Source organism: Sulfuricurvum sp. (assembly GCF_028712165.1).
Classification (GTDB): Bacteria; Campylobacterota; Campylobacteria; order Campylobacterales; family Sulfurimonadaceae; genus Sulfuricurvum.
On record NZ_JAQTQR010000017.1, the window covers coordinates 1 to 42223 of the forward strand.

The 42223-nt window shown below is 41.7% G+C and carries 56 protein-coding genes and 1 pseudogene; 38 read left to right on the plus strand and 19 right to left on the minus strand.

The annotated features are described in order from the left end of the window. The 4 genes from PHP90_RS04465 to PHP90_RS04480 all read left to right on the plus strand — a co-directional run. The coding region (locus tag PHP90_RS04465) for a hypothetical protein (protein ID WP_299925899.1) at positions 1–641 on the plus strand (641 nt) is incomplete at its 5' end. 50 nt (positions 642–691) lie between these two features. Next, a complete protein-coding gene (locus PHP90_RS04470) occupies positions 692–1378 on the plus strand; it encodes an SDR family oxidoreductase (RefSeq protein WP_299925901.1) in 687 nt (228 codons plus the stop codon). A gap of 9 nt (positions 1379–1387) precedes the next feature. Continuing rightward, a complete protein-coding gene (locus PHP90_RS04475; protein ID WP_299925903.1) occupies positions 1388–1825 on the plus strand; it encodes a protein tyrosine phosphatase family protein in 438 nt (145 codons plus the stop codon). A gap of 29 nt (positions 1826–1854) precedes the next feature. Continuing rightward, a complete protein-coding gene (locus PHP90_RS04480) occupies positions 1855–2340 on the plus strand; it encodes an ATP-binding protein (RefSeq protein ID WP_299925905.1) in 486 nt (161 codons plus the stop codon). Between the two features lie 94 nt (positions 2341–2434). Here the strand turns inward: PHP90_RS04480 and PHP90_RS04485 are convergent, their stop codons facing one another. The 6 genes from PHP90_RS04485 to PHP90_RS04510 all read right to left on the minus strand — a co-directional run bounded on the left by PHP90_RS04485 (position 2435) and on the right by PHP90_RS04510 (position 8870). Beyond that, entirely contained in the window at positions 2435–3004 is a 570-nt protein-coding gene (locus tag PHP90_RS04485; RefSeq protein ID WP_299925907.1) for a hypothetical protein, read from the minus strand. An 84-nt stretch (positions 3005–3088) separates the two neighbouring features. Beyond that, entirely contained in the window at positions 3089–3790 is a 702-nt protein-coding gene (locus PHP90_RS04490; RefSeq protein ID WP_299925909.1) for a hypothetical protein, read from the minus strand. A gap of 83 nt (positions 3791–3873) precedes the next feature. Beyond that, on the minus strand, positions 3874–5469 hold the full coding sequence (locus tag PHP90_RS04495; protein WP_299925911.1) for a DUF4435 domain-containing protein: 1596 nt from the start codon (positions 5467–5469) through the stop codon (positions 3874–3876). 159 nt (positions 5470–5628) lie between these two features. Further along, positions 5629–6294, minus strand: a complete 666-nt coding sequence (locus tag PHP90_RS04500) for a GMP synthase (RefSeq protein ID WP_299925914.1) — start codon at positions 6292–6294, stop codon at positions 5629–5631. Positions 6295–6316: 22 nt separating this feature from the next. Then, complete coding sequence (locus tag PHP90_RS04505; protein ID WP_299925915.1) at positions 6317–7597, minus strand: GNAT family N-acetyltransferase; 1281 nt, start codon at positions 7595–7597, stop codon at positions 6317–6319. Between the two features lie 10 nt (positions 7598–7607). Beyond that, positions 7608–8870 carry a serine hydroxymethyltransferase gene (locus PHP90_RS04510; RefSeq protein ID WP_299925917.1) on the minus strand — a complete coding sequence of 421 codons (1263 nt, stop codon included), beginning with the start codon at positions 8868–8870 and terminating at the stop codon, positions 7608–7610. 152 nt (positions 8871–9022) lie between these two features. Between PHP90_RS04510 and PHP90_RS04515 the strand changes: the two genes are divergently transcribed. Then, a complete protein-coding gene (locus tag PHP90_RS04515) occupies positions 9023–9496 on the plus strand; it encodes a pyridoxamine 5'-phosphate oxidase family protein (protein WP_299925919.1) in 474 nt (157 codons plus the stop codon). Positions 9497–9537: 41 nt separating this feature from the next. Beyond that, positions 9538–9825: a YciI family protein gene (locus PHP90_RS04520; protein ID WP_299925922.1), complete on the plus strand. Its 288-nt coding sequence runs from the start codon at positions 9538–9540 to the stop codon at positions 9823–9825. Between the two features lies 1 nt (position 9826). Here PHP90_RS04520 and PHP90_RS04525 read toward each other — a convergent pair whose 3' ends face one another. Next, positions 9827–10492 (minus strand): nitroreductase, encoded by a 666-nt coding sequence (locus PHP90_RS04525; protein ID WP_299925925.1) that lies wholly within the window; start codon positions 10490–10492, stop codon positions 9827–9829. An 85-nt stretch (positions 10493–10577) separates the two neighbouring features. After that, positions 10578–10925: a helix-turn-helix domain-containing protein gene (locus PHP90_RS04530; protein WP_299925927.1), complete on the minus strand. Its 348-nt coding sequence runs from the start codon at positions 10923–10925 to the stop codon at positions 10578–10580. A gap of 244 nt (positions 10926–11169) precedes the next feature. Between PHP90_RS04530 and PHP90_RS04535 the strand changes: the two genes are divergently transcribed. Further along, complete coding sequence (locus PHP90_RS04535; protein WP_299925930.1) at positions 11170–12027, plus strand: ankyrin repeat domain-containing protein; 858 nt, start codon at positions 11170–11172, stop codon at positions 12025–12027. A gap of 128 nt (positions 12028–12155) precedes the next feature. Here the strand turns inward: PHP90_RS04535 and PHP90_RS04540 are convergent, their stop codons facing one another. Together PHP90_RS04540 and PHP90_RS04545 are read right to left on the minus strand one after the other, a co-directional pair. Next, the gene (locus tag PHP90_RS04540) at positions 12156–12788 is read right to left on the minus strand and encodes a TIGR02391 family protein (protein WP_299925933.1); all 633 of its coding nucleotides are present in this window, start codon (positions 12786–12788) and stop codon (positions 12156–12158) included. 56 nt (positions 12789–12844) lie between these two features. Next, the gene (locus PHP90_RS04545; RefSeq protein ID WP_299925936.1) at positions 12845–14215 is read right to left on the minus strand and encodes a PLP-dependent aminotransferase family protein; all 1371 of its coding nucleotides are present in this window, start codon (positions 14213–14215) and stop codon (positions 12845–12847) included. An 89-nt stretch (positions 14216–14304) separates the two neighbouring features. On the opposite strand from PHP90_RS04545, the gene PHP90_RS04550 reads away from it, so the two are divergent. The 10 genes from PHP90_RS04550 (at position 14305) to PHP90_RS04595 (ending at position 21098) form a co-directional block, all read left to right on the plus strand. Further along, positions 14305–14907, plus strand: coding sequence for a pyridoxamine 5'-phosphate oxidase family protein (locus tag PHP90_RS04550; protein WP_299925939.1), 603 nt, complete (start codon positions 14305–14307; stop codon positions 14905–14907). A gap of 16 nt (positions 14908–14923) precedes the next feature. Beyond that, the gene (locus PHP90_RS04555) at positions 14924–15679 is read left to right on the plus strand and encodes an arylamine N-acetyltransferase (RefSeq protein ID WP_299925942.1); all 756 of its coding nucleotides are present in this window, start codon (positions 14924–14926) and stop codon (positions 15677–15679) included. Beyond that, positions 15676–16113, plus strand: coding sequence for a GNAT family N-acetyltransferase (locus PHP90_RS04560; protein ID WP_299925945.1), 438 nt, complete (start codon positions 15676–15678; stop codon positions 16111–16113). Before PHP90_RS04555 ends, PHP90_RS04560 begins: the two co-directional genes overlap by 4 nt. Before the next feature lie 3 nt (positions 16114–16116). Beyond that, positions 16117–16701 (plus strand): transglutaminase family protein, encoded by a 585-nt coding sequence (locus PHP90_RS04565; RefSeq protein ID WP_299925948.1) that lies wholly within the window; start codon positions 16117–16119, stop codon positions 16699–16701. Then, positions 16698–17168, plus strand: coding sequence for a Cys-tRNA(Pro) deacylase (gene ybaK, locus PHP90_RS04570; RefSeq protein WP_299925951.1), 471 nt, complete (start codon positions 16698–16700; stop codon positions 17166–17168). Before PHP90_RS04565 ends, ybaK begins: the two co-directional genes overlap by 4 nt. Further along, the gene (locus PHP90_RS04575; protein ID WP_299925954.1) at positions 17156–17893 is read left to right on the plus strand and encodes a penicillin-binding transpeptidase domain-containing protein; all 738 of its coding nucleotides are present in this window, start codon (positions 17156–17158) and stop codon (positions 17891–17893) included. The genes ybaK and PHP90_RS04575 overlap by 13 nt, the downstream gene beginning before the upstream one ends. 86 nt (positions 17894–17979) lie before the next feature. After that, positions 17980–18369 carry a VOC family protein gene (locus tag PHP90_RS04580; RefSeq protein WP_299925956.1) on the plus strand — a complete coding sequence of 130 codons (390 nt, stop codon included), beginning with the start codon at positions 17980–17982 and terminating at the stop codon, positions 18367–18369. 17 nt (positions 18370–18386) lie between these two features. Then, positions 18387–19004, plus strand: a complete 618-nt coding sequence (locus PHP90_RS04585; protein ID WP_299925959.1) for a hypothetical protein — start codon at positions 18387–18389, stop codon at positions 19002–19004. A 172-nt stretch (positions 19005–19176) separates the two neighbouring features. Beyond that, positions 19177–20514: a diguanylate cyclase gene (locus PHP90_RS04590; RefSeq protein ID WP_299925962.1), complete on the plus strand. Its 1338-nt coding sequence runs from the start codon at positions 19177–19179 to the stop codon at positions 20512–20514. A 74-nt stretch (positions 20515–20588) separates the two neighbouring features. Next, entirely contained in the window at positions 20589–21098 is a 510-nt protein-coding gene (locus PHP90_RS04595) for a cytochrome P460 family protein (protein ID WP_299925964.1), read from the plus strand. A 6-nt stretch (positions 21099–21104) separates the two neighbouring features. Here the strand turns inward: PHP90_RS04595 and PHP90_RS04600 are convergent, their stop codons facing one another. Next, positions 21105–21791 (minus strand): MerR family transcriptional regulator, encoded by a 687-nt coding sequence (locus PHP90_RS04600; protein ID WP_299925967.1) that lies wholly within the window; start codon positions 21789–21791, stop codon positions 21105–21107. Between the two features lie 104 nt (positions 21792–21895). Between PHP90_RS04600 and PHP90_RS04605 the strand changes: the two genes are divergently transcribed. From PHP90_RS04605 to PHP90_RS04660, 12 genes are all read left to right on the plus strand, one after another. After that, positions 21896–22702, plus strand: a complete 807-nt coding sequence (locus PHP90_RS04605; protein WP_299925969.1) for a peptide deformylase — start codon at positions 21896–21898, stop codon at positions 22700–22702. A gap of 25 nt (positions 22703–22727) precedes the next feature. After that, complete coding sequence (locus tag PHP90_RS04610) at positions 22728–23258, plus strand: carboxymuconolactone decarboxylase family protein (protein WP_299925972.1); 531 nt, start codon at positions 22728–22730, stop codon at positions 23256–23258. Positions 23259–23389: 131 nt separating this feature from the next. Next, positions 23390–24400 carry an NAD(P)-dependent oxidoreductase gene (locus PHP90_RS04615; RefSeq protein WP_299925975.1) on the plus strand — a complete coding sequence of 337 codons (1011 nt, stop codon included), beginning with the start codon at positions 23390–23392 and terminating at the stop codon, positions 24398–24400. Beyond that, positions 24397–25107 (plus strand): peroxiredoxin-like family protein, encoded by a 711-nt coding sequence (locus PHP90_RS04620; RefSeq protein ID WP_299925978.1) that lies wholly within the window; start codon positions 24397–24399, stop codon positions 25105–25107. The genes PHP90_RS04615 and PHP90_RS04620 overlap by 4 nt, the downstream gene beginning before the upstream one ends. Next, positions 25104–25661 (plus strand): redoxin domain-containing protein, encoded by a 558-nt coding sequence (locus PHP90_RS04625; protein ID WP_299925981.1) that lies wholly within the window; start codon positions 25104–25106, stop codon positions 25659–25661. Before PHP90_RS04620 ends, PHP90_RS04625 begins: the two co-directional genes overlap by 4 nt. Then, positions 25658–26263: a TetR/AcrR family transcriptional regulator gene (locus tag PHP90_RS04630; protein ID WP_299925984.1), complete on the plus strand. Its 606-nt coding sequence runs from the start codon at positions 25658–25660 to the stop codon at positions 26261–26263. Before PHP90_RS04625 ends, PHP90_RS04630 begins: the two co-directional genes overlap by 4 nt. A 1-nt stretch (position 26264) precedes the next feature. Beyond that, positions 26265–26435, plus strand: a complete 171-nt coding sequence (locus tag PHP90_RS04635) for an FAD-dependent monooxygenase (RefSeq protein WP_299925989.1) — start codon at positions 26265–26267, stop codon at positions 26433–26435. A 52-nt stretch (positions 26436–26487) separates the two neighbouring features. Continuing rightward, the gene (gene lysA, locus PHP90_RS04640; protein ID WP_299925992.1) at positions 26488–27690 is read left to right on the plus strand and encodes a diaminopimelate decarboxylase; all 1203 of its coding nucleotides are present in this window, start codon (positions 26488–26490) and stop codon (positions 27688–27690) included. Between the two features lie 9 nt (positions 27691–27699). Further along, positions 27700–27906 carry a hypothetical protein gene (locus PHP90_RS04645; protein ID WP_299925995.1) on the plus strand — a complete coding sequence of 69 codons (207 nt, stop codon included), beginning with the start codon at positions 27700–27702 and terminating at the stop codon, positions 27904–27906. Position 27907: 1 nt separating this feature from the next. Continuing rightward, positions 27908–29050, plus strand: coding sequence for an FAD-dependent monooxygenase (locus PHP90_RS04650; protein ID WP_299925998.1), 1143 nt, complete (start codon positions 27908–27910; stop codon positions 29048–29050). Positions 29051–29073: 23 nt separating this feature from the next. After that, positions 29074–29613 (plus strand): hypothetical protein, encoded by a 540-nt coding sequence (locus tag PHP90_RS04655; RefSeq protein WP_299926001.1) that lies wholly within the window; start codon positions 29074–29076, stop codon positions 29611–29613. A gap of 42 nt (positions 29614–29655) precedes the next feature. Then, entirely contained in the window at positions 29656–30081 is a 426-nt protein-coding gene (locus PHP90_RS04660; RefSeq protein WP_299926004.1) for a DUF3995 domain-containing protein, read from the plus strand. Between the two features lie 72 nt (positions 30082–30153). Here the strand turns inward: PHP90_RS04660 and PHP90_RS04665 are convergent, their stop codons facing one another. The 5 genes from PHP90_RS04665 to PHP90_RS04685 form a co-directional block, all read right to left on the minus strand. Next, on the minus strand, positions 30154–30453 hold the full coding sequence (locus PHP90_RS04665; protein WP_299926007.1) for a DUF1294 domain-containing protein: 300 nt from the start codon (positions 30451–30453) through the stop codon (positions 30154–30156). A 94-nt stretch (positions 30454–30547) separates the two neighbouring features. Further along, positions 30548–30679: a hypothetical protein gene (locus PHP90_RS04670; RefSeq protein WP_299926010.1), complete on the minus strand. Its 132-nt coding sequence runs from the start codon at positions 30677–30679 to the stop codon at positions 30548–30550. 177 nt (positions 30680–30856) lie between these two features. After that, a complete protein-coding gene (locus tag PHP90_RS04675) occupies positions 30857–32467 on the minus strand; it encodes a hypothetical protein (RefSeq protein WP_299926013.1) in 1611 nt (536 codons plus the stop codon). A gap of 12 nt (positions 32468–32479) precedes the next feature. Beyond that, positions 32480–33178: a hypothetical protein gene (locus tag PHP90_RS04680; protein WP_299926017.1), complete on the minus strand. Its 699-nt coding sequence runs from the start codon at positions 33176–33178 to the stop codon at positions 32480–32482. Positions 33179–33503: 325 nt separating this feature from the next. Beyond that, positions 33504–33974 (minus strand): methylated-DNA--[protein]-cysteine S-methyltransferase, encoded by a 471-nt coding sequence (locus PHP90_RS04685; RefSeq protein WP_299926020.1) that lies wholly within the window; start codon positions 33972–33974, stop codon positions 33504–33506. Positions 33975–34090: 116 nt separating this feature from the next. Between PHP90_RS04685 and PHP90_RS04690 the strand changes: the two genes are divergently transcribed. The 3 genes from PHP90_RS04690 to PHP90_RS04700 are packed head-to-tail and all read left to right on the plus strand — an operon-like array spanning position 34091 to position 35778. Beyond that, positions 34091–34660: a DNA-3-methyladenine glycosylase I gene (locus PHP90_RS04690; protein WP_299926023.1), complete on the plus strand. Its 570-nt coding sequence runs from the start codon at positions 34091–34093 to the stop codon at positions 34658–34660. Between the two features lie 6 nt (positions 34661–34666). After that, positions 34667–35464 carry an ATP-binding cassette domain-containing protein gene (locus tag PHP90_RS04695; protein WP_299926026.1) on the plus strand — a complete coding sequence of 266 codons (798 nt, stop codon included), beginning with the start codon at positions 34667–34669 and terminating at the stop codon, positions 35462–35464. Between the two features lie 11 nt (positions 35465–35475). Then, positions 35476–35778, plus strand: a complete 303-nt coding sequence (locus tag PHP90_RS04700; RefSeq protein ID WP_299926029.1) for a helix-hairpin-helix domain-containing protein — start codon at positions 35476–35478, stop codon at positions 35776–35778. Here PHP90_RS04700 and PHP90_RS04705 read toward each other — a convergent pair. From PHP90_RS04705 to PHP90_RS04715, 3 genes are read right to left on the minus strand one after another with little or no spacing between them, the layout of a single operon-like run. After that, positions 35775–36803 carry an NADH:flavin oxidoreductase/NADH oxidase gene (locus PHP90_RS04705; RefSeq protein WP_299926032.1) on the minus strand — a complete coding sequence of 343 codons (1029 nt, stop codon included), beginning with the start codon at positions 36801–36803 and terminating at the stop codon, positions 35775–35777. The genes PHP90_RS04700 and PHP90_RS04705 overlap by 4 nt on opposite strands. 16 nt (positions 36804–36819) lie before the next feature. Continuing rightward, on the minus strand, positions 36820–37965 hold the full coding sequence (locus PHP90_RS04710; RefSeq protein WP_299926035.1) for an iron-containing alcohol dehydrogenase: 1146 nt from the start codon (positions 37963–37965) through the stop codon (positions 36820–36822). A gap of 11 nt (positions 37966–37976) precedes the next feature. Further along, positions 37977–38582, minus strand: a complete 606-nt coding sequence (locus PHP90_RS04715) for an NAD(P)H-dependent oxidoreductase (RefSeq protein ID WP_299926038.1) — start codon at positions 38580–38582, stop codon at positions 37977–37979. Positions 38583–38686: 104 nt separating this feature from the next. Between PHP90_RS04715 and PHP90_RS04720 the strand changes: the two genes are divergently transcribed. The 6 genes and pseudogenes from PHP90_RS04720 to PHP90_RS04745 all read left to right on the plus strand — a co-directional run. Then, positions 38687–39040, plus strand: a complete 354-nt coding sequence (locus PHP90_RS04720; protein WP_299926040.1) for a helix-turn-helix domain-containing protein — start codon at positions 38687–38689, stop codon at positions 39038–39040. Between the two features lies 1 nt (position 39041). Next, positions 39042–39266 carry a DUF2798 domain-containing protein gene (locus tag PHP90_RS04725; RefSeq protein ID WP_299926043.1) on the plus strand — a complete coding sequence of 75 codons (225 nt, stop codon included), beginning with the start codon at positions 39042–39044 and terminating at the stop codon, positions 39264–39266. A 93-nt stretch (positions 39267–39359) separates the two neighbouring features. Next, positions 39360–40253, plus strand: a complete 894-nt coding sequence (locus tag PHP90_RS04730) for an alpha/beta hydrolase (protein ID WP_299926046.1) — start codon at positions 39360–39362, stop codon at positions 40251–40253. A 12-nt stretch (positions 40254–40265) separates the two neighbouring features. After that, complete coding sequence (locus tag PHP90_RS04735) at positions 40266–41072, plus strand: hypothetical protein (protein WP_299926049.1); 807 nt, start codon at positions 40266–40268, stop codon at positions 41070–41072. Between the two features lie 5 nt (positions 41073–41077). Beyond that, positions 41078–41920 carry an AraC family transcriptional regulator gene (locus PHP90_RS04740; RefSeq protein ID WP_299926052.1) on the plus strand — a complete coding sequence of 281 codons (843 nt, stop codon included), beginning with the start codon at positions 41078–41080 and terminating at the stop codon, positions 41918–41920. 118 nt (positions 41921–42038) lie between these two features. Then, positions 42039–42223 (plus strand): annotated as a pseudogene (locus PHP90_RS04745) (alkene reductase); the annotation flags it as partial.

Sequence of the window (42223 nt, forward strand, 5' to 3'; positions counted from 1 at the left end):
GTCGTACCTTTGAGGAGTATGCGGCATTTTTTGATTTGGATGCCGAGACGATGAAAAACATGAGAGTTTTGGACTGCCCAAGCGGAGCGAGTTCATTTATATCTGAAGCCAAGAGCAAAGGGATAGCGGCACAGGGGTGCGATATTCTGTACTGTTATGATCGTGATGCATTGCGTGCACAAGGGGAAAAGAGTATCGAGAAAATCTATGCCGATACGAGCTGGATGGCGGAACATAATTTTGCGTTTTATCATTCGATAGAGAGACATAAAGAGCATAGAGTAGGGGCATTAAAAGCATTTTGTGACGATTACAATACAAAGGATTATTGGTTCGCCGAACTTCCGAAACTGCCGTATAGGGATGATAGCTTTGATTTGGTACTCAGTTCGCATCTGCTATTTGTCTATGAGGATAGACTGGATGAAGCATTTCATGAAGCGTCGATTACCGAGATGCTTCGGGTCGGGAAGGAAGTTCGTATTTTCCACCTGGTCGATTATAAAAACTCTCGAGTAGATGAAGCGGATAACCTTAGTCCGTTAGCCTATCGGATGGCCGAAAAATTCGGCGGGGAAATAGTCAAAGTCGGATTTGAGTTTCAAAAGAATGCAGGGTATATGTTGAAGATAAAACGGTAAAATGAGAAGAACATTTATATAAAATATATTTTGACGAGATAGAGGTTGAGATGAAAAAAACCGTTTTAATAACCGGCGGAAACAAAGGGATAGGATTAGAAGCGACAAAAGTTTTTGTGGCATTGGGTTATAAAGTCATTGTCGTAGCGCGGGATTTTAGCGACTTTAAAGACCATGAATCCGTACAGCAGGTCGTATTTGATTTGACACAAGTGAATAAAATACCTGCGTTCATCGACTCTTTGCCACCGATTGATATTCTGATCAATAATGCAGGTGTGATGTATTCGATCCCCTATCAGAGCTATAGCTGTGAAAAAATCGATTCGATGATGCAGTTAAATCTTTATGCTCCTATCAAACTGATCGAAGAAGTTGCCAAAAAGATGCCATTTGGCGGTCGTATTGTTAATAATGCGTCTATCGCCGGACAAATAGGACATCCCGATATTTGGTACGGGATGACCAAAGCGGCTCTCATTAATGCTACGAAGAGTTTTTCGAAAATCTTTGAGGGAAAAATTATCATCAATGCCGTAACACCCAGCCCCGTCGAAACGGATATGCTCGATGTGATACCAAAAGAACGGCAAGAAGCATTTTTAAAGTCGGTCATTACCAAACGTTTCGCTTATCCGCAAGAGATAGCCAAAACAATGGTCTGGCTTGCTACCGAATCACCTGAATATATCAATGGAAGTGTAATTGATATCAATAATGGGTCATTTCCGAGATAAAGAGAGACCATGTTAGAGAACATTTTAAATTATATGCAAATCACGGAACACATAGCTTCATCGGGACAGCCTAATGAGGCTGAATTCGCCGCAATCGCGGATGCAGGATATGACGTCATCATAAACCTCGCTATGCCAGATTCGGAAAACGTAATACCCGCAGAAGGTCATTTAGTTACTGCGAACAACATGATCTATATTCATATTCCGGTTCCGTTTGATGCGCCTGAGCTTTTTCATTTGAAGTCATTCATTAAAATTATGGAAACATTTGCTGATAAGAAAGTTTGGGTTCATTGTGTAAAAAACTACAGAGCATCAGCTTTTTTGTACCATTATTTGCGTAAATCACGAGGTCTTAGCACTACTGAGGCACAAAAAGCGATACTTCCATCATGGGAATCGAATGAAATCTGGCAACGGTTTATGAATATTGATTCTTATTAAGTTTGCGCATATAATAAAGAGAGATATGAATGAAAAATAAATTACATTTACTATGCGGAAAAATGGCTTCCGGAAAATCTACGTTATCAAAAAAGCTAGTTGTAGAATATAACGCCATAGCTTTGTGTGAAGATGAGCTTTTGGCAAAGCTTTATCCTGATGAGATCAAAACGATCCAAGATTATGTCAAATACTCAGAACGTCTAAAAGAGGCGATTAGACCCCATTTGATCGATCTATTACGAAACAATATGAATGTCGTGATTGATTTTCCGGCAAACACACAAAAGCAACGAGAGTGGTTCAAAGAAATTTTAGAAATTGCAAACGTTGATCATATTCTCCATTATATGGATAAATCCGATGATATATGTAAAATGCAGTTGCGAAAACGAAATGATGGATTACCTAAAGATGCTCCTTTGATTTCAGAGGAAGTATTTGATGCAATCACTAAATATTTTGAGCCACCTCATGAAAATGAAGGATTTAATATTATTCGATATGCGCATTAACTAGGTAAAAAATGCCCCAGATGTGAAACTCGCTGAGGAAGGTGAGCTTTAAAAAAAGTAATTGAGGTTATAGGTATCACCTGACCCCTTTATCTTAAGCTCCTGATATTTTACTTATAAAGTAACTTCTTATATTATCGAGCATATTATCATATTCTTGTTTCCTGTACCTATTATTATCAATGATATTTTTACGTTCAGCTGTTTGGCGACTTGGTATATTGGTTAGTTCACCTTTACCATGTGCAAATTCATCTAGTTGATATAAAGCTTCTTTTATTGTATTTAAATGTATATCATCAATAAACAAAGAACTTTTTTGTAAATAAAAGTTTGATTGATTGATTTGAGAACTAAAATCTCTTACTTTTTGAACTGAATAGTCAGTCCATAAATCATCCATTGATTTTTTTAAATCACATAATGACACCCAAAGCTCACCATAAATATCAAATTGTTTTTCTGAATAACGAAGTAGTACAGTTTTTACACTTGCAACTTCTATCTCATATTTTCTTTTTATTTCTTCCAACTCTTTTGCATATTGGAATTTTTCTTTTTCTAATATTCTGCTTGCCCACACTTTACCAAGCCATGTTGAGAAGCCGAAAATAATAATTGTAGCTCCACCTGCACCTGTGATAATAGCCCAAAAAATATCCATCTAATTGTGTCCTTTACTGTAACTTAACGTTTAAGATGAGCGGATTAATTACCCGCAGGGTAATTTATTGGCTCCTCTGATTTGTTAGCGAAGCCATTCTTCATCTTTGAAACCAATTTGTTTGAGCAAGAGTTTTCCTAATGAAGTGATTTCATATCCTTTGGTTTCCAATTCATTTGTGTTCCCACCTATTTTGATACTGATATTTTTCTTTAGCAATCCTAAAGTAGCCAAATGTTCCTTGTAGCTATTTTGAATAGCTTCTTTATCAATATCTTCTTTACTTCCTCCCAACGTTGGGATTACTGTTTTCAAAACATTGCTATGTAATTGCCTGAATTCTTTGTCACTATTCATTAAAGGGTTCAAATAGAATCTTAGCCAGATAATCTCTATATCATTTAGCTCTTTTAAAAGGTTTAAAAGGTGTTTGTTTTCAAGATCAGAAATATAATTATTATCCAAACTGTTTTCTATCACTGATGATATATATTTGATTCTATCATCAGATAATGCCCTTGAAGCTTGAAACATGCTTTCTTCCATAAGATCAACAAATTCCTCGCTTTTGAGCTTATTATCAAGTTGCTCTTTTTGAAATTGTTGAAGTTTTTTCTCAAGTTCAAGTACATACCTAGAAAGTCGATCAATTCTCTGATTTGGAACTATGACATCAAACATTTCTTGTATCATTGGACCAACAAAAGGGATTGGACCTGCAATTGACTTTATTGTTGATAGTGTGATGTCAGTTTTATTATTTTTTTCAATATCATTTGGTTGCATTGTTCGTCCTTCTCATTTTATAGCTAACGTTCGTCGTGAGTGACAGCTATGCTGTTCATTCCTCGTACTTGTTATGTTTTCTTTTAAGTTAATGTAGGTAAATAGCTTTGTAAAGCAGTCGTTATCTCTGTTTGCTTTGACCCTTTTAATAGCCTAACTAATAGTTTACTATACTCTCCAGTTGCAAGACCAAATATTTGAGATATTCTGTCAGGAAGAGATTTACGATTATATATTAATAGAAGTTGTTCTAAATTTCTTTCATCTATTGCAGTTTGATATAAAATTCTAGATTGTTCATATATATTGTGAATGTTAATTCTTCCCAAAGTTGTTGTAAGACCATCAGCTAAACCTTGCTCTGTATTTGCTTCTTTTGAAAAGGCGCCTAATTTATATTCAATAATCTTTTCAGCTTTTGATGAAACCTGATTATCAAACTCTGAGGTTAGTGCATTAACTAAAAAAGTAATAACTTCATCTACTTTTGCATTTGCATCAAGTTCTAAATGAAGTGAAATAATCCTAAGAATTGGCTCAATACAAAAAAGATTTTCGATTTCGGCGACAGAAATAGTATATATATTTTGAGTTTCTAGTGCTGTTATCTCTGGCTGTTCTTTATAATCACTATCAATAATCCCATATGCACTTAAATGATGTAGCGAAACATTACCTCTAAATGCTTTAGTTGCTTCTATCACCTTATCACAGCCACCTCTTGGAATAATATGAAAATCAGGGTACATTAATTGATATATTGTAGAATCTAACTTCCCATTTTCTCCCTCACAGAAAACGATATTTTTTCTATTACCTATGATTTCTAGCATCAAACTTTCAGGCAAATTTTCATCAACAGGAATATCTTCCCATATCCATTGATTATTACCGTGATATTCTTTTATCCAAATTTTGTTTGCATCGGTTCTAGATGATGCAAATTCTAAATCATGAGTAATATATATAAGTAATTTATTTTGTGTTTTAGACTCTATTTGATTCCAGAGTTTGTCCACTAATGACTTATGTAGATGTATTTCTGGTTCATCAATGATTATTACAGAGTTGTCAGGCAAACTAAGACACTGACCTATTAGATAGAGGACAACTCTTTCTCCATCACTCATTTCTTGACCGTGATACTCAGATTGTCCTACTTTTTTTGCTATTACCTTTCCATCAAGAAATGATAATTCTCGATGAGGCATTATTGAATTCCATAACTCAATGATTTCATCTATGGGAGCTTTAGGAACGTCTACATATTCTTGGCTTTCTCTAGCTTGGGCTGTGTAGTTTCTATCTCTTTCAGCTGATTTAGCAAATAACAATGAAAGAAGCTTGTCATAATCATTTAATAAAAAAGTTGCTGGTTTTTGACCCCATCTAGAGTTTGCTTTTTGCGTTATATTAGCATGCTGATCTGATCTACCAAAAATCAATTCTTTTTCTGCTTGTTCTAAATTTTTAATCTGTGCAAAGTCAGGTATACTTAATACTCTTTGTGCGCTTAGTCTATGTACCGTAATTTGACTTTGAATTAATTCTTCAAGTCGTATACTAAATCGTGTTTTTCCTGCACCGTTTGCACCAACTATAACAATGTTGTTTTCAGTATGTAATGTTTCTTGGCCTGGAGTGCCATCTTTTTTAGGTAATACAATGTTATATGCCATAGCTGTGGTTTATCCTTTATTTATATCTTTGCAACATAACTATTTATTCATACCAAAAATGTACCATTTTGCCAGAATTTTACATATCAACATATTTTTAAACATTTTACGCTATTTTTCTTAAAATAATTTCCGCAAACACGTTAACGGCAGGTTCGATTAAACTTTATTCCACCAATCCAACAGATCGAACAGCGCTTTATTGGCTGAGGGAATGTGATACGCTTCAGCTCGTATCGTATCGGCATTATCAATAAACGGAGAATCAAAATCGAGATAAGCGCTATCGGCATTTAAGAGTCCGTTCATGCTCTCTTGAGTCGTCTCAAAATGAAATTGTGTTGCGATGATACGTCCATCAGGGGTGGCGAATGCCTGATTTTTAAAGGCATCATTGGAGGCTATGCGTAGCGTCCCCTCGGGAAGATCGAATGTATCGCCGTGCCAATGAAATACGCTCATTTTAGGTGCTAGATTTAGGGTGAGCGGATGAGCTGAAATCTCGATATCGTGCCATCCTGCTTCGCGTGTCTGCGATGAATAGACGGGTGCGCCCATAGCTGATGCGATGAGCTGCGCACCTAAACAGATACCGAAGGTTTTCCCTCCCTCACAAATGCGTCGGCGTAAGAACTCGATCTCGTTTTGGATGAAATCCAGATCATCGTACGCACTCATCGACCCGCCCAATACGATCAAAAGATCATCTGCTTCCAACGGTTCATTTTCCCAACATCGGATGATACGGTAAGGGATGTTTCGCATACGTGCCCACTCGCCGATTGCCGCTTCGTTTTCAAAAGGTACATGCTGCCAAATAGTCATAATTACTCCTGTAGTGTTTGTGTTAGAGTTGTATCCGAAAAGGGATCATCGCCGATTTTTCAAATCCCATCCCTTCGTAAAACCGATGAGCCGATAGATTGTCCGAATCGGTCAGGAGGGTTATTCGTCGTATCCCTTTTTCTTTACTGCATGTCAGAACGTATTCGAGCAGGGCAGAACCGATATCCTCTCCGCGATGTTTCTCATCGATGACCATATCTTCGAGCAGGGCGACTTTCTCCCCTAATGCCGTCGAGACGGTGTATAAAAGATTCACCATCCCCACAATCTCATCCTCTTTAGATACAACGTATATCTCTCCGATAGTCTCATCCTCAATGATTTTTTTCAATCCTCTCACCTGATTTGCTTCATTAGGAGTAAACTCGATCTCTTTCGAAAAGAGTTGATGCAACAGCCCGCAAAGGCTCGGTATATCTTTGATGGTTGCCGTGCGGTAGGTGATAGGGCTTTCTTTGGATGCCGATTCGTAGGCGATGAGGATCTTTTTTCGCTCAATCCCCCATCGATAGCCGCTCATAGCACCGCTTTTGGCGATGACGCGATGGCAGGGGATGAGATAGCCGATGTGATTCTCTCCGATGGCGTTGGCGACCGCACGCACGGCTTTAGGTTTGTCGATGAAATTCGCGACATCCTGATAGGTCGTTATACCGCCGTTAGGGAGATTGATAAGCGCTTTCCAGACATTGATCTGTAGGTTCGTTCCCTTGACCAAGAGATTGTATTTTTTGTTTTTGATGAAAATATTTTCCAGATAGGTACGGGCTTTTAGATCATCATGTACCAGATTGGCATTTTCCCACAGCTCACAAAACCGTTTATAGATCGACTCTTTGTTGTTGTCGATAAATCCCAGATAACAGACCCCTTTGTCGGTATAGGCGATCAATGCTTCACCGAAAGGGGTGAGTCCGAAACCGTAGGTGATGGTGACGTCTTTCCCTTTTTCGCGCCACTCTTTTGGGGTGACCCCTATGAGATTGACAAACAGTTCGTGCAGTCTGCTGGAACTGGATAACCCGATATCCAGAGTGCTGTCTAGCAGAGATTTGGACTCTTTGATATGCTCTTTGGCGTAGTTCAGCGTCACGGAGTGAAGAAATTGTTTGGGCGTTACACCGACATACTCTTTAAACACTCGCATAAAATGGTATTTGCTCATCCCTATGTTTCGAGCTATTTCATCGATGGAGGGCTGTTCTTTGAAATGGGTGTCGATATAGGTAATGGCTTTGGCAATAAGCTGATAATTCTGATTTAATATCTCGATATCTTGCATACGATCACCTTTAATAGGTTGCATTATTATAGACTTTAAAACCCTTTAAAAGAGTTTTGAGTTCCTCTTTTATCTGTGCATGAAGAGCAGTATTGTTGATGTCGTCTAAAACATCGCAGATTTTATGCGCGATAAGGTTAAACTCTTTTTCCTTCATCCCCAGTGTGCTCAACGCGGCAGAGCCTAGGCGTATACCTGAGGTGGACGAAGCGGGGCGGGGGTCGGATGGAATCGAATTTTTGTTGACTGTGATACCGGCATTTTCCAATGCCACACTTGCGTCTTCCCCGGAAAAATCTTTGTTAAGCAGTGATACGAGTACAAGATGATTATCGGTTCCGCCGCTGATGAGTTCATAACCCCGCTGGATCAATACATTGGCTAAAACGTTTGCATTGGCTTTGACTGCTTTGGCATACTCCTTCCATGAGGGGTGCAAAACTTCTCCAAATGCCACCGCTTTCGCAGCAATGACGTGTACCAAAGGTCCCCCTTGTATTCCGGGGAAGATGGCGCTGTCGATTTTTCTGGCGATCTCTTCGTTGTTCGTCATAATGATACCGCCGCGAGGGCCTCTGAGCGTTTTGTGGGTTGTGGAGGTGACGACATCAGCGTAGGGGAACGGGCTCATGTGTTCTCCCGCCGCGACCAATCCGGCGATATGGGCGATATCGGCAAACAAAATCGCTCCGACGACATCGGCGATTTCTCGAAACCAGGCAAAATCAATTTCACGGGCATAGGCAGAAGCTCCGCACACGATAATTTTGGGTTGAACAATCTTTGCGATTTCCATGACATTATCATAATCGATACGACCGTTAGACGCTACACCGTAAGTAAAGGAGTGATAGTTTTTCCCCGAAAAGTTAGGTTTGGCACCGTGGGTTAGATGTCCTCCGTGGCGTAAATCCATCCCCAATATTTTATCTCCGGCATTCAATAGTGCTGCATAGACGGCTCCGTTTGCCTGACTGCCCGAATGGGGCTGTACGTTCGCAAAGCGACAGTCGAAGATTTGGCATAATCGATCTTTTGCCAGTTGTTCTATCTGATCGGCAAATTGACATCCGCCGTAGTATCGTTTGTTCGGATACCCCTCTGCGTATTTGTTGGTAAAAATACTCCCCATCGCTTCCATAACAGCAGGTGAGGTAAAGTTCTCACTCGCGATCATCTCCAGATGTGTTGACTGTCGGTCGAACTCATTTTCTATAATGGCGAAAACTTCCGAATCCGCAACCGATAAACTCTCTTCACGTATAAAACTCATCGCGTCCCTTTTTTGAATGGTTCGTCAAAGTTTATCTCTCTGAGTAGATCTTGGCAATCCAAATCTTGCTGAAATAGAGGGAAAATCGAGCAATTTTTGGATTGTTTTTGATTGCTTTTTGAACTAAAATTCACCAAAAAAAAGGATTGAGGATGAGACACAGAACCAAGACCCATCTGTTGACACAAGAGCAGATAGAAGCGTTGTTTAAAAGAGCCGAAGTCGGGAGAATAGCGACGTTAAATAAAGACGGTTACCCCTATGTTTTACCGATGCACTTTGTATACGATAATACTAAAATATACTTGCACGGTTTACCTAAAGGGCAAAAAATAGACAATATAAAGGCAAATCCAAAAGTATGTTTTGAGATTGATGAAATGATTTCATTAATCAGCGAGGGTATCGAAGAACCTTGTGATGTTAACACCGAGTTTAATAGCATTATCCTTTATGGAACTGCAAGTATTGTGGATGATCTTGATGAAAAGAGAGCGGCATTATCCAAGATTGTAGAGAAATTCACACCGCATCTGATGGAAAAAGAGTTACCTGTTCCTATGATTAACGGAACGGCAGTCATAAGAATCGATATTGTAGAATGTATAGGCCGATATTATAAATGAGTATGAATTTTGCAGATTGACTAAGATAATGAGGAACAACAATGTTTATTATTTCACTCACCTACATCAAGCTTCTCGAAGACGTTGATCAATATCTGACAGATCACGTGGATTATCTCAAAGAACAGTATAGATTAGGTAATTTCCTCGCATCAGGGCGCAAAGTTCCCCGCACCGGAGGGTTGATTTTGGCACGTGGTGCTTCTCGCGAAGAGATTGAGACGATTATTACCCTCGATCCGTTTCACGCTCACGGAGTCGCTGAGTATGAGATAACAGAGTTTAGTCCGACGATGACGATAGAAGAATTAGCGTTTTTAAGAGAATGAGTCAATCATAAAATTGTGTAAACTCTTCTAAAACGATACGCTCGGTGCGGTAGCTATTGATAATTGCACTTGTGTCTTCATAACCCAGTGCCATTCCACAAAGGAGAATTTGCTCTTCTCCGATATTCAACTCTTTTCTGACGATATCCGGATATTCGGCTAATGCAGCTTGTGTACAGCTTCCCAAACCTAATTGTGCAGCCGATAGCATCACAGATTGTAAAAACATCCCATAATCCAGCCAAGAGCCTTTTTCCAAAGACGCGTCAATAAAAAAATACAGTACGACGGGTGCGTCGAAAGCTCTGTAGTTGGCTTTCCATTGCTCTTGCTGCTTTTCTTTGTCTTCTTTTGCAATCTTTAGGGTTTGATACATCAAAAGACCCGTTTCTTTTCGTCTGCTTTTATAGGGTTCATTCCATTCAAGCGGATAGTATCGGTAATCCATATTCGGTTTTATGCCCGATTCGAATGCATCGATGATTTTGGTTTCGATCTCGCTTTTTGCTTTACCGCTGACAACGCAAACTTTCCACGGCTGCATGTTCACGCCGGATGGGGCATGTTTGGCAGTATTCAAAATCATTTCGATTTTTTCTTTTTCGACGGCTTTGTTCACAAAAGCTCTAACGGATTTACGGGATTTTAACGCTTCTAATACGTTCATTGCATTGGCTCAGATGAAAAGGCAATAGTGACTTCATTGATCTGAATAATCGGTTGAATATCCGTATAGTTAATGTTAAACATATTTATTCCTCGTTTATAGTTTGTCCGAAAGTTTTGGCATAGTGCTGAGACCATGCGACGACTTCATCAATGACGGGTTTGAGCTGTTGTCCATGAGCACTAAGTGTGTATTCGACCCTCGGAGGGACTTCAGCAAATACTTCGCGTTTGATCAGATGCAGTTCTTCGAGTTGCTTGAGTTTTGAGGATAACGTTTTATTGGTAATCGGTTGCAAATAGTTTGACAATTCTTTAAAACGCATCGAGCCGTTGCTGAGATACCAGATAATCATCAGTTTAAGCCGATCATCGAACATCTCGAAAAATATTTCTGCTGAGAATTGGTAAGTGTTGCCATTTAGTTTTATCATGCCGAAACTTTAACTAAGAGTTTCTTTATTTATCATTAGTATATTTTAGTAAACTATAGTAATATTCCCCGCATTGGAAGGGTGATTTCGTCTCGCTTCCAAGCTCCAGCTTGGGAGTGTATATATTAGTCTGCATTCCCAACAAGGACGTTGAACGAGGGAAAATTTGCTAATAAGTAAATAATCGTGTATAATTATAAATATTTAAATTAACTAAAAAATATATTATTATGTGAGATATAGTATGGGTAAAGAAAATTCAATTATTGATATACAAGATAAACTTATTTATATTTTAACTTCTATCGTGGGTTTAATAGCTCTTTCATTGTTATTGTGGGAAATCCTTCCAATTTCATTGGATTATGATTTTTTTTTTAAAAGATATGTAAATCAGTTTTATTTAAAATATTTTGTCATTGCTCTTCCATATATAGGATTGTTAATATCTTTACTAATGGTATTTAAGAAAAAAAAAGTTTTATGGTTATTTTTATTTTCTATATTTAGTATAATTTATCCTTTTCGTATGCCATTCATCCAATATATAAACCAAAATTTTCATCTAAATATTGCAGAAAAACCTCAAGATGATTCAACACCGTTATTTAGAGCTGTAGAAATGAATCAGACTAATGAAGTTGTGTCATTGTTGGAGCATGGTGCAAATCCGAATGAAACCTTCACATATCATCCTGAAGTTATTTATTCGGCTATTCGTAATAATAATGTAGAAATGGTAAAGCAGTTATTGAAATATGGAGCTAAAATTAATAGATACGATCCATTATCTGCTACTCCTTTGCATCTTGCTGTTATTCAGAATAATATTGAAATTGTAAAACTTCTTCTTGATAATCACGCAACTGTTAATGCTAAAACAATATACGATAACAGTGGAAAAGGACCTGCTTTTGAAACTTATAAGGATGCAGGTAAAACGCCATTACATTTAGCAGTTCAAAGTAATAATTTTGAAATCGTCAAACTCCTTTTGGAAAATGGTGCAAACCTGAATATTACTGATAATGATAATATAAATGCTTTTGGATATGCAAAAACTGAGGAAATGAAAACAACACTTAAGCAGTTTATACATTGATATTTAAGATAACTAATTTCTCCTTATTTCCGCAAACGTCTTGTCTCGCTTCCAAGCTCCAGCTTGGGAGTGTATATGCTAGTCTACATTCCCAATGAGCACTTTATGTTCTCATTCACTTTTTTAATTTAACAAGATGTTTCCGAAATTTCGGCATCTTCAATAATCTTTAATAAATCGCTAGCAACAGCTATTCTATCAAACGCAGCTACAAAATCCAATTCAATATCGCGATGTGAACTTGAGTTTCGATAAAAACTAAATGCTCCTGTAATGTAATTAAGCAAAGCACTTCTTTCTGATTTTGGTAGTTTATGATTCGTTAGAATACCATCATCAGGATTGAAAGCTTTTTTTAATAATCGTTCACCAAACATGTCAGAGGATGTCCCGATTTTTTCCCGTGTAATGACTTCAATTGCTTTGAATGCTTGCATAACTGCACTATCAAACTCGCCACTTTGTAAAAGTGAGAAGCACTTTTTAACAATTAAAGGATGTATGTAACTTTCTGGCATTACAGCATATTTTTCTATAACCTTGCGAAACTCATGTTCAGGAATTCTAAAACCAGTTTTAGTTGGAAAAAATTGTTCTTCTCCTTCCTCATCATAACCACGTTGAAATTGTCTAATATCTATATGAGTAGTTGGACTCGCTTTGTATTTTATACGTGAAAATCTAACTGACTTATAGCCAGAACTAGTTTCACCAATTACTTTTTGGAATTCAATTTTTGCTTCTATTTCTGTGTTTGCCATTCTTTTTATTTCTTCGCAGTAACGTATTTTTGAGAGAGGTATAGAATTGATAGATTCTACAGCATTTTTCTTAAAATTATCTCCGCAAACGCTCTAACCGCAGGTTCGATCTCCTCCATCTCGAAACCCCCGAATCCCATCCGTATGGCATCCCATTCTCCCCCTGAGTAATCCTTGGCAAAATAGAGTTTGATTCCCGATTCTTCGGCTTTTTGTCGCAATAGATCGAGATCGATGTTTGATGTGAAGCGGATATTGATCGAGAGACCGCCCCCTTCACTAACGATAGTGATCGCATCGCCTAGATATTTGATAAGGGATTGTTTCATCAGGTCGTGTTTTTTACGGTTTAGGTTTCGTACCCGTCGCAGATGACGTTCCCAATGACCCTCATTCATGAATAGCTCCAGCGTCTTCTGGGTCATGAGGCTGACACGCGAAAAGGTGCCGTGAAAGGAGCGGTATCGATCCATCAGATGACGAGGGAGTACGATGTATCCGACACGTAGAGCAGGGGAGAGGGCTTTAGCAAAGGTACCGAGGTAGATGACCCGCTCATTATTATCGAGTCCTTGGAGTGAGGGGATCGGGCGGGAGCGGTAGGTGAGTTCGCTGTCGTAGTCGTCTTCGATGATGTAGCCCTCATTCTCCTTTGCCCAGTTGAGAAGCCGTAGACGGTTGGCGACGGGCATTGCCGCACCTGTGGGGTATTGGTGGGAGGGGGTGATGTAGACGATGCGGGCATCGGAGGCACTCAGTTCATCAATTTTTAAACCGTTTTCATCGACTCCGATAGGGGTGATGTCGTAGTGATGGTGGGTGAAAACTTTTCGGGCGATATGGTAGCCTGGATGCTCGATGGCAAAATGGGGGTGCGTCGGGCGGAGAATATCGGCGATCATCCCCATCGCATCGATAAATGCCCCCGTAACAATAATCTCTGATGCGTCGCACCGCACGCCTCGCAGTTCGGTGAGATAACGCGCGATTTCGGTACGTAGTCCAAATTCCCCTTGCGGATTGGGATACACCCCCATATCGAGGGTTTTATCGATGGCACGGTTAAACAGCCGCTTCCAGAGTTTGAGCGGAAACACTTCTTTGGAGAGGCGGACGGGGTAAAAGTTGTAGCGGTAGGTGATGGGGGGTGTGTCGGCTGACTCTATCGCCGCAGCGTCACCCAGCGCAATAAAATCGGCATCCGCGACGTAATAGCCGCTTTTGGGACGGCTTTCGATGTACCCTTCGGCGTAGAGCTGATTGTAGGCCGATTCGACGGTGTTTTTACTGATGCGGTACTCTTGGGAGATTTTGCGGATCGAGGGGAGTTTGCTCCCGATGGCAAGGGTAGTCGTGATGTCGTGTTTGAGTGCTTCATAGAGCTGGATGTGCAGAGGAGTTTCGGATGTCGCGTCGAGGAGATACATAAACTGACCTCATAAATTTTAAATATTTTGTCACTTGTGAAGAGTGCAGATTGGCGATATAGTATCATAAACTTTTTGAGGAAAGCGATATGAGACGATCAGAATTTGAGGTCACCGACCCGAAAGCCATCGAATCGGTGTTGAGCGAATGCGAGTACGGGGTATTGTCACTTGTGAGCCGTGGTGAGCCTTACGGTGTTGCGGTTAACTTCGCGTATCGTGAGGGGGTCGTGTACTTTCACGGCAGCATCGAAGGGCGTAAAGTCGAAGCGATAGGGGATCGCGCGAAAGTGGCATTCTTGGTCGTAAAACCTTATGCCTATATCCCCTCGTATTTCAGCGATACGAGCGCGGCATATCCCGCGACGCAGTTTTTTACCTCGGTACATATCAGCGGTGAAGCGATACGGGTGAGCGATGAACGAGAAAAAGCGTTCGGATTGACGGCCCTGATGGAGAAAATGCAGCCAGAGGGGAAATATGACCCCATAGATGCGGCGAACCCGATTTATACCAAGATGATGGAGCTAACGGGGGTCTATAAAATCGTACCGAATGTAATGACACTCAAAGTCAAAGCAGGGCAAAATTTACCGAAAGAGCGGTACGATACCCTACTCAAACACATAGAAGAGCGAAACGGCTCTGTCGATAGCGCAACACTTCAGTTGATGCACAGTGTACGCTCATAATAGAGGAGGACAATATATGAAATCTACCAATTTTAATCTCACCGACTACCTCTCCCGCATCGGCTATGAGGGGGAAGTGCGTGCCGATGTCACGACATTGACCGCTCTGATGCAACGACAGCTGAGCACCATCGTGTTCGAAAATACCGAGGTGCAGGCAGGGCGCATCCCATCATTAGTTCCCGAAGATATCGTGAAAAAAGTGATTGTGAATCGTCGAGGCGGGTACTGCTACGAGATCAACGGTGTGTTTGCGATGGCGCTCACTGCCATCGGTTTCGAGTGGTATTTCGCGGGCGCGCGCTCGATGCTCTATCCGACACGCCGTCCCAAAACCCATATGGTTCTGATCGTCCGTGTCGACGGATGCGATTATCTCTGTGATACGGGGTTCGGGGGGTATGCTCTGCGCGCACCGATGGTGATCGAAGAGAGCGAAGTCGTACAGGATGGGGATCGTTTCCGGCTGGAAATACTAGGTAGCGAGTACGTGCTCGGCGCGATGGTGCAGGGGGAGTGGCAGCGTCTGTACGGCTTTGCATTGCAACCGCAGGAGTGGATCGAGTTTAGCCTAGCGAATTATTTTAATGCTACAAGCTCCGATACGATTTTCACGCAGAAAAAAATTGCGATCATGCAGACACCGCAAGGGCGTAAAATCCTTGTGGACAATGAGCTGAAGCTAATCGAGGACGGGAAGCTCGAAAAACTGGATGTCGAGTATGCGAGCGCACTCAAAGAGTATTTTGGATTGGAGTTATTTACGGTATGAATACGTTGCCTTTGACATGGAAATATGACAGTGCAAATGTTGACTGGAATGAGCTTGCAAATCTTTATAAAATCACTCCGCTTGGAGATAAAAATCCCGATGAACTAAGCATTGCTTTCGCTAACAGTATGTATAAATGCTTCATTTATGATGGCGAAAAATTGGTTGGTGTAGGTCGTGCTTTAGCGGACGGAGCAGATGTATCTTATATCTGTGATGTGGCTATTCATCCTGAGTATCAACGACGTGGCATCGGTAAGCAGATTGTTAATAAACTGCTCGGATTTTCACAAGGGTACAATAAAATATTGCTTTTTACCAGTGCAGGAAAAGAACCGTTTTATAGCAAATTCGGATTTGATAAAATGACTACGGCGATGGCAATTTTCAAAAATCGGGAGAGATTTTTGGAGTTGGGATTGATAGAGGAATAACGGATGCAAGAGTTTTTAGAAGCTACCGACATTATTGATTTTGATCACCCTGCAGTAGCGGCAAAAGCTCGTGAACTAGCCGAAGGGTACGCAAACGACACAGAGATCGTGCGGCGGTGTTTCGAATTCGTCCGCGACGAGATACGTCACACGGGCGATGCGGGTGAGGGGATTACTACACTGCGAGCCAGCGAAGTACTCGAGCATCAAACGGGCTGGTGCTATGCCAAGAGCATTTTGCTCGCGGCACTGCTACGTGCGAACGGCATCCCGACGGCGTTATGCTATCAGCGGCTTAGCTGCGGCGAGTACAGAGAGGGGATATACTGCCTCCACGGATTGAATGCCGTTTATCTCGAACCATACGGTTGGTATCGCATCGATGCGCGCGGTAATAAAGCAGGGGTGGACGCACAGTTTGAGCCTCCGCATGAGAAACTGGCATTTGAATTGGGTGAGAATGAATACGATTTGCCTGAGCGGTATTCCGAGCCTCTTCCTGTCGTCGTCGAAGCGCTCAAAACCCGTAAAAATTACAGCGAGATGATCGGTCATTTTCCCGATATTGATGGAGAATTCTCGTCATGACTCCCGCCATCAATATCGCTAAAAAAGCAAAAATCGCTTTTGAAATCCATTCGTATACGCACGATCCCTCAAACCAGTCGTACGGGCTGGAAGCTTCAGAGAAGTTGGGACTTGCGCCGGAGAAAGTGTTTAAAACGCTCATCGTGACAGTTGATACCAGAGAGCTGGTTGTGGCTATTATCCCCGTCTCCTCCATGCTGTCGATGAAACAAATCGCCAAAGCCGCAGGGGGCAAAAAGGCGGAGATGGCGAATGCGTCCGATGTGGAACGCTCAACCGGCTATATTTTAGGGGGAGTGAGCCCGATAGGGCAGAAAAAACGGCTCAAAACGTTTATTGACGCTTCGGCGGAAGATTTTGCGACGATCTTTGTGAGTGCAGGGCGTAGAGGATTGGAGATTGAATTGTCTCCGCAAGATTTGGCGACATTAACAGACGGGAAGATGGTAGCGATATGCGCAGAATAATACGAGTATTTGCAATTTTATGGATTTCAATAGCATCGAATTTCGCTTCTGAACCCGATTTCGGAAAATTTGACGGTACGGCGGTTATCATCGATCTCAATACTTCAGCGAAAACCATCTATGGCACTCATGCCGATGAGCGGGTAAACCCCTGCTCGACATTTAAAATCCTCAATTCCATGATTGCTCTCGATAGCGGTGCGGTGCGCGATGAAAATGAGACACTCAAATGGGACGGAGTCGTGCGGAGATATCCTCTGTGGAATCAAGATCATTCGATGAGATCGGCGATTTCGGTATCGGCAGTATGGTTTTATCAGGAGTTGGCGCGGCGTGTAGGATCAGAGCGGATGGCACGGATGGTTGCTCAGGCTCATTACGGAAACGCTGATACTAGCCGCACCCTCACCGATTTTTGGCTGGGCGGGGGAAGTCTTTTAGTCTCTGCGAATGAAGAGGCGGAATTTGTCCGTTTATGGATGCATGAAGAGCTTCCATTTAGTACTCGTGCTATGCGGACGGTTAAAGAGATACTGATCCTCGAAAAAAAATCTGATTTTACTTTCGGAGGCAAAACGGGAAGTTGCGGCGGGATAGGATGGTTTGTCGGTTTTGTCGAAAAAGGGGACGATACCAAAGCATTTGCCTTTGAGATCCGCGGCGAAGGTGCCAGCGGAGCAGAAGCGAAAAAAATCGCATCAGAATATTACTTGGAAGAACACTGACTATCAGATTGGATAGTGCCATAATTACCTTTGTATTGATAAAACACTGATATGATATTCGACAACAAAAAAAGAGAGGTATGACTATGAATCCATTTACAACACACGGTGCATTTAGCTGGTTTGAACTGTTAACCGATGATGTTGAAGGGGCGAAAAAGTTTTACGGAGACGTTTTTGGCTGGGAATTTAAAAAAGCCGATAATGTCGATTTTGACTACCAAGTGGTATCGCTTGAGGGGCAAGAGATGGCCGGAATAATGGATATGAAACATATCGGTGATGAAAAAATACCGCCGCATTGGGGTAATTACATCACTGTTTCGGATATCAATGCAACATTGCAAAAAGCAAAAGATCTGGGGGCGACTATCATCGTAGAGATCACACCGATACCGAAAGTAGGCGATTTCGCTGTTATTAAAGACCCGCAAGGTGCGATCATATCGATGATAGAATATAAGATGTCTTGTTAAAAATACAAAGAATTGCGATGAATCTGCAAAAACTCAAAGAGGCTGAGGCCAATTTTTTAGCTTTTTACCCAAAAGGGTTCGAAGACGAAGCCCTGCTTCCCATCATCAAACGGCACAATACCGAGGGGATAGGCAAAAGCGTGCGGGAGTTGTTCGCACCGGATAGGTTTTCGCGTATGGAAGAAATTTGCGAGAGTTTTGCCAAGATCGTTTCCAAATCCTCTCTGATATCGCTTTTTGAAAAGCCCAAAGTCAGAGATATGGTGAAGCAGATGAACATGGAACAGCAAGATATGTTCGCCATAGGATTATATGAACTTTTACACGGCAATCAAGAGAAAGGGTTTGCAATCCTCGTCGATGTATTGTCGATCTACAAACTCGCGAAATGGTCGATTGTGACACTGATCCCTTATTACTATGCACGAGAGAAAGCATTTTTTATCAAACCGACTACGACCAAGGATATCCTAAAGTTTTTCGAGATCGAGGGGATTATGTACAAACCCCGTCCGACATACGAGTTTTATGAGAGATACACGAAGGTACTCGAAGAGATGAAATCGCAGGTGAGTCCGATGATCGGTGCAGATAATGCCGGATTTACCGGATTTTTGATGATGACGATGAAATAGGAATATTTATTGTCAAAATGTAACATATAGTTACAAGAAAAACAGACAACTTTTCATTCTTACACACATAGCTTAATTTTTTTGATAAAATATATTTATATTAATATCTTTTGTTTTGTATTATTACTTATTATGTACTTAACATGATAACACGCAGTGAAGGAGTGGAAGTATGGGAAAAGATAAAGATATTTTACAAAATAATTTTACGGGCATCCACTCTTTTGATAATACAAATACCAAATCAATCCTTGATAAATCGGAACCAATACAAATCGAAGAACAGCTTCAATTAGCTGATTTGGCTTTGAATATTATCACGGATGCCATCTATCTGTTCAACGACAAACGAGAAATTAGATATGTTAATAAAGCCGCCTGTGATGCACTTGGTTATTCCAAAGAGGAATTGATCGGTAAAACTTCTTTTGATATTGATCCGGTGATTACGGCAGATGAGGTGCAAAACATTGTAGAGACAATTAGGTCCAATAATGTAAAGTATTTTGAAACAAAACATAAACGAAAAGATGGTTCGATTTTCAGCGTAGAAATTACCACTTATCCCTATATGAACGGTCGTTATGCTTTGCATGTCGTCAAAGACGTAACAGAGCGAAAAAAAACCGAAGAGAAATTAAAACTTCTTGCCAGTGTCTTTACGAGTGCAAAAGAGGGGATCGTCATCACAGATACAAAAGGAATAATAGTCGAAGCGAATGAAGCGTATAGCCTTATCACAGGTTATCCAAACGATGAGATTATAGGGCAAAATGCGGGATTTTTAAAATCGGATAAACACGATAAAGCATTTTATAAAAATATGTGGAATGAACTCATTCAAAACAAATATTGGATCGGGGAGATTTGGAACCGAAGAAAAAATGGAGAAATTTTTGTAGAGAGATTGACGATCTCGGCTATTAGCGATTCAGAAGGAAAAACTTCAAGCTATGTTGGATTGATGAGTGATATAACGACAGGGAAAGATTATGAATCTACGTTGGAGCGAATGGCGTTTTACGACTCTTTGACGGGATTGCCGAACCGGTTGCTGTTTGCTGAGAGAATCAATCAAGCCATGATGATTTCAAAACGTTTGAATACTATGATGGCAATTTGTTATGTGGATTTAGATGAGTTTAAACCCGTTAACGACGGCTTCGGACATAGTGTCGGCGATAACTTATTGCTTGAAATTGCGAATCGGATGCAAACCCATGTAAGAGAAAGCGATACGATAGCAAGAATAGGCGGAGATGAGTTTGCCATCTTACTTATTAATATTAAAGGTATTGACGAGTGCGAAACAATCATTGCTAAAATCTTGGATAGTATTAATGAACCGTTTATCCTTCCGAATAACGAAAAAGTCAATGTAACTGCCAGTATCGGAGTTACTTTGTATCCGCATGACAATGTGCCTTCTGATATATTGCTTCGACATGCGGATCAGGCTATGTATTTGGCAAAAGAAAGCGGTAAAAACCAATACGTTTTTCACAGTTAATCTTTAAGCAAAAATGATTGTTTTGTCATTTATGAAAGAAGAGTAAGATTGTACCTATTATTATAGGAGCTCTCATGTTACAACGTATCCTTGCATTTTCTACAGCTTTCCTTTTTGTCTCCTCACTCTCAGCTGCATCGCTTCCGGATATCAAGATGCCGGATACCGGATTGCCTTTTAAGATGATCGATGGATATCAGGATTATAAAATCGTTGCGACACACTGGCGTATCGATAAGCATGAATTACGGTATGTGTTAGCTAATCCGATTGCCTATGATGCTATCAAAGCAAAAAAACTCCCGATGCCCGAGGGGAGTAAAATGGTTAAAATCGGCTGGAGTGTCAAACCTATGAAAGCCTATTCGGATGCACTCGAAGCAGATAAAATTCAGCGGATCGAGTTTATGGTCAAAGATTCAAAACATTTTAATCAAAACGGTGATCACTGGGGCTATGCACGATTTGTTAAAAATGCAGACAGCTATGTACCGTATCCGAAAGGTTCAGCCGAATGTGTTGCTTGCCATGCCTCAGTCTCTCAGAATGATTACCTGTTCTCATCGTTTCAAGAAACGTTTTAAGTAGTTTTACTCTTTTTTTCCCCGGATTTCTTCTTGGAGAACCTCTACTAATCCTTTGTGGGTATAGCGGCTGAAAAGATACGATTTGGCATTAAAGAGCGTTTCAAACATGATTTTCCAAAGGGTCGAAAAATTTTCATCGGTGCGTCTTTTGCAGAGTTGTTTTTGCAACTGGCACTCTAAATCAGCCATTACTTTTGCCTGATCGACATATGTTTTGAGCAGCGTGTAATCAAGACCTATTTCGATGTAGTCTTCAATCAGGCGGATAATGGACGCTTCTTTATCCGTGAAATCATCTTTGTTTGTCGGAACCAGGATGTTATCGTTAAGCAATTGTTCCAACAAAGCAGGTTCTACGTCGAAATAATCGATAAATTCTTCTTTGGTGTAATGCTTTGCAGTGGAGGGGATACCGCTCAGTGTCTCCATGAGCGGAGCCAGCATCGAAAAAGAGCTCGCCATCGATTGATTTTTATTTTGCAAGATCCCTTTGATCTGTTCGATGGAACTCCCCATCTCCTGCTGCATGTATTTGATGTATTTGATCAGTTCAACATGCTCTTCACTATAGCGGTGAACATTGGATTTGAGCTTTTGGGCTTCGGGAAGCAGCCCCTCTTTGATGTAGTATAAAATCGTGGATTTCGGAACATGGGTGAGTTCTACGAGTTCTGAAATTTTATAATCCATGATTTTCCTTGATTAATACGAATGTAAGAATTATACCCTATAATTCAAAACGTCAAGTGTAGCTTTACGCTTTTTGTTTATCTGTAACTATCGAGGTTTTTCTAATGGTTCAACCGCTGCTCAAATATCCGGATTCACGAATCCGTCTGATCTCGGCAAACGTCCGATTTTTTAATGATGAATTGCATCAATGGATCACCGACATGGTCGATACGATGAAGGCAAACGATTTGGATGCGCTCAGTGCGATTATGATCGGTGTCCAGTACAACGTCATTGTTATTAAAAACGCTGACGACTATATTCCATACATCAACGCGCGTTTGATCAAATGTAGCGGAAAATTGACTCAAACGGAGCGGAGCACCTATTATGAGGGGTTTACCGTAGATGTGGAGCGTTTCGAAAACGTAACCGTCATTTATGAAGATGAAAAAGGGGAACCGCATCATCAAGATCTCTCCGGCGATTCGGCCCGCATTTTCCAACACCAGCTCGATTACAGTTTCGGAAGTACCTTCGTCGATCGGGTTGATCGGGAGATGAAACAGCGGATTAACGATCATCTCGAATTTGGTTTGATTGCCAGTGGAAGTACTTGCCCGATGGTATTCGTCCGTGATTATTTCAAACGGGGGGCGAAATATGTGATGGCACTTATCGCTGTGAGTTTCATCATAGTGTTTTTTGCTTCTGAGGGAGTACGTAGGTTGATCTATCAAGTCGATATTTATCTTCTTCTCGCCGTACCGGTATTGATGATCGCATACTTTTTCTATGCTCTGTATGAGTCCAGGCTCTATAAACAATGTACGAGTTGTCAGATAGGCAACATTATCGGAACGACAGCCATTATGGCAACGCAGCTGCTGATCGTCGGTCTCGGCGTATTTTTCTGGGTCGCACCGTAATTTCAATCATATAAAAAGGAAAACAATGGCACATATAGCATTACCCGAATTCGAAGAGATGTCTCCTGCAATTCAGGAAAAGGCCCGCCCGATTTTGGAAAAAACGGGAAAACTCGGGGAAATTTTCAAACTGTTGGCTTTGGATGAAAAGATCTATTTTGCAACGGATGGGATGATTCAGCGCTTTTTGCTGGATGAGACGACGCTCTCGTATGAAATTAAAGAATCAATCGCCCTGTTGATCTCAAAAGAGAACGGCTGCAAGATGTGTGTCGATGTTCATAAATCGATTGCAAAAATGCTCGGACTATCCGAACAACGGATCGAAGAGGTACTGGAGGGGGTTGAGGCTATTTCGACGAGTGACGCCGAAAAAGCGCTTCTGAACTTCTGTATCAAAGCATCCAAAAAAGATAACTACAAGATCCTAAAAGAAGAGATCGATGCGCTCAAAGAGCTAGGATTTACGGATGTACAGATCGTCGAAGCCGTCGCGATTACGGGCTACTTTAACTATATCAATACTCTCTCCAACGTATTTGCTCTGGGGCAATAGCCCTAGAGAGGTTGCTTCCCACCAAATTATTTATGTAATTAATCTTTGAATGAATCCCTTGACAGACCATTTGGTCTGTGATATGATACCCTCAAAAAACAGACCAATAAGTCTGTTTGCTGGGGCTGTAAATGAAACGGATTGTTGTTTTAGGTACTACCGGATTTGTCGGTACGCATGTCGCTTTGAGCTTAAAGAATGAAGAGTGTGAATTGATATTGGCATGCCGCAATGCAGCGCATATCCATCCTGAATTGAAGCATGAACAAATTGTACAAGGCGATATTCGGGATCGAGTGTATTTATCAAAATTATTTCGTGATGCTGATGTACTCATTAATGCATTTTCATGGACGGCTTTATATGCACATGAACAAGAGTCTAGAGAATTATTTCTTGAGCCGTCTATTTCGCTTATTGATACGGCGATAGCCTCCAATGTCAAACGTTTTATCAATCTTTCTACGGCTAGTGCAGCGAATAGTGATATCGCTAATAACGCTAATGTAAAAGGGACTAAAACAAATTTCTGGCCTCATCTCAATAACGTTATCGCGATAGAGGAATATTTGCGTAAAAGAGCAAATAGCCGTTTCGAAGTGATTAACCTGCGTTGCGGTCTTTTTGTCGGAGAACATTATGGATTGGGGCTTTTGCCGATTCTTTTACCGCGTTTGAAAACTCATTTGGTTCCTTTGATCGAGGGCGGAAGAACACAAATGCCGTTGATATCGGGCGAGGATATTGCGCAGGCGTTTGTCAAAGCTGCGTTTGCCCCCTCTATGCCGCATTCGTTTGAAGGGATCAATGTTTTAGGTGGAGAAGTTCCCACGGTCAAAGAGGTGCTGGAATTTATCCACCGCGAATTCGACTATCCGTATCCTCATTTCAATGTTTCATTCCCTATCGCACATCTCTTCGGTCATGTTATGGAGATACTTGATCCCCTGATGCCGTTTGATCCTCTGGTGACACGTTCCATCGTACATTTACTCAAAAATACAAATACCGACAACGCAAAAGCTGAAAAATTACTGGGCTACACCCCGAAAATACCTTGGAAAGATGCCGTACGAAGGCAGATCAACGAGATCCATAAATCTCAGACACAGCCGATGAAAATGGCGAAGGATATAGGATGAAATATATCGTTATAGGGTTTATTTTGATAGGGAAATTGTTGGGTGCTGATAGCACTTTAAAAAGCCAATTGGATGAATACAATGCGCTTTTTCAGAAGCAAGGTTCCTCTGAAGCCGTAAGAGCGGTCGAAGACGATTTGAAGGAACGTCATACGCTGAAAATGGAACAAAATATTCCCAAAGTCGGAGATAAAGCGATCGAATTTACCCTAAAAACCATCAATGGAGAGACTTTTGATCTAAAGGATGCTCTTAGACAATCTCCCGTTGTGCTGTTTTGGTATCGCGGAGGTTGGTGCCCGTACTGCAATATTCAACTGGCGTATTATCAACAGTATCATCAAGCGATCAAAAATGCAGGAGGCAGGTTGGTGGGAATCGCGCCAGAGATTCAATCGATGGGACGTGTGACCCAGCAAGATCACGCAATCGATTTTGATCTTTTAAGCGACACCGATAATGCTGTAGCTAAACAGTATCATCTGGTTTATACCGTTCAGCCGAAGCTTTTATCGTTGATGGATGAGCGTTTCGGATTGGATGATTATTATCCCTCTCATAAGCAGGAATTGCCTTTGACGGTGGCATTCGTGATCGACCAAAGCGGAACCATTCGTTATGCCTATATTGATGATGATTTTCGAAAACGATCAGAACCTGCAGAGATAATCGAAGTATTGAATGCACTTAAAAAAGAGCGCCGATGAGCCGATTGGAAGAGTGGAAAAGTGCTCCATGGTTTAAAATGCGAAGTTTTCAAGGCGACGATATAAATCTTGATGCCTATCGGGGCAGATACGTTCTGTTGAGCTTCTATCGGTATGCTTCGTGCCCGTTTTGCAATCTGAGAGTGCACGAATCGATCCAAAAGAACGATTATTTTCGCTCTTTAGGGCTGGAAATGATTGCCGTGTTTCAATCGCCGGATGACAAACTCGCCGAATACGTCGGTAAACAACCGTTGAATTATCCGATCATCGGTGATCCGGATTTGCAGCTCTATCGACTTTATCGTGTGGAAACATCATGGATAGGACTGCTCAAAGCTTTTCTTTTTAGACCGCATAAAATACTCACATCAGTTTTTCTTCGCGGATTTTTCCCCGGCAGTATCGAAAACGAGATACAGCGGCTTCCTGCCGATTTTTTGATCAATCCGCAGGGAAAAATAGAGATCGCTTACTACGGCAAAGACATCGGCGATCATATAGCGTATGAGACGATTGAGAACGTATTGCGAAATGATATAATTGAGTCATGAAAGAAAATATGAGAGACATTTTGATTCAAACGATGTTTGAATCGCTTTATCACGAAGGGTACAACGCGAGCAATCTTATCGATCTGCTCAAAAAAGCCGGTACGTCCAAAGGGGGAATGTATCACTATTTCGGCTCCAAAAAAGAGCTGGCACTGGAATCGATGCGTATCGTCGGCGAAGGATTTATTGACCATTTTTGGGGCGGTTGTTTCGCTCGTCATGACGATCCGATCCGTGCACTCGATGAGATACTAAAAGCACTTCCGAATGCGACGATCATAGGCGAATGTCCGTTTGATTTTAAACACGGATGTCCGTTGAATCATATGATTCAAGAGATGAGCGCGTTGGATGAAGACTTTAAAATTCTCCTTGAATCAATCATGGATCGCTGGATTGCTCTTATCGCCGAAAACCTGAAAAAGGGACAAAATATTGGAGTTTGGGGAAAATCTTTTGAGCCGACTAGGATGGCGCAATTCATCGTTTCATCGATCGAGGGGACATTAACCCTGATGAAAGTAAAACAAGATATCCGTATTTACGAAGAAAACACGGAATTGTTGTTACAAACTCTCAAAGTTTTGACGCAAAAGGGATAACGTGAAATCTGAGCGAGTTCTTATCGTCGGTGGCGGTATAGCGGGGCTTATGTGTAAAAATCGGCTGGAGCATTTGGGGTACAGACCTGTACTTGTCGAAAAAAGCTCGACTCGGTTTTCCGACAACCGTTTTAGGGCTTTTGGGGATGTCGCTTTGGCACCTAAGAGGTGAGCAAAGGTTGATTAGGTTAAAATCAAAAAAAATGAATCAATAGGAATATCGGATGATTGATTTTCAAGCTTTGTCTCAAACGTACGGGACGCCATTGTATGTGTATGATTTTGATGCGATGAGCAAACAGTTTGAAGCGCTTAAAGAGGCATTCAGAGGCAGAAAATCCCTTTTGGCATACGCTGTAAAAGCCAATTCGAATCTCAGTGTTGTCAAACATTTCGCACAGCTCGGTTCAGGTGCCGATTGTGTATCTATTGGGGAAGTGCGCCGTGCATTAATGGCGGGTATTCCGAAACACCGTATTATTTTCAGCGGTGTCGGCAAACGCGATGATGAGATCAAAGAGGCTATCGAATCCGATATTCTTTATATCAATGTGGAAAGTGAAGCTGAGCTTGCACGTGTCGAATTGATCGCCAATGAACTTGGTGCGAAAGCCCGTATCAGTATTCGTATCAATCCGAATATCGACCCTAAAACTCATCCGTATATCTCGACAGGTCTCCATGATAATAAATTCGGTGTAGAGATTGTCGCCGCAAAACGGATGTATATCCATGCTAAAAATTCACCGCATCTTGATCCGATAGGTATCCATTTTCATATCGGTAGCCAATTGACCGAGCTTGAACCGATTTATGAAGCTGCGGTGATTGTTGCCGATTTGCTCCGCTCTCTTCAAGCGATCGATATTGAATTGAAATTCTTTGATATCGGTGGCGGGTTGGGTGTCCGCTACAACGATGAGACGACGATTGAGCCGTATGATTATGCGCAGGCGATTCTCTCGGCCCTCAAAGGGATCGACGTGACGATTATCTGCGAACCGGGAAAATTTTTGACGGCGAATGCGGGGTACTTCCTAACGAAAGTACTTTACGAAAAACGTAATGGTGATAAACGATTCGTCGTCGTAGATGGGGCTATGAACGATTTGATCCGTCCGAGCCTTTATAAAGCGTATCATCGCATCGAAGCGTTGGATAAATCGGGAGACGAAAGTATTGCCGATGTCGTAGGACCTGTATGCGAAAGCGGGGATTTTTTAGCGAAAAACTATCCGCTTCCGATGATGGATCATAATGATTTATTGGTTGTTCACAGTGCAGGAGCGTATGGATTTGGTATGGGAAGTAATTACAATACCCGTGGTCGTTCTGCTGAAGTGGCGGTAGAGGGAGATGATGTACGTCTTATACGCAGAAGAGAGACGTTTGACGATGTGATCGCGTTGGAACGCGATTATATTTAGGAGTCGGAGATGTTTTTTATCGCCGAAAACCTGAAAAGGGGACAAAGCATCGGAGTTTTAGAAAAATCTTTTGATCCGGCTAGGATAGCACAATTCATCGTTTCATCGGTCGAGGGGACATTAACTCTGATGAAAGTAAAACAAGATATCCGTATTTACGAAGAAAACACGGAATTGTTGTTACAAACTCTCAAAGTTTTGACGCAAAAGGGATAATGTGAAATCTGAGCGAGTCCTGATCGTCGGAGGTGGTGTAGCGGGGCTTATGTGTAAAAATCGGCTGGAGCATTTGGGGTACAGACCTGTACTCGTGGAAAAAGCCGATGTGCTCAGATCCGACGGCGCAGGGATTTTGCTGGGGGCAAATGTACTTAAAATCTTCCGAAAATGCGCTTTGGAAGAGGCTTTGATGCGCTACGCTCAATCGTTAGATGAGATCATGTTATACGATCAGTATGGCAGACCGCTCGGACGATTCGATCTGGAAAAGATCAGAGAGGAGACCTCCTATCCTACACTCGCCGTCCATCGCAAGCGGCTGCATGAGATATTACTAAACTCTGTTGATGCTTCTACGATCCGCCTTTGCCATAAAGTAGTCAAAATTGCAGAGCACGGTATGGCGTTACAGGTGACCTATGAAAATGGAGTGCGTGAAGAGTACGATTACGTTATCGGAGCGGATGGATTACGTTCGAACATTAGAGAGTTGTATGTCGGAACGGTACCGCTCAGGGATGCCGGATACGTGTGTTGGCGATTCGTATGTGATCGTCCAGTTGCACTTGATGTAAAAAGTAGCTCTGAATTTTGGGATACAAAGAACAAACGCGTCGGTATTTTTCCGATAGGAGAAGATAAAATCTATTGCTTTTTACTCGCTTCAAAGAAAGGCGGTGAAGAGGCGATGGATTTCACCGAGGTATTGGAATATTTTAAAGATTTCGGGGGTGATTGGCAGCATGTCGTTGCATCCTTGGATACCGACACTACGGAATTGCTGTATAACCCGATTGCTGATCTCTCACACGTCGCTTTACAGAAGGGGAATGTTATTCTGATCGGAGATGCGGGACATGCTACGACACCCAATTTGGGGCAGGGGGCCGCGATAGGGATTGAGAGCGCCTATGCGTTTGGCGAGTTGCTCAAATCGCATCCGTTTGCAGAGGCGATACGGCTTTATCCGCAGAAGCGTTTAAAAAGAGTCTCCTATATCCGTAATAAATCACATATGATTGGACAGATGGCCCACGGGATTCCCACTTTTTTTCAGCCTATACGGGAATTTATCATGAGAATCACCCCTGAGAGTATGAATCAGAGAGAATTTGAGAGAGCGATACTCGGCGGATTTTAAGACATTCACTATAAAGGATCGACGTGTTTATAAAAGTATGCGGACTAAAGACGAAAGAACAAATCTATAAAGCGATCGAATACGGATATGACGCGATAGGTGTCGTAACCTATCCCAAGAGCAAACGCTACTGTGAACCCAAGGCGGCTATCGAATTAGCAAACTACGCGAAAGGGAGAATCAAAACATTCGTCGTCGGTATGACTGCTGAGGATGTAAAAGAAGCGGCAGATTTTTTCGATTACACGCAGATATACGAAGTTACCCAAGTGCCCAATCTCGCACTATCGTCCAAAGATCCACCTCCAAAAGATTTGAACTACGACTACTTTTTTTATGATGCCAGCATCGGCAGCGGCGTATTTGAAGAATTCCCCGAATGGGTCAAAGAGATTGCAGGTGAGATAATCCTATCGGGCGGATTAAATAAAGACAATATCTGCGCAGTAATACGTGATTTAAAACCTTTCGGTATCGATATTTCGAGCGGTGTAGAAAAAGAGGGTGTCAAAGACATTGAATTGATGAGAGAATTTATCGCTATTGCTAGAAATTGTCAGTGATAAATAGAAGGGGTATCAAACTTTATAAAAGGATAAATAATAATGATCGTAATCATTACACTTGCGATTTTAGCATTATGTTTGATCGGATTACTCCATTTTTATTGGGCATTGGGTGGAAAATTCGCAGCTGTACAGGCGATACCGACAAAAAATGGCGAGCCGTTAATCAATCCCGGAAAGATTGCAACGGTTATCGTAGGATTAGTATTAATCGGATTTGCTTTTGTCGCGTATATACTCTATTTTTATGATCTCTCTTCGTCACCGTATCGGGAATATTGCATCACCAGCGGGTGGATTTTATCGGGGATATTTACGCTTCGAGGTATCGGTGAGTTTAATACGGTCGGTTTGTTTAAAAAAATTAAATCATCCGAATTTGCATATTACGATACCCGATTCTATACTCCGTTTGCATTATCCATGGGAGTGATTTTTGCTCTATTGGCGTATCGGGCAACCTAATTGATATAGGTACGTATAACTGTTGTTAAAAATGATCAGGGGCATATGAAAGTCTTTTGATGTACAAGACTATTACGTGAGTGAAAAATTTTGCAGCGTATGAGAGGCGTCGGAGGCAAAAAACCAGATCGCTTCAAAGAGGATAAATTGGATCGTTAGAATGATCCAGAACGTATAACGGTATTTTTTTGATTTGTGACGAAAGATTTTTTGGGCGAAAACAGCTCCCGCACTTCCCCCGAAAATGGCAAGATTCAAAAGTGTTTTTTCACTCACCCGCCGACGGTTGGCACGCGCTAAATATTTATCGTATCCAAATACAAAGAATGTAATGAGATTAATAATCAGAAAAAGAAGAAGAAAAGCTTTCATTGGTCGTGGATTATGAGAGAATCGTGTATATCAAGTTTATTGATTGGTATATCGCTATTTTCGTAGTAGATGTGATTGGAGGGAGGGTAGTATTTCATTTGCGAGAAAGAATTTTCTTGACTTGCTCTTTTACTTCTTTATTATCGACAGGTTTATATCCTTCGATCATTTGCGATACGTTGACTGCTTTAAGTGCTTTTAGGGCTGAAAAAGGAGGTTTGCTCATTAGCTATTCTTATCGTCTTATATGTTGAATATTATACCTTAAAATCAATCTTCGGTATATTTATGGATACTACTAATATATTTATATTTAACGCCTGACCCGTATTTTGGATATAACATTTGAATACGCCAATAAAGTACCACAGCTACTTTATTAGTGTGCTATGTTTTGTTACATTTAGCCAGAAATATATTCTAAAAGTTCAGCATTAGCTGCATTTTTCATCAATCTAGCTCGCGTAGGACCAACATTGTAAATATTGTCAATTAAATTTTCTTCAGTACTATTATGTAATTCTTCAATTGTGTTAATTTCAGCTTCTTTTAGTTTTTCTTTTTGCCATGGAGTTAGTAGAACTAAAACATCAATTGGTTTACGTAGTAAAGACTTTAGAGACTCTCCATATTGTTCTTCATCATTTGATAAAAGAATTTGATCACTTCCAACATATGAACTATGATTTTTCCCAAATTCAGGAAACTTATTAAGGGCAAGTTTTTTATAAAACTCCGATGATTCCGCATGTGGATTAGCCTCCAATGAAATCATACAACCATATTTAATTTCATACCGGGAACCTAATTCAGATCTAGTTGCCCTTACTGAACTATCTATTTTTCTGATAATACCAGTATAAGTTAATAGTCTTAAGGCTTCTTTTACTGCCTCTGGAGAATCTTTATGAATCCAAAAATAGATAGTGGCTTCATTAATTCCCTTCTCCTTTCTAAGATTATTATATTCTTCAACTCTTGGTATGACTGTTTTTTCTAGAAAATCTCTTCCCCAATCAATTATGCCTCGGTGACCTTTATATTTTTCTCCAAGTTCTGTATGCTCTGCCCAAATCTGACCACGATAAAATGATTTGATTTCTGAGTTGACATTTGTCGTGTTAAACTTAGCTATGTTCTGAAGAGTTCTTAATAACATCCTTGGATTACCACCGGATGATAAAGCAAGAGTATTGAATAGTTCCTTTTGTCTATTGATTTCTTCACATAGCTTTTCGTCAGATTGTTTAACAACTATGTCTTCAAAGTATTGGAGATAATCAGAGTCAGAAATATTTCTCTCTAATTTTTTGTATACACAATCATGAGTTAATTCAAATGTGTCTCCAAAGTGTGTTACACCTGGGTAAATAGCAGCATTACATGATATGTATGGCGATCTTAGGTCTTTAAAAAGATTAAAGAATTGTCGTTGCTGTTCGGGTCTAAAAACGTGAGCAGCTTCGTCAAAAAAGAAAATTACTCTTTCAAGTGAATTTTCTTCGCAAATCGTTTGTATCGCTTCTTTTACATCTTCAATGTCAGGCAGTGTAGATATATCAATTTTAGAATTTCCCCTATATGAATCTTCAAACAAGTTTACTATTTCTTTGAGGCCAATCTGAACTTCATCTTCGGTTCCATTTGCATCATTGCTTAAAAGACTTGCTGTTAGGGAAGAAACAACGATTCCTTTCCTTCTTAGTTTGTTAAGTAGGTATTTTAGAGTTTTGGCCAACATCCAATGATAGAATTGGAGATTGTCCTCTGTGCTTATTAACGAACTCATATTGAAGGGAACAAAGACACTGATATAAGATTCACTTTCAGCTTCTAATTCAAGTTCTGCAACTCGCATTAAAAAGGACTTTCCAGTACCTCGAGAACCCTCTAATAAACATGGTTCATTTGATTTGAGGGCAGTTAATATATTCCTATCAGCCTCATTAATTACTGATAAATTCAAAATATCTGTCTGTTTGATACTTTCTGTTCTTAGATAAAATTCACTCATTTTTAATATTCCTTATGATTGGCCAAACAATTTTCTAATAGGCTCAACTTCCTTAAATTCTTCTGGGATAAACTGTAGTAATTCACGTGTAGACTCATCGAATTGCTTGGCATACCTGCATATTGCAGCATATAAAATCACTTTTGCTACAGACGTAAAATATTCACAATACAACTCGAATAGTGTGGCGTTATAGCCTAATTTAAGTCCACTGTTTTCCCAAGTTTCGTTATTCCCATGAACGTATTCAGAAAGTTTTCTATAAACAGCAATGGCTTTTTTTCTATACTTAATACTATATTCTGAACATTCGCTAAAGAATGCCTTCGCAAATCGTTGTGACAAGACACCGTTGTCTTCATCAACTAAGCTTGACCATTTAATATCAGAGCGGCCATCTAACCATTCATGTAACTCCAATTTATTTGCGGAGAAATACATAGATGCTAGTCCCATCTCAAAAGCCAGCCTCAATGACGAAAAAGCTTGCCTATACAACCCAAGAACTACATTTAGGTTTGCTGACTCCAGTTGCGCACTAACTGTTATAAGAATTTCTTTTTCTTGTTGATCAAGTAGGCACTCAGCGTATTCGTATACACATGATGATAGATGATGTAGTGTCCCGAGTTTTTCTTTCTCAGAAATCGTTTCAGTGAATATCGTCTGTGATTCGACATTTAATCTATTGAAGTAATCTTGTATATCCATGAGAATTAATTAATCCTTTTTTTTAACTATTTATTCATACCCAAAATATACCATTTTGCCAGAAATCCACAAGAAAATAGGACATTCTAAATGTCCTATTATTAGAAATATCCAAGCAGAACCTTACAAATCAACATTTTTTTAAACATTTTACGTTGTTATTCTTAAAATTAGCTCCGCAAACCCTTTAACGCGAGCCAAGGCGAAAAAAGAGAAGCATTTTCCTAATTGCGTTCGAAAACACAGAAGAAAAATGATGAACTAAAAGGACTGGGATACACCGATGTTCATCGTCGAAGCCGTTGCGATTTCTGAGGCAATAGCCCTAGCGAGAGCTTTGGTCGCTCTCCAGCTGCAATAAAAACTCTTTTCTCCATAGCCCCCCGCTGTATCCTCCGAGCCCTCCACCCGTTGCGATAACGCGATGGCAAGGGATGAGAATCGCGATGGGATTTTTTCCGTTGGCGTTTGCGACGGCTCGAACGGCTTTAGGATTGCCGAATTGTTGCGCTTCTTGAGCATAGGAGATTGTTTGTCCGTAAGGGATTGAACGAAGAGTTTCCCAAACTTTTTGTTGAAATGCTGTCCCTTCCGCTGCTAAAGGGAGTGTAAAAGTTTGTCGTTTTCCATCAAAGTATTCGTGCAGTTCCTCTTCTAAACGGAGCAAAAGGGAATGGCGTGAATTGTGAACAATATAAGCATCATAGGTAAAGTGAAGAGAGGTGAGGACTTCTCCGTTTGTCATGGCGATCATTTCCCCAATCGGGGTTTTTATCAGACGGGTTTTATATATCATGGTAGGATTATAGTTTATTTTTAGTTTATTTAAATATTTTTAATGCAGATTGTCATAATAATACTCGGTTGAATGACTTATGCTATGATAGTTCCAATTAAAAAGTGGAGAACATAATGTCTGTTTCACGCTGCGGATGGGTCAAACTGAGTGATCCGGTGTATGTCGCCTATCATGATGAAGAGTGGGGAAAGCCTCTGCATGATGATCGGGCCCTTTTTGAACTGTTTTCTTTGGAAACACAATCGGCGGGGCTCAGCTGGCTGACCATCCTCAAAAAACGCGAGGGGTATCGTGAAGCATTTGAGGGATTTGATCTGAACAAGGTGGCACACTATGGTGAGGCAGATATCGATCGCATACTCAACAGCGGCCTAGTGGTAAAAAGCCGTCCCAAAATCGAAGCGATTATCACGAATGCGCGAGGTTTTTTAGAGATCCAAAAAGAGTTCGGTTCTTTGGATGCCTATTTTTGGGGAAAAGTGGGGGGAAGAGCGATTATTAATGATGTTTCCGATTACAAAGAAGCGGCATGTACTTCAGATATTTCCGATACCATTACAAAAGAGCTCAAAAAACGGGGATTTAAATTTATCGGAACGACTACCGTATACGCTTTCATGCAAGCGTGCGGGATGGTAAATGATCATGAAAACAGCTGTATGTGCAAACAAATAAGGAAATAATTTTATATGAATTCGATCGTATTATTCGACAATGTCCAACTCACCTATACTGCAACGCCGGTTCTTAAAAATCTTTCGCTTCAAATCGAACAAGGAGAACATTGCGTGATCCTAGGAGCCAATGGTTCGGGGAAATCGAGTCTTATCAAACTGATTAATTGTGAACTCTATCCATCGTATATCGATGAGCCGTTTCGACGGGAGATTTTGGGAAATGGGCGATGGGTCGTCACGGAACTGCGTAAGCATTTAGGGGTTGTGACGAACGATCTGCATACCCGTTTTGCATTTGAGAGCGGTTATCTCAGCGGATTTGAAACAGTGCTGAGCGGTTTTAACGGAACGATCGGGTTGTTTGACCATTTAGAGGTGACGAGTGAGCAGATCGAAGCGGCAGAACGTGCCATGATTCGGTTAGGGATCGAGCACCTGAGCGATAAACGTTTGAGTGAGATGTCGACGGGAGAACTTCGAAAATGTATCGTAGCCCGTGCGCTGGTTCATCCGGTCAAAGCAATATTGTTGGATGAACCGACCGTAGGATTGGATATTAAAGCACAGCTTGATTTTATAGAGATGATGCGCTCTTTGGCTAACAGCGGTACGACCGTCATTTTAGTGACGCATCATATCGAAGAGGTATTTGAAGAGATTACTAAAGCGGTCTTGCTCAAAGAGGGAATGATCTATGCGGCAGGAGAAAAAGAAGAGGTGTTAAACAGTGACAACCTATCAATGATTTTCAATACACCGCTAAAACTGGAAAAGATGTATGGACGTTATTCGATACATCCTACGATGTAAAGGTTAGACTCATGAACCCTGCAAAAGTCATACGTGAAAAAGTCGAAAAACTGACCGATCTTCCCAATGTCGGCAAAACGGTTGCCGCTGATTTTGCCAAAATCGGAATCACTCGCCCCGATCAGCTGCGCGGAGAGGATCCTTATGATCTGTATGTCCGATTTTGCAAAGCGTTCGGAGAGCGGCAAGATCCGTGTATGCTGGATGTATTGATGGCGATCACCGATTTTATGGACGGTGGCGAGCCGCGTGTATGGTGGGATTATACCGCCGAGCGCAAGCGGCTCTACGGAGATAAAATTACTGTTGCTTAAAACCCTCGTCGAAAGGATGCAGGAATCTTGTCTGTCTCGTGAAACTCTTTTGCGGCAGCGAGTGCGAGGTTCGGATTGCGCAACAATGAGCGTCCATACGCTACAAAATCACAGACCCCGCCTATCAGTAACGCTTCACCCTCAGCAGGTGTCGTAATTAGTCCTACGGCGATGGTAGGAATCGATCCCTCCTGTCGGATTCGTTTGGCGTATTCGGCTTGATACAGAGGCACAATCGGCGGTTGTGTCTGGGTTACCGCCTGATTCCCTCCGGCAGAGACATGAATCACATCGGCTCCCGCTGTTTTCAGCGCTTTGGAAAGGGCGATAGAATCTTCGATATTCCAGCCCTCTTTCATCCACTCCTCTGCCGAAATTCGTACAATTACGGGGAGATTGATAGCCTCTTTCACCGCTTGGGTTACTTCGACTAATAATCGGCATCGGTTTTCGAGCGTTCCGCCATAGCGATCGGTGCGCTGATTGCTCAGCGGTGATAGGAATTCACATAACAGGTAGCCGTGTGCCCCGTGAATCTCGACCATATCGTATCCCGCTTCTTTTGCACGCAATGCGGCACGGACAAAAGAGTCTTTTATCCCCTCTATTTCTTCGAGTGTGAGCATTAAGGGAATCCGATACGGTGCCTCGGTACTAAAGGCTATAGCACTAGGAGCGACAGGGAATTCGGAATCACACTCGCATTTTCGTCCGGCATGGGCCAGTTGCACCGCTATTTTGGCACCGTTGTCGTGACAGATCGCCGTTAGTGTTCGATGGCTGGCAATATGTTCATCAGACCATATGCCCAAATCATTTTCACTGATCCGTCCCCGTGATTCGACCGCAGTTGCTTCGACAATGATCAAACCTACACCACCGAGTGCTTTGGAACCGTAATGGAGAACATGAAATGCGTTGGGATGACCATCCTTGTCGGCATGGTACATACACATAGGGGGCATTACAATACGGTTTTTCAGTGTTACATTTCCGATCGTACCCTCTTGAAGTAATAAACTCATGGCGTTCTTCCTGAATTTATGCGTTTTGGAGTATTGTAGCGATCGTCTGAGAAGTATATTCTTCCCCCATTCCCCACAATAGTGCTAATCCATGCGCATTTTCGGCAATGTCACCGATGTGCTCACGCGAAATATTTGCTGCCGACAAGGAAACCGGTGCACCGATGGAGTTAAACCAGTTTTCCAATGCACTGATCCCTTCATCTGCAGTATTCAGACCGAAAACTTCTTTGGCAAAACGCTCAAACTGAGCGGGATTTTGACCTTTGTACCATTTCATCCATGCCGGAATGACAATGGCTAAACCCGCACCGTGGGCGATATTAAAAAGTGCGGAGAGAGCGTGCTCGATCATGTGGTTCGGGAAACTTCCACCACCGGTTCCGGAGTTGGTCAATCCGTTGAGCGCTTGGGTGGATGCCCATGCAAACTCGGCACGGGCGTCGTAATTGAGAGGATCTTTCAGGAGAATTTCGGTCGTTTCGATGACCGTTTTGACGATCGACTCAACGAGACGGGATTGAAAATGGGGATGTTCGGTTGCCGTAAAATAGACTTCGATCGTATGGGCGATGATATCGGTTGCCGAATAGGCGAGATATTCGGGAGTGACGCTCATCATCAATTCGGGATTGATGATGGATATTTTCGGATTCACCAGTACGGAACTGATAGAGTATTTTTGTTTGGTTGCGTCATTCATAACCACAGAGTTGCCGTTCATTTCACTGGCGGTTGCCGCGAGGGTCATGATGGCATAGACGGGAAGAGCAGCTGTGATAGAGGCTTTTTGGATGAAAAAATCCCATACATCACCCTCATACAAAGCTCCTGCCGCGATTGCTTTTGCCGAATCGACGACGGAACCGCCGCCGACTCCGAGAACGGCTTGGAGATCATGCGATTTTACCATCTCGATGCCGTCATGGACACGGGAGAGGAGGGGATTACTTACGACACCGTCGAGTTCTTCAAAAGCAATTCCTGCTGTTTTGAGACTGTCAACAACTCTGTCGTATAAGCCATTTTTTTTGATCGAACCGGTTCCGTAAACGAGGAGAAGCCGTTTGATACCCTGTTCGGCGATCATTTCTCCGATCTTGTTTTCTTTGCTGCGTCCAAATTCGATACGGGTAGGATTGTAGTAGGTAAATGCGTTCATTGGATTCCTTTTTAAATATACGTTACGACATCACTTAATTCTGAACGGTGCAACGGCGGTTGTTCATTGACACGATATCCGAACGGAATCAGTAAAGGGACTCCATATACTTCCGTATCAATCCCCATGATCTTCTCTACCGCGTCTCGGTCAAATCCTTCCATAGGGCAGGAATCGATACCGATCGATGCGGCAGCAGTCATCATGTTCCCTGCAGCGATGTATACTTGACGTGATGACCAGCACTCTAGAACTTCATCGCTGCGTGGGTCGACGAATCCTGCATACATTCCTAGAAGTCCATCCGGATAGTGGAATTTTTCAAATTCACTTTGAATATAGCCGTCGGTACTGCGGACATTTTTCTTGTAGCCGATCGCAATCAGTTCGGATGCAGTCGTCACTTGCGGTTGGTTCCATGCCACGGCTTGGATTGCTTCGCGCATCGCAGTGTCACGGATAACAAAAAACTGCCACTGCTCCATTCCGAATGAACTTGGGCTGAGACGTCCGGCTTCGAGAATAAAGGTTAAATCTTCACTGCTCATAGGTTTAGTAGTATCAAACAGCTTACAAGCATGGCGGAAGTGCATCGCTTTTTCAAAATCGTTTCGCATTGTGGAGTCCTTTAGTGTTTTATCAGGAGAGATTCTATAGTATACAGTATTTACTGTCAAGAACATACTAAAAAGTAATGTACATACTAAAAGGTAACTATATAATGATTCAATCTCCGTTTAATTGCCATTTTGAACTGACTCTCGAACTGATCGGCGGCAAATGGAAAGGTCTTATTTTGTGGCATTTAATGGAAAAAAAAGTGCTCCGAAACGGTGAGATGCTTCGCCTAATGCCGCGTATTACGCAAAAGATGCTGACTCAGCAGCTTCGTGAGATGGAAGAAAACGGACTTGTAAGTCGCATTATCTACGAGCAGGTGCCGCCCAAAGTCGAGTACAGACTCACATCACACGGAGAATCACTTCGACCGATTCTCAATCAGATGATCGATTGGGGTGTGGAGTATGCACAAGATAAAAAGATTATGATTGCTTGTACTAAGCAAAAGGACTAAAATGGTTTCAGTTAAATATTTGCATCAGGTACAGGCGGCATTGTTGTCGGGTTTTATGAGTTTTATCATGTCGGGCGCGATTACGTTTATCAACCTCGGATGGGTACACGGATTTGTCGGAATATGGATTCATGCGTGGCTGGTGGCGTATGCCATCGCGTTTCCTACGATTCTTCTCGTATTTCCGTTTGCCCGAAAACTGGCGATGAAGATCGCATCAAAGTAGTGTTTAAATATCGAACAAAAAATAGCAATTTTAGAATAGTTTTGTCTTGCTAAATCCCATATAATTATGGCGATATTTTGCATAGGAGAAACTATGAGAAGCAAACGATTTGGATTAGGTGTCGCAATTGCGGCTATGATGATAGGGTCGCTCAATCTGGATGCCGGAATGATACGGGATATGATACAAAAGCGTGCCGAAACACGCACTACGACCTCCTCACAAACATCGAATACTATGATGGACGTCACCTACGGCAGCGATAAAAAACAGCGTATGGATGTCTATCTCCCCACCAATCCCCAAAAGGCTCCAGTAGTCGTTATGGTCCACGGCGGTGCATGGAAAATAGGGGATAAACGCTCCGATAACGTTGTAGATAACAAAAAAGCGCGTTGGAATCCCAAAGGGATTATTTTCGTGTCGGTCAATTACCGACTATTGCCCGATGCTGATCCTCTCAAACAAGCTGACGATGTCGCTGCAGCATTGGCGTATGTCCAAAGCCATGTCGCGCAGTGGGGCGGCGATTCGCAAAAAATCGTACTTATGGGGCATTCTGCCGGTGCTCATCTTGTCGATTTAATCTCCTCTGATCCCGCACGTTACCCAAATCTAAAACCGTGGCTCGGAACAGTGTCACTGGACAGTGCGGCAATGGATATCCCAAAAGTCATGAGTACAAAACATTACGATTTTTATGACGAAGCTTTTGGAACCGATCCTGCGTATTGGGCGGATGCGTCGCCGTATCAGCGTCTAAGTTCGAATGCCGTACCGATGCTGTTAGTATGTTCAACCGAACGGCCGGATAAACCGTGTGTCCAGACCGAAGCATTTGTTCAAAAAGCAAAATCCCTGAATCTGCGAGCCGAAATGACACCGCAGGCATTGAAACACAAAGAGATTAATGATGAATTGGGCTTGGAGAGTAACTATACCAAAGCAGTTGAAGATTTTATGAGATCGTTAGGCATGGCAATCTAAAAGGAGGGTGGAATGATGCGATTGGTATTTGCAGCAGCGCTTTTGGGGATAATATCAGGATTGGCAGGTAGCGAGACTATCCGTTCGGACGATCTTTTGGAAGGGAAGTTTTCAACATCGACCCCTGTGTTTAAAGTTCATAAAGGAACATCTTTGATTGCAGGGAAGGGTGATAACGCACTCTTTGCTTTAAACACTTCAGGAGAGATAACATTTCGTGAGTTGCCTAATGTGAAAAAAGCTCATAATGATTATACGATTGTTTTAAATGAAGCAAACAGTGAGATAACCCTGTCGATTAGGGTTATGAACGATGTAATCGATTTGGGCAAAGAGGGAAAACTGATTGCTCCTGTCCATATCGGTAAACAGTGGTTTTATTATTGGGACCGTTCGGGTGACGGGACGAGCGAAAACAGCGGAGTTTTGAACAGCGGTGCCGATTTTGTCAGTTTTGATCATCTGAACGTTCTTTTTAACCATGATGCAAAAGGCAAAATCCGCAGAGAAGGGATAAATAATCTTTACCGTTACGGAATGATCAACGGCATACAATTGGCACTTCCGACCAGCGGAACGGGCAAAAAGGACGAAAGCTCTCCCGCTCATGCCTATACAGTCGATCGTTCGGGAAAATATAGTGACCTCTGTGCCATCTGGGCAGCATCAGGTTTCACCGCCCCTGCGGGATGGATAGAAAACCGTTACGGTGCGGCGACACCTTCAGGTCTTGGGTATTCGGCACTTAATTTTGAAAACGGCGAAATGAGTGAGATGATCCATTATAATACACCGTATGTTGCCCTTGAAGTGTTATAAAAGATATGAAAGATTCAACTCAAAAAGCGTATTTTCAGAGTATCTATCGGTCGGTAAAGTATATCGAAGAACACAGTAGCGAAAATCTTTCTTTGGATGAATTAGCGAAAATCGCCGGATTTTCAAAATATCATTTTCATCGGATTTTCAAATCAATTGTGGGTGAGCGTGTCGGAGATTACATCAGACGTGTCCGTTTGCAAAAAACGACGATCAAATTTAAAACAGATCGCAATATCACGTCAATAGCGATGGAGAGCGGATACGAGACGAGTGCCGCTTTTGCCAAAGTCTTTAAAGAACATTTCGGGCAGACACCCTCGGAGTTCTCACGTAGTGCCAAACAGATAAATTCTGCCGTTCTGCTTTCCCCCCGTTTTGTTGAGATCGAACCTTTTGATGTCCTCTACGTTCGTAGAACGGGTCCGTACTACATTGCATGTAACGAGGCATGGGACGTATTGCTCGCATTTGCAAAAGACCAAAAAAAACGATACAAAAAAAATCTCCTTATGAAAGAGACGATAGCTTTGGGAATCGGACATGACAACCCAAATGTTACTTCAACCGATAAATTACGATGTGACGCGTGTATCAGCTATAACGATAAAAGCGTCATCCTCTCCGGAGAAGTGATGAGTAAAACAATCGACGGCGGAAAATATGCCGTATTCTTACACATTGGAGCCTATGAAGAGATGCGAGAAACCTACCGTCTCATCGGTGACTGGATCGTTAAAAGCGGTGCAAAGGTACGGGGAGGACCGATGTTCCGTTATCTGAACCGAGCGCCGAGACGAACTAAACCGGAAAATCTCCGTACCGAGATATATATTCCAATTATATAAATAAAACTTATATTAATTGCTTTGATTATTTCATATATGCATTACTGAATATTATTCATGAATCTATAAATCGTATTATGGGACAATGGGTTTACTATACTGGATAAAGGAGCTCGACATGGATTTGTTCTCCCCTATAAGAATCGGAAATTATCCTTTGCGTAACAGAATATTTATGGCACCGATGACACGGTGCCGAAGTGTTCAGAACAATGTTCCCAATGATATGATGGCACACTATTATGCCCAGAGAGCCTCTGCGGGACTTATTATTACCGAGGCTACCCAGATTTCGACGAAAGG

Bases quoted from the DNA above. Each gene is read 5' to 3' on its own strand.
- PHP90_RS04630 (WP_299925984.1), top strand. From the start codon at position 25,658: ATGAAAGAAAATATGAGAGACATTTTGATTCAAACGATGTTTGAATCG.
- PHP90_RS04595 (WP_299925964.1), top strand. From the start codon at position 20,589: ATGTTACAACGTATCCTTGCATTTTCTACAGCTTTCCTTTTTGTCTCC.
- PHP90_RS04600 (WP_299925967.1), bottom strand. From the start codon at position 21,791: ATGGATTATAAAATTTCAGAACTCGTAGAACTCACCCATGTTCCGAAA.
- PHP90_RS04675 (WP_299926013.1), bottom strand. From the start codon at position 32,467: ATGAGTGAATTTTATCTAAGAACAGAAAGTATCAAACAGACAGATATT.
- PHP90_RS04585 (WP_299925959.1), top strand. From the start codon at position 18,387: ATGAATCTGCAAAAACTCAAAGAGGCTGAGGCCAATTTTTTAGCTTTT.
- lysA (WP_299925992.1), top strand. From the start codon at position 26,488: ATGATTGATTTTCAAGCTTTGTCTCAAACGTACGGGACGCCATTGTAT.
- PHP90_RS04515 (WP_299925919.1), top strand. From the start codon at position 9,023: ATGAGACACAGAACCAAGACCCATCTGTTGACACAAGAGCAGATAGAA.
- PHP90_RS04730 (WP_299926046.1), top strand. From the start codon at position 39,360: ATGAGAAGCAAACGATTTGGATTAGGTGTCGCAATTGCGGCTATGATG.
- PHP90_RS04725 (WP_299926043.1), top strand. From the start codon at position 39,042: ATGGTTTCAGTTAAATATTTGCATCAGGTACAGGCGGCATTGTTGTCG.
- PHP90_RS04545 (WP_299925936.1), bottom strand. From the start codon at position 14,215: ATGTATCTCCTCGACGCGACATCCGAAACTCCTCTGCACATCCAGCTC.
- PHP90_RS04510 (WP_299925917.1), bottom strand. From the start codon at position 8,870: ATGAGTTTTATACGTGAAGAGAGTTTATCGGTTGCGGATTCGGAAGTT.
- PHP90_RS04575 (WP_299925954.1), top strand. From the start codon at position 17,156: ATGCGCAGAATAATACGAGTATTTGCAATTTTATGGATTTCAATAGCA.
- PHP90_RS04555 (WP_299925942.1), top strand. From the start codon at position 14,924: ATGAAATCTACCAATTTTAATCTCACCGACTACCTCTCCCGCATCGGC.
- PHP90_RS04565 (WP_299925948.1), top strand. From the start codon at position 16,117: ATGCAAGAGTTTTTAGAAGCTACCGACATTATTGATTTTGATCACCCT.
- PHP90_RS04700 (WP_299926029.1), top strand. From the start codon at position 35,476: ATGAACCCTGCAAAAGTCATACGTGAAAAAGTCGAAAAACTGACCGAT.
- PHP90_RS04530 (WP_299925927.1), bottom strand. From the start codon at position 10,925: ATGATAAAACTAAATGGCAACACTTACCAATTCTCAGCAGAAATATTT.
- PHP90_RS04710 (WP_299926035.1), bottom strand. From the start codon at position 37,965: ATGAACGCATTTACCTACTACAATCCTACCCGTATCGAATTTGGACGC.
- PHP90_RS04580 (WP_299925956.1), top strand. From the start codon at position 17,980: ATGAATCCATTTACAACACACGGTGCATTTAGCTGGTTTGAACTGTTA.
- PHP90_RS04680 (WP_299926017.1), bottom strand. From the start codon at position 33,178: ATGGATATACAAGATTACTTCAATAGATTAAATGTCGAATCACAGACG.
- PHP90_RS04625 (WP_299925981.1), top strand. From the start codon at position 25,104: ATGAGCCGATTGGAAGAGTGGAAAAGTGCTCCATGGTTTAAAATGCGA.
- PHP90_RS04705 (WP_299926032.1), bottom strand. From the start codon at position 36,803: ATGAGTTTATTACTTCAAGAGGGTACGATCGGAAATGTAACACTGAAA.
- PHP90_RS04495 (WP_299925911.1), bottom strand. From the start codon at position 5,469: ATGGCATATAACATTGTATTACCTAAAAAAGATGGCACTCCAGGCCAA.
- PHP90_RS04525 (WP_299925925.1), bottom strand. From the start codon at position 10,492: ATGAACGTATTAGAAGCGTTAAAATCCCGTAAATCCGTTAGAGCTTTT.
- PHP90_RS04685 (WP_299926020.1), bottom strand. From the start codon at position 33,974: ATGATATATAAAACCCGTCTGATAAAAACCCCGATTGGGGAAATGATC.
- PHP90_RS04505 (WP_299925915.1), bottom strand. From the start codon at position 7,597: ATGCAAGATATCGAGATATTAAATCAGAATTATCAGCTTATTGCCAAA.
- PHP90_RS04535 (WP_299925930.1), top strand. From the start codon at position 11,170: ATGGGTAAAGAAAATTCAATTATTGATATACAAGATAAACTTATTTAT.
- PHP90_RS04540 (WP_299925933.1), bottom strand. From the start codon at position 12,788: ATGGCAAACACAGAAATAGAAGCAAAAATTGAATTCCAAAAAGTAATT.
- PHP90_RS04470 (WP_299925901.1), top strand. From the start codon at position 692: ATGAAAAAAACCGTTTTAATAACCGGCGGAAACAAAGGGATAGGATTA.
- PHP90_RS04670 (WP_299926010.1), bottom strand. From the start codon at position 30,679: ATGAGCAAACCTCCTTTTTCAGCCCTAAAAGCACTTAAAGCAGTCAAC.
- ybaK (WP_299925951.1), top strand. From the start codon at position 16,698: ATGACTCCCGCCATCAATATCGCTAAAAAAGCAAAAATCGCTTTTGAA.
- PHP90_RS04490 (WP_299925909.1), bottom strand. From the start codon at position 3,790: ATGCAACCAAATGATATTGAAAAAAATAATAAAACTGACATCACACTA.
- PHP90_RS04475 (WP_299925903.1), top strand. From the start codon at position 1,388: ATGTTAGAGAACATTTTAAATTATATGCAAATCACGGAACACATAGCT.
- PHP90_RS04665 (WP_299926007.1), bottom strand. From the start codon at position 30,453: ATGAAAGCTTTTCTTCTTCTTTTTCTGATTATTAATCTCATTACATTC.
- PHP90_RS04590 (WP_299925962.1), top strand. From the start codon at position 19,177: ATGGGAAAAGATAAAGATATTTTACAAAATAATTTTACGGGCATCCAC.
- PHP90_RS04485 (WP_299925907.1), bottom strand. From the start codon at position 3,004: ATGGATATTTTTTGGGCTATTATCACAGGTGCAGGTGGAGCTACAATT.
- PHP90_RS04735 (WP_299926049.1), top strand. From the start codon at position 40,266: ATGATGCGATTGGTATTTGCAGCAGCGCTTTTGGGGATAATATCAGGA.
- PHP90_RS04620 (WP_299925978.1), top strand. From the start codon at position 24,397: ATGAAATATATCGTTATAGGGTTTATTTTGATAGGGAAATTGTTGGGT.
- PHP90_RS04695 (WP_299926026.1), top strand. From the start codon at position 34,667: ATGAATTCGATCGTATTATTCGACAATGTCCAACTCACCTATACTGCA.
- PHP90_RS04500 (WP_299925914.1), bottom strand. From the start codon at position 6,294: ATGACTATTTGGCAGCATGTACCTTTTGAAAACGAAGCGGCAATCGGC.
- PHP90_RS04690 (WP_299926023.1), top strand. From the start codon at position 34,091: ATGTCTGTTTCACGCTGCGGATGGGTCAAACTGAGTGATCCGGTGTAT.
- PHP90_RS04605 (WP_299925969.1), top strand. From the start codon at position 21,896: ATGGTTCAACCGCTGCTCAAATATCCGGATTCACGAATCCGTCTGATC.
- PHP90_RS04520 (WP_299925922.1), top strand. From the start codon at position 9,538: ATGTTTATTATTTCACTCACCTACATCAAGCTTCTCGAAGACGTTGAT.
- PHP90_RS04720 (WP_299926040.1), top strand. From the start codon at position 38,687: ATGATTCAATCTCCGTTTAATTGCCATTTTGAACTGACTCTCGAACTG.
- PHP90_RS04615 (WP_299925975.1), top strand. From the start codon at position 23,390: ATGAAACGGATTGTTGTTTTAGGTACTACCGGATTTGTCGGTACGCAT.
- PHP90_RS04740 (WP_299926052.1), top strand. From the start codon at position 41,078: ATGAAAGATTCAACTCAAAAAGCGTATTTTCAGAGTATCTATCGGTCG.
- PHP90_RS04560 (WP_299925945.1), top strand. From the start codon at position 15,676: ATGAATACGTTGCCTTTGACATGGAAATATGACAGTGCAAATGTTGAC.
- PHP90_RS04610 (WP_299925972.1), top strand. From the start codon at position 22,728: ATGGCACATATAGCATTACCCGAATTCGAAGAGATGTCTCCTGCAATT.
- PHP90_RS04645 (WP_299925995.1), top strand. From the start codon at position 27,700: ATGTTTTTTATCGCCGAAAACCTGAAAAGGGGACAAAGCATCGGAGTT.
- PHP90_RS04550 (WP_299925939.1), top strand. From the start codon at position 14,305: ATGAGACGATCAGAATTTGAGGTCACCGACCCGAAAGCCATCGAATCG.
- PHP90_RS04480 (WP_299925905.1), top strand. From the start codon at position 1,855: ATGAAAAATAAATTACATTTACTATGCGGAAAAATGGCTTCCGGAAAA.
- PHP90_RS04715 (WP_299926038.1), bottom strand. From the start codon at position 38,582: ATGCGAAACGATTTTGAAAAAGCGATGCACTTCCGCCATGCTTGTAAG.
- PHP90_RS04660 (WP_299926004.1), top strand. From the start codon at position 29,656: ATGATCGTAATCATTACACTTGCGATTTTAGCATTATGTTTGATCGGA.